Source organism: Paraburkholderia strydomiana, assembly GCF_031456815.1.
Classification (GTDB): Bacteria; Pseudomonadota; Gammaproteobacteria; order Burkholderiales; family Burkholderiaceae; genus Paraburkholderia; species Paraburkholderia caledonica.
Genome location: NZ_JAVDVL010000009.1, coordinates 1 through 57,671, shown reverse-complemented (window position 1 = coordinate 57,671; position 57,671 = coordinate 1). Strand labels below are relative to the sequence as shown.

General features: G+C 61.7%; 34 protein-coding genes and 3 pseudogenes (1 of these 37 running past the window's edge). 19 read left to right on the top strand and 18 right to left on the bottom strand.

The genetic code is table 11. From position 1 onward, the window contains the following. From J2W46_RS22885 to J2W46_RS22875, 3 genes are all read left to right on the top strand, one after another. Window positions 1–1,619 carry the 3' portion of a ShlB/FhaC/HecB family hemolysin secretion/activation protein gene (locus tag J2W46_RS22885; protein ID WP_310356459.1) on the top strand. Its footprint begins 97 nt before the window's first position, so 1,619 of the gene's 1,716 nt are visible here — the last part of the coding sequence; the start codon falls outside the window, past its left edge; its stop codon occupies window positions 1,617–1,619. 52 nt (window positions 1,620–1,671) lie between these two features. After that, the gene (locus tag J2W46_RS22880) at window positions 1,672–4,065 is read left to right on the top strand and encodes a two-partner secretion domain-containing protein (protein ID WP_310356457.1); all 2,394 of its coding nucleotides are present in this window, start codon (window positions 1,672–1,674) and stop codon (window positions 4,063–4,065) included. Window positions 4,066–4,461: 396 nt separating this feature from the next. Further along, window positions 4,462–8,049 carry an indolepyruvate ferredoxin oxidoreductase family protein gene (locus J2W46_RS22875; protein ID WP_310356455.1) on the top strand — a complete coding sequence of 1,196 codons (3,588 nt, stop codon included), beginning with the start codon at window positions 4,462–4,464 and terminating at the stop codon, window positions 8,047–8,049. A 97-nt stretch (window positions 8,050–8,146) separates the two neighbouring features. Here J2W46_RS22875 and J2W46_RS22870 read toward each other — a convergent pair whose 3' ends face one another. Both J2W46_RS22870 and J2W46_RS22865 read right to left on the bottom strand, forming a co-directional pair. After that, entirely contained in the window at window positions 8,147–8,851 is a 705-nt protein-coding gene (locus J2W46_RS22870) for a copper homeostasis protein CutC (protein ID WP_310356452.1), read from the bottom strand. A gap of 44 nt (window positions 8,852–8,895) precedes the next feature. Continuing rightward, window positions 8,896–10,164: a sensor domain-containing phosphodiesterase gene (locus tag J2W46_RS22865; protein WP_020067163.1), complete on the bottom strand. Its 1,269-nt coding sequence runs from the start codon at window positions 10,162–10,164 to the stop codon at window positions 8,896–8,898. Between the two features lie 456 nt (window positions 10,165–10,620). Here J2W46_RS22865 and J2W46_RS22860 point away from each other — a divergent pair, with 456 nt between their 5' ends. Beyond that, window positions 10,621–12,270, top strand: coding sequence for a Na+/H+ antiporter (locus tag J2W46_RS22860; protein ID WP_310356448.1), 1,650 nt, complete (start codon window positions 10,621–10,623; stop codon window positions 12,268–12,270). A gap of 67 nt (window positions 12,271–12,337) precedes the next feature. Here the strand turns inward: J2W46_RS22860 and J2W46_RS22855 are convergent, their stop codons facing one another. The 4 genes from J2W46_RS22855 to J2W46_RS22840 all read right to left on the bottom strand — a co-directional run bounded on the left by J2W46_RS22855 (window position 12,338) and on the right by J2W46_RS22840 (window position 18,059). Further along, window positions 12,338–13,645 carry a solute carrier family 23 protein gene (locus J2W46_RS22855; protein ID WP_088173253.1) on the bottom strand — a complete coding sequence of 436 codons (1,308 nt, stop codon included), beginning with the start codon at window positions 13,643–13,645 and terminating at the stop codon, window positions 12,338–12,340. A gap of 166 nt (window positions 13,646–13,811) precedes the next feature. Then, window positions 13,812–15,377 (bottom strand): methyl-accepting chemotaxis protein, encoded by a 1,566-nt coding sequence (locus J2W46_RS22850; RefSeq protein ID WP_310356440.1) that lies wholly within the window; start codon window positions 15,375–15,377, stop codon window positions 13,812–13,814. Between the two features lie 397 nt (window positions 15,378–15,774). Beyond that, complete coding sequence (locus J2W46_RS22845) at window positions 15,775–16,437, bottom strand: DUF2239 family protein (protein WP_310356438.1); 663 nt, start codon at window positions 16,435–16,437, stop codon at window positions 15,775–15,777. An 83-nt stretch (window positions 16,438–16,520) separates the two neighbouring features. Continuing rightward, window positions 16,521–18,059 carry a sensor domain-containing diguanylate cyclase gene (locus J2W46_RS22840; RefSeq protein WP_310356435.1) on the bottom strand — a complete coding sequence of 513 codons (1,539 nt, stop codon included), beginning with the start codon at window positions 18,057–18,059 and terminating at the stop codon, window positions 16,521–16,523. A 427-nt stretch (window positions 18,060–18,486) separates the two neighbouring features. Here J2W46_RS22840 and J2W46_RS22835 point away from each other — a divergent pair, with 427 nt between their 5' ends. The 10 genes and pseudogenes from J2W46_RS22835 to J2W46_RS22790 all read left to right on the top strand — a co-directional run bounded on the left by J2W46_RS22835 (window position 18,487) and on the right by J2W46_RS22790 (window position 29,271). Further along, complete coding sequence (locus tag J2W46_RS22835; protein WP_310356432.1) at window positions 18,487–20,334, top strand: methyl-accepting chemotaxis protein; 1,848 nt, start codon at window positions 18,487–18,489, stop codon at window positions 20,332–20,334. A gap of 334 nt (window positions 20,335–20,668) precedes the next feature. Beyond that, the gene (locus tag J2W46_RS22830; RefSeq protein ID WP_310356431.1) at window positions 20,669–22,051 is read left to right on the top strand and encodes a tyrosine-type recombinase/integrase; all 1,383 of its coding nucleotides are present in this window, start codon (window positions 20,669–20,671) and stop codon (window positions 22,049–22,051) included. Between the two features lie 89 nt (window positions 22,052–22,140). Next, a pseudogene (locus J2W46_RS22825) lies at window positions 22,141–23,318 on the top strand (tyrosine-type recombinase/integrase); the annotation flags it as partial. Between the two features lie 662 nt (window positions 23,319–23,980). Continuing rightward, on the top strand, window positions 23,981–24,466 hold the full coding sequence (locus tag J2W46_RS22820; protein ID WP_310356430.1) for a hypothetical protein: 486 nt from the start codon (window positions 23,981–23,983) through the stop codon (window positions 24,464–24,466). Window positions 24,467–24,560: 94 nt separating this feature from the next. Next, entirely contained in the window at window positions 24,561–25,526 is a 966-nt protein-coding gene (locus J2W46_RS22815) for a DUF932 domain-containing protein (protein WP_310356811.1), read from the top strand. Between the two features lie 72 nt (window positions 25,527–25,598). Next, complete coding sequence (locus tag J2W46_RS22810; protein WP_310356428.1) at window positions 25,599–26,594, top strand: YqaJ viral recombinase family nuclease; 996 nt, start codon at window positions 25,599–25,601, stop codon at window positions 26,592–26,594. 68 nt (window positions 26,595–26,662) lie between these two features. Then, window positions 26,663–27,583, top strand: a complete 921-nt coding sequence (locus J2W46_RS22805; protein ID WP_310356427.1) for a recombination directionality factor — start codon at window positions 26,663–26,665, stop codon at window positions 27,581–27,583. Continuing rightward, window positions 27,580–28,506, top strand: coding sequence for a hypothetical protein (locus tag J2W46_RS22800; protein ID WP_310356425.1), 927 nt, complete (start codon window positions 27,580–27,582; stop codon window positions 28,504–28,506). Before J2W46_RS22805 ends, J2W46_RS22800 begins: the two co-directional genes overlap by 4 nt. 100 nt (window positions 28,507–28,606) lie before the next feature. After that, window positions 28,607–28,993 (top strand): hypothetical protein, encoded by a 387-nt coding sequence (locus tag J2W46_RS22795; protein ID WP_310356423.1) that lies wholly within the window; start codon window positions 28,607–28,609, stop codon window positions 28,991–28,993. Next, the gene (locus tag J2W46_RS22790; RefSeq protein ID WP_310356419.1) at window positions 28,990–29,271 is read left to right on the top strand and encodes a hypothetical protein; all 282 of its coding nucleotides are present in this window, start codon (window positions 28,990–28,992) and stop codon (window positions 29,269–29,271) included. Before J2W46_RS22795 ends, J2W46_RS22790 begins: the two co-directional genes overlap by 4 nt. 498 nt (window positions 29,272–29,769) lie before the next feature. On the opposite strand, the gene J2W46_RS22785 is transcribed toward J2W46_RS22790, so the two are convergent. Beyond that, the gene (locus tag J2W46_RS22785; RefSeq protein WP_310356417.1) at window positions 29,770–30,099 is read right to left on the bottom strand and encodes a helix-turn-helix domain-containing protein; all 330 of its coding nucleotides are present in this window, start codon (window positions 30,097–30,099) and stop codon (window positions 29,770–29,772) included. Window positions 30,100–30,282: 183 nt separating this feature from the next. Between J2W46_RS22785 and J2W46_RS22780 the strand changes: the two genes are divergently transcribed. The 3 genes from J2W46_RS22780 (at window position 30,283) to J2W46_RS22770 (ending at window position 33,580) form a co-directional block, all read left to right on the top strand. Beyond that, window positions 30,283–32,028: a hypothetical protein gene (locus tag J2W46_RS22780; protein ID WP_310356412.1), complete on the top strand. Its 1,746-nt coding sequence runs from the start codon at window positions 30,283–30,285 to the stop codon at window positions 32,026–32,028. Between the two features lie 73 nt (window positions 32,029–32,101). Further along, on the top strand, window positions 32,102–32,914 hold the full coding sequence (locus tag J2W46_RS22775; RefSeq protein ID WP_310356409.1) for a hypothetical protein: 813 nt from the start codon (window positions 32,102–32,104) through the stop codon (window positions 32,912–32,914). Window positions 32,915–33,295: 381 nt separating this feature from the next. Then, the gene (locus J2W46_RS22770; RefSeq protein ID WP_310356406.1) at window positions 33,296–33,580 is read left to right on the top strand and encodes a GNAT family N-acetyltransferase; all 285 of its coding nucleotides are present in this window, start codon (window positions 33,296–33,298) and stop codon (window positions 33,578–33,580) included. A gap of 662 nt (window positions 33,581–34,242) precedes the next feature. Here the strand turns inward: J2W46_RS22770 and J2W46_RS22765 are convergent. Together J2W46_RS22765 and J2W46_RS22760 are read right to left on the bottom strand one after the other, a co-directional pair. Beyond that, window positions 34,243–34,875: a hypothetical protein gene (locus J2W46_RS22765; RefSeq protein WP_310356403.1), complete on the bottom strand. Its 633-nt coding sequence runs from the start codon at window positions 34,873–34,875 to the stop codon at window positions 34,243–34,245. A 37-nt stretch (window positions 34,876–34,912) separates the two neighbouring features. After that, complete coding sequence (locus J2W46_RS22760; protein ID WP_310356400.1) at window positions 34,913–35,761, bottom strand: hypothetical protein; 849 nt, start codon at window positions 35,759–35,761, stop codon at window positions 34,913–34,915. 393 nt (window positions 35,762–36,154) lie between these two features. Here J2W46_RS22760 and J2W46_RS22755 point away from each other — a divergent pair. Next, window positions 36,155–36,481 (top strand): annotated as a pseudogene (locus J2W46_RS22755) (IS110 family transposase); the annotation flags it as partial. Between the two features lie 81 nt (window positions 36,482–36,562). Here J2W46_RS22755 and tnpB read toward each other — a convergent pair. Next, window positions 36,563–36,746, bottom strand: a pseudogene (gene tnpB / locus J2W46_RS22750) (IS66 family insertion sequence element accessory protein TnpB); the annotation flags it as partial. Between the two features lie 23 nt (window positions 36,747–36,769). Here tnpB and J2W46_RS22745 point away from each other — a divergent pair. Beyond that, window positions 36,770–36,937 (top strand): hypothetical protein, encoded by a 168-nt coding sequence (locus J2W46_RS22745; protein WP_310356394.1) that lies wholly within the window; start codon window positions 36,770–36,772, stop codon window positions 36,935–36,937. A 588-nt stretch (window positions 36,938–37,525) separates the two neighbouring features. Here J2W46_RS22745 and J2W46_RS22740 read toward each other — a convergent pair. From J2W46_RS22740 to J2W46_RS22705, 8 genes are all read right to left on the bottom strand, one after another. Then, window positions 37,526–37,963: a replication initiation protein gene (locus J2W46_RS22740; protein WP_310356391.1), complete on the bottom strand. Its 438-nt coding sequence runs from the start codon at window positions 37,961–37,963 to the stop codon at window positions 37,526–37,528. Window positions 37,964–38,389: 426 nt separating this feature from the next. Further along, window positions 38,390–38,716 carry a DUF6984 family protein gene (locus J2W46_RS22735; RefSeq protein WP_310356389.1) on the bottom strand — a complete coding sequence of 109 codons (327 nt, stop codon included), beginning with the start codon at window positions 38,714–38,716 and terminating at the stop codon, window positions 38,390–38,392. A 2-nt stretch (window positions 38,717–38,718) separates the two neighbouring features. Continuing rightward, window positions 38,719–50,067 (bottom strand): two-partner secretion domain-containing protein, encoded by an 11,349-nt coding sequence (locus J2W46_RS22730; protein ID WP_310356386.1) that lies wholly within the window; start codon window positions 50,065–50,067, stop codon window positions 38,719–38,721. Between the two features lie 122 nt (window positions 50,068–50,189). Beyond that, window positions 50,190–51,104, bottom strand: coding sequence for a peptidylprolyl isomerase (locus tag J2W46_RS22725; RefSeq protein WP_310356382.1), 915 nt, complete (start codon window positions 51,102–51,104; stop codon window positions 50,190–50,192). Window positions 51,105–51,114: 10 nt separating this feature from the next. Further along, window positions 51,115–52,959, bottom strand: a complete 1,845-nt coding sequence (locus J2W46_RS22720) for a ShlB/FhaC/HecB family hemolysin secretion/activation protein (RefSeq protein ID WP_374726859.1) — start codon at window positions 52,957–52,959, stop codon at window positions 51,115–51,117. 32 nt (window positions 52,960–52,991) lie between these two features. After that, entirely contained in the window at window positions 52,992–55,157 is a 2,166-nt protein-coding gene (locus J2W46_RS22715) for a filamentous hemagglutinin N-terminal domain-containing protein (protein WP_374726858.1), read from the bottom strand. Window positions 55,158–55,606: 449 nt separating this feature from the next. Next, entirely contained in the window at window positions 55,607–56,260 is a 654-nt protein-coding gene (locus tag J2W46_RS22710) for a hypothetical protein (RefSeq protein ID WP_310356376.1), read from the bottom strand. Window positions 56,261–56,897: 637 nt separating this feature from the next. Continuing rightward, the coding region (locus J2W46_RS22705) for an IS110 family RNA-guided transposase (RefSeq protein ID WP_310356374.1) at window positions 56,898–57,671 on the bottom strand (774 nt) is incomplete at its 5' end.

Below are 57,671 nucleotides of genomic sequence, written 5' to 3'. Positions count from 1 at the left end.
TGCCGGGCAACGACACGCAGCGCGCACAACAGCAACGGCTTGAAGCCAATGCGACGAATGGCTCGCTCGGCAACGCGCTGAACGAGGACGCGCCGCGCGCGACGAGCGTCGATCTCGCGCATCTGCCGGTGCAGTCGCCTTGCTTCGAAATCGAAAAAATCCGGATTACGAACAATCCGCTCGATTCGCTCGACCGTCTCGTCGAGCCGGTCAAGGGTCAGTGTGTCGGCGCGGACGGTCTGAAGATCGTGCAGGACAGCGTCGCCAATAAACTGATCGGCTATGGCTATGTGACCACGCGTGTCGCCGTGCCCGAGCAATCGCTCGCCTCCGGCACGCTTCAGCTCGACGTCGTGCCGGGCCGCGTCGGCGCGATACGCACCGAGGGCGAAGCGATCGGCGACATCGCGCGTGCGTTGCCGTCCGGCGAGGGTACGCTCCTGAACCAGCGCGCGATCGACCAGGCGCTGGAAAACATCCGGCGTCTGCCGTCGCAGGCGGACGCGCGATTCGACATCGCGCCGGGCATTGGCGCCGGCGAATCCGACCTCGTACTGCACGCCGGCACCGGGCGACGCTGGCGCATCGCGGCTGGCTACGACAATGCGGGCCAGACTGCCACCGGCAAGAACGAGCTGTTCGGCGCGCTGACTGTCGACTCGCCCTTCTATCAATACGACCAGTTGCAGGTATCGGGTCTCACCAACGCCAACCGTGGCGCACCCGGCAAGGGAGAAAACCAGGCCGCCGCGTCGTACAGCGTGCCTTTCGGCTACGCGATGCTCACGATTGACGCTTATCGCGCGAGTTATCTGCAAACACAGGCGTTCGCCTCCGGCGCCGCGCAATTCACGGGCGAGCAGAAAGGCGCGGGCATCAAACTGTCAGGCGTCGTGCAGCGCGGCGCGAAGTCCCGCACGGAATTGCGCGCGCGCTTTTACCGCGCGTTCAATCATCACTATGTGAACAACACGTGGATCGACGTGCAGGACCGCGACGTATACGGCTACGAAGTCGGCGCGTCGCATCGTCATTACATCGGGCGCGCGCAGATAAACGCGTCGGTCGGCTGGCGCGACACGCTGCCGGGCATCTCGCGTCAGCCGGGTTACGTACTCGGCGACAGCGCGTTCAACGGCCGCGAGCAGATCGTCACCGCGTCGCTCAACGTGCTTGCGCCGTTTCGGGTCGGCAATCAACCGTTCTCGTACCAGTTTGGCTGGACCAGGCAGAACGCGCGCACCCGGGTTACCGCCCCTGACTACTTTACGATCGGTACTCGCTATGCCGTACGGGGCTTCGACCAGCAGGCAACGCTCGCGGCCGAAAACGGCTGGACCGTATCGAACGAACTCGACTGGTACGCGCCGACGTCCTACGGCGTGCAAGCCTTATACGCGGGGCTCGACGCCGGACGCGTACAAGGGCCGACGACGCGGTACCTGGCGGGTGACACCCTGGTAGGAATAGCGGTGGGCGCGAGAGGCAGCCTTGCGCCGAAGAATCGCCTGTCGGCGGGCGTCAACTACGACGTCTCCGTCGGCTGGCCACTCTACAAGCCGAAGGCTTTTCCGAGCGGATCGCCCACCGTACTCGTACAAATCAGCGCGCTGATCTGAACGAGGCTTCCTATTTGTTAGTTGTACTTTTGTTAATGTAGAGGAAACAACAATGCAGAAAATTGACCCTCGTCTGGTGGACGGCAACAACCGGAACTTGTGGTTTGCTGCACGCGCCAGCGCGTTCGCGGCGTTGTGCACATTCGGCATGCAACCGCTCGTCGCGAGCGCGCAAGCCAATCTCGCCATAACCGTCGACTCGAGCGCCGCGTCGCGCCCGACTTTCGGCACCTCCGGCAACGGCACGCAGGTCGTCAACATCGTCGCGCCCAATGCGGCCGGCGTGTCGAACAACCGCTTCGCGCAGTACAACGTCGGAACCGGCGGCGTGATCATCAATAACGCTACGCAAGCCGCGCAGACGCAGATCGGCGGCGCGGTACAGGCCAACGCCGCGCTCGGTCAGAAAGGCGCGAGCGTCGTCCTGATGCAGGTCACATCCGGCTCGCCGACGCAACTGCTCGGCACGACCGAAGTCGCCGGCAAGGGCGCCAACCTCGTGATCGCGAACCCGGCCGGCATCACCTGCTCGGGCTGCGGCTTTCTCAACGCGCAGCGGGTCACGCTTGCGACCGGCACGCCGACGCTGAAAGACGACGGCTCGCTGGGCACGCTCGACGTCAAGCAGGGCACCATTGCCGTCGACGGCAATGGCCTGAGCGGGTCGGCAAGCGCGGTCGATTTGATTGCACGCGCGATGACCATCAACGGCAAGGTGCAAGGCAAGACGATCGACGCAATTGCAGGCGCGAATCGCGTCGACTACGCGTCCAAATCGGCAGCCGCGCAAGCGGGCACGGGCGCCGCGCCGCAAGTGGCAATCGACGTGCAATCGCTCGGCAGCATGTATGGCGACGGCGCCGTGCGTCTGATCGGCACCGAAGCGGGTGTCGGCGTGCGCGACAACGGCGCGCTGAACTCGCTGACCGGCAGCGTGAGCGTGGGGGCCAATGGCGACGTGACGATCGGCGCGCCCGCCAGTATCAAGGCGGCAACCGACGTCAACGTGAACGGCGCGAATCTGACGAACAACGGCTCGATCGCAGCTGCGCGCACGCTCAATGCTTCGGCGATGCAGGCGCTGACCAACAGCGGCACGTTGACGGCCGACAGCATGTCGGTGAACGCGCGCGGCACGCTATCGAACACCGGCAAGATCTCGGGAGCAGGCGTGCGTCTGGGCGGCGATCAGTCGCTCGTCAACACCGGCACCGTCGAAGCCACGCAAGACGCAACGCTGGCCGGCGACCGCCTGACGCTTTCGGGCGGCAGTGTGAAAGGCGACACGGTGACGCTGCAAGGCGGCACGGTCATGAATCAGGGCGTCACGGTGAGCGCCGCGAAGTCTCTCAACGTGAGCGCGACCCGCTTTGACAACACCGGCACGCTGACTTCCACCGGCGCGGTCAGCGTCAACGCGTCAGACACGTTCACGAACCAGGCGAACGGCAAGCTGACCGGCCAGACGGTGCAGTTCGGCGGCGTGAACGCGACGAACGCCGGCTCGGTCACGGCAACGCAATCCATCAACGGCAACGCCATGCAGACGCTCGACAATCAGGGCACGCTCAGCGCCGAGCGCGTCAGCCTGACCACGCGTGGCACGTTGTCGAACAGCGGCAAGATTGCGGGCAGCGGCGTGAGCATGAACGCGGACCAGTCGCTGACCAATAAGGGCATCGTCGAGGCGTCGATGGAAGGAATGCTCGCGGGCAACCAGGTAACGCTCTCAGGCGGCAGCGTAAGCGGCGGCACGGTGACGCTGCAAGGCGGCACCATCGCCAACCAGGGCACGACTGTGAGCGCCGGCCAGTTGCTCAATATCAACGCGACTCGCGTGGATAACTCGGGCACGCTGAGTTCCGGCGGCGACGCGCGCGTTAATGCCATGGACACGTTCGCGAACGCGAACGGCGCGTTGAGCGCGCAGAACACGCTGCATGTCGGCGCAGGCACGCTGGACAATCGGGGCGCCAGTTTCAACGCCGGACAGATGCTCGACGTCAGCGCACAACAGGTGCTGAACGGCAACGGCCGCATGAAGTCGGCGGGCGCTGCGAGCTTTCAGTCGGGTTCGCTGGACAACACCGGCGGCGCGATCTCGGCGCAGCGCGAGGCGGTCATCAACGTCGACGGGAAACTGACCAACGACAACGGTTCGATCACGTCGAGCACCACGCTGAGCGGCACGGCAGGCTCCCTGTCGAACGTCGGCGGCACGATTTCGGCACCGGTCTCGGCAGACATTCGCGTTGCGGGCGGCGGCAATAACGGTGGCTACGTGCCGCCGGTCGATCCGACGCCGCAACCGCAACCGCAACCGTCGAGCTTCGTTCCGCCTCCGGGCTACGTGCGCATTTCGCTCGACTCGCCGGACCTGCGCAAGTACAACGGCTTCTACGGCCCGGACGGCTACTTCTACGCGTTCGTCAACAATCCGGTCTAAGCGGCGCATCTGACTGGGCGTCGCCATGCGCTAACAAAGGCACGAGCGATTAGCTCGCAGGCGGCGGTATGCAGCAATGCGTGCCGCCGCCCGATATCTTCCGGCACCCCCGTCAAAACATGCATCAGCGTGTCTGCCTGGATGCATGCAGCACACCGTCCGACGCACCAGGGCATACCCGAATCCCCCGTTCGCGTGGCATATCTATCTCAAAAGAGGCTTAAAACCGGGCGCTCCTCGCGCTCATTCGCCGACGTCAAAGCAAAGTAGAAAAAATCCACTCCGATTGGCGCTAAAAAATAGAGTCTCTTTCGCTGCGGCCCCCCAACGTCTGCCCGAGGACGCGCGCCGAAGATACAAACAGCATCCATCACGTATGGGATTGGAGACTCACCTATGACCGCTCGCCTGCCCATCGACGGCACGCCCGCTCTTTCCGACTACAAGCTGTCCGACAATCTCACTGCGACGCGCGGCCGGATTTTCCTGACCGGCACCCAGGCGCTGGTGCGCCTCGCGCTCATGCAACGCTCGCTCGACCGCGCGCGCGGCATGAACACCGCGGGCTTCATCAGCGGCTATCGGGGTTCGCCGCTCGGCATGGTCGATCAGCAATTGTGGAAAGCGAAGAAACTGCTCAGCGCGAGCGATATTCGCTTTCTGCCCGCCATCAATGAAGAACTCGGCGGCACCGCCGTGCTCGGCACGCAGCGCGTGGAAGCGGACCCGGAGCGCACCGTCGAAGGCGTGTTCGCCATGTGGTACGGCAAGGGCCCCGGTGTGGATCGCGCGGGCGACGCGCTGAAGCATGGCAACGCGTACGGCTCGTCGCCGCACGGCGGCGTACTGGTCGTAGCCGGCGACGATCACGGCTGCGTGTCTTCGTCGATGCCGCATCAGAGCGACTTTGCGATGATGGCGTGGCACATGCCGGTCGTGAATCCGTCGAACATTGCGGACATGCTCGAATTTGGGCTGTACGGCTGGGCGCTGTCGCGGTTTTCGGGCGCGTGGGTGGGCTACAAGGCGATCTCCGAAACAGTCGAATCCGGCTCGACGGTCGATCTGGATGCGCTGCGGACCGACTGGAGCGCGCCGGAGGATTTCGAAGCACCCTCGGGTGGCCTGCACAATCGCTGGCCCGATCTGCCGAGCCTCACCATCGAATCGCGCATGCACGCGAAGCTCGACGCCGTGCGTCACTTTGCCAAAACCAACAGCATCGACAAATGGATCGCGCCGAGCCCGCATGCGAACGTGGGCATCGTCACATGCGGCAAGGCGCATCTGGATCTGATGGAAACGTTGCGCCGCCTCGACCTGACCGTCGCCGATCTCGACGCGGCCGGTGTGCGCATCTACAAAGTCGGCCTGTCGTTCCCGCTGGAAATGACGCGCATCGACACGTTCGTCGAAGGGCTTTCCGAAGTGCTCGTGATCGAGGAGAAGGGCCCCGTCATCGAGCAGCAGATCAAGGACTATCTGTACAACCGCACGCAAGGCGCGCGGCCGGCCGTGATTGGCAAGCAGGCGCAAGACGGCAGCATGCTGCTCTCGTCGCTCGGCGAATTGCGGCCTTCGCGCATCTTGCCCGTGTTCGCCAACTGGCTCGCAAAGCACAAGCCCGCATTGGATCGCCGCGAGCGTGTAGTCGATCTGGTCGCGCCGCAGATTCTCTCCAACGCCGCGGACAGCGTGAAGCGCACGCCGTATTTCTGCTCGGGCTGTCCGCACAACACGTCGACGAAAGTACCCGAAGGCTCGATTGCGCATGCAGGCATTGGCTGTCACTTCATGGCTTCGTGGATGGAGCGCGACACGACCGGCCTCATTCAGATGGGCGGAGAAGGCGTGGACTGGGCGTCGCATTCGATGTTCACGAAGACGCGCCACGTCTTCCAGAATCTCGGCGACGGTACGTACTTTCACTCCGGTATTCTCGCGATCCGTCAGGCGGTCGCGGCGAAAGCCACCATCACGTACAAGATTCTCTACAACGACGCCGTCGCGATGACGGGCGGCCAGCCCGTGGACGGCAGCATCTCCGTGCCGCAGATCGCGCGTCAGGTGGAAGCGGAAGGCGTATCGCGCTTCGTGGTGGTCAGCGACGAGCCGGAGAAATACGACGGCCATCACGATCTTTTCCCGAAGGGCACGACGTTCCACCACCGTAGCGAAATGGACACCGTGCAGCGCGAGTTGCGCGACACCGACGGCGTGACCGTGCTGATCTACGACCAGACGTGCGCCGCAGAAAAACGGCGTCGCCGCAAAAAGGGCGAATTCCCCGACCCCGACAAGCGCCTTTTCATCAACGAAGAAGTCTGCGAAGGCTGCGGCGATTGCGGCGTGCAGTCCAATTGCCTGTCGGTTGAACCAGTGGAAACAGCATTGGGGCGCAAGCGTCGCATCGATCAATCGTCGTGCAATAAAGACTACTCGTGCGTGAACGGTTTTTGCCCGAGCTTCGTGACCGTCGAGGGCGGCAAACTGAAAAAAGCCGCGGGCGCCGCGTTCGATCCGCAAGCATTGGCTGAACGCATCAACGCGTTGCGGCTGCCGGCGACGCAGCTCGATGCCGCACCGTACGACATCCTGGTGACGGGCGTCGGCGGCACGGGCGTCGTGACGGTCGGCGCATTGATCAGCATGGCTGCGCATCTGGAAGGCAAGAGCGCGTCGGTGCTCGACTTCATGGGCTTTGCGCAAAAGGGCGGCTCGGTGTTGTCGTTCGTGCGCTTTGCCGCACGCGACGAGTGGCTCAACCAGGTTCGCATCGACACGCAGCAAGCGGACGTGCTGCTCGCCTGCGACATGGTGGTCGGCGCGAGCGCCGATGCATTGCAGACGGTGCGTCATGGCCGCACGCGCATCGTCGTCAACACGCATGCCATTCCGAACGCGACGTTCGTGCAGAACCCGGACGCCACGCTGCATGCCGACGCGTTGATCGACAAGATGCGCCATGCAGCCGGCGCCGAGCGCATGTCGACTTGCGACGCGCAGGCGCTCGCCACGCGTTTTCTCGGCGACACTATCGGCGCTAACATTCTGATGCTCGGTTATGCGTGGCAGCTTGGTCTCGTGCCCGTGTCGTTCGGCGCGTTGATGCGCGCAATCGAACTGAACAACGTAGCCGTGCAGATGAATCAGCTGGCGTTTTCCATCGGGCGGCTCGCTGCAGAAGACCCGGCCGCGCTCGAATCGCTGTGGCAGGCGCGGCACGCCGCGAAGCAGACGGTGCGCGTCGATACGCTCGACGAACTGATTGCGCATCGCGAAGGCCGTCTGCAAATTTACGGCGGCGCAAGCTATGTGAAGCGCTATCGTGCGCTGGTCGATGCTGCGCGTCGCGCGGAAAGCGCGGTCGACGCAAACAGCGAACGCGTGACGCGTGCGGTTGCTACGACGTTCTATCGTCTGCTGGCGGTGAAAGACGAATACGAAGTTGCCCGCCTGCATACCGATGCCGCGTTCCGCGAAGCGCTCGAGGCGCAATTCGAAGGCGTGGCCGGCAAGGACTTCGGCATCAAGTTCAACCTCGCGCCGCCCGCACTCACGCGCGCGCAACCCGGTGCAAATCCGACGAAGAAAACCTTCGGCCAATGGATGTGGCCGGTGCTCGGCGTACTTGCCAAGGTGCGCGGCCTTCGCGGCACGATGCTCGACCCGTTTGGCCGCACGCTCGAGCGCAAAATGGAGCACGAACTCGCGGACGACTACGAAACCACGTTGCAGCGAGCGCTTGCCAAGCTTAACGCCGATACTCTCGACGACGTCGCGAAGCTCGCCGATCTGCATGCCCGTGTGCGCGGTTATGGCCATGTGAAGCTCGCGAATCTCGCGGGCGTGAAGCGGGGCGAGCGCGATCTCGTCGCGCGTCTGCAGATCGAAGCGGCGACGGGAGCGTCGGTTAAAAAGTCGCTGGAGGAAGTGAAAGGCGCCGGGCAGTTGCGCGGCATTCCCGTGGTAGTGGCGAAGTAAGCGCTACGCTCCGCCAAGCTTGCCCACGCCTACAGAAAAGCCGCTCGTGCACATGCACGTAGCGGCTTTTTTTCTGCCTGGCGATTGATGCTGCACGCTAGCTTTTCCCTTGGGCATCCAGCAATGCCCTCACCTGCGCGACCTTTGCGCTTTCGACCGGGGCGAGTCCGTTACCGCCCGCGCGGACGCCCGACCCGAAGTGCACCGCTTCGACTCGCGTCCTGCTCACGAAGCCTGCAACCGCATCGACAGTCAGACCCGCGCCTGCCAGCACCGTGCAGCGCGACCCCGCCGCCTGGCGTGCCAGTTCGCGAATCGTCGCTTCTGCGTCGAGCACCGAGGGCTTGCCGCCCGAGGTCAGCACATTCGTCACCGCATCGAAACCGAGCAGCACGTCTAGCGCTTTTTGCTGATCGCGAGCTTCGTCGAACGCACGATGGAAAGTGATCGCGAGATCACCGGCGGCGTCGATCGCACGCGCAAGTTGTTCGCGGTCGATCTCGCCATCCGCGTTCAACATGCCGATCACCACACCGTTCGCGCCCGCCGCCTTCACCGCTTGCACGTCGCGCAGCATCACCACGAAGTCGTCGGCGTCGTAGACGAAAGAACGGCTGTGAGGGCGCACGATCACATTAACGGGAATGCTGACCGCATCGACCACCGCTTCCATCAAGCCGATGCTAGGCGTCAGTCCGCCCTCGCCCATCGCGGTCACGAGTTCGAGCCGGTCGGCGCCCGCTTGCGCGGCGAGCCGTGCGTCGGCAACAGTAGTGGCAATGACTTCGAGTAGAACGGACATGAGCGCAGCCGGGTGTCGTTGAAAACGACATCATCGCAGAAGCGCTATTCGTCGATCCAGTCGATGTCGCCGCACAGCACGCAGGTCTGCGCCCCGACGCGCGTCGCCACCGACAACGTCACGCACGGCAACGCTTCGTTGATCGACAGATACGGACGCGTCACATGCACGCGCTCGGGCGAGTTGATTGCATCGCGAAAGTACGGACGACGCAGCCAGTTCGCGCCTTGCGCATCGGCAAGCGGCAGGAAGCGCGTCTCGTGCGCCGCGCGATCGGCCCGCAGCACAACGTTGCGCCCCGCCTGGCGCCCTTTCGCGTCGAGCAGAAAGCAGCGCGCGGCGTGATCGAGCGCGAGAAAATTCCAGCACACTTCTTCGAGCGGCTCGCCGGCAGCAAGCCGCTCAGCCGCGCGTTCGAATGCGCGCAGATAGGGAGCGAGGCGGCTCGCGGTGCGGCGCTCGTGTGCTTCCGTCTGATCGCGATAACGTTCGGTTAGCTCGCCGATGCAGGTCGCCGCGTGCGTTGCGTCGGCCGCCCCCGGGTTCGGGCGTCCAAAGAAAAACCCTTGAACGAAGTCGGCGTTGCAGGCAAGCGCCATTTGCGCCTCGTGTTCCGTTTCCACACCTTCGACAAGCACGAGCTTGCCTGCTTCATGCAGCAACGCGACGAGGCCCGGCAGAATCGTTCCCATGTCGGCCCGATGCGCCGCGTGCGAGAGCATGATGCGATCGAGCTTCACAATGTCCGGATTCAATTGCCAGATGCGCTCGACGTTCGAATGTCCCGCGCCGAAATCGTCGAGTGCGATCAGGAAGCCGCGCTCGCGGAACTGGCGTACGGCATCCGCGAGACGCTCCAGATCTTCAGCGCGCTGCTCGAGCACTTCGAGCACGATGCGCCTGGGAGACAAGCCGAGGCGCTTGAGCGTAGCCAGTAATGCAGCGGACAGATACGGATCGGTGAGCGCGCCGGGGTGCACGTTGAGGAACAGCCACTCGCGTTCGGCGCCTAGCACCTTGAAGTTTTCCAGGTGCAGCGTCTGCGCGAGACGGTCCAACTGCAACACATCGCCCACGCGCGCCGCCTCGCCGAACACGTCGAGCGGCGAAACCGGCCGGTCGAGCATGTCGTGCGCGCGCAGCAAGCCTTCATAGCCGACCGCCCGCATATGCGACAGACTGAAGATGGGTTGAAACACGCTCGTGAGCGTCAGCTCGCCGTGCTGCACCGAGAAGCGTTCCAGGCCGGACGTCATTTCGACGTCGAAACCGTGGCGCGCGCTGGCCGTCCTTTCCTGTTGCGCAATCGTCATGCAATCCTCTCACGCGAGAGCCGGGCCGGTCGAACGCGGGTGCGAACAACCCACGGCGCCATTGCTCCAAAATGTGCGTCATCGATATGGCTTAAGCAAGCTCCATGCGCGCGCTCGCGCACATAGCCATGTAACTCGCGTGAAAGATTGCACCGGCGGCATCGCACGTGCGCCACGGCAGGGCGCGGACGCACCTTTAGCGTGCAGCGACGATTAGCTGATCTTGCGGAACGCGAAGCGGCCCTCGCGGAGTCGCTAAGCACGCTGCGCGGCGCGGTCACGCTGCGCAGGTCAAACTCACAAGCTAAACTCGCGGTCTACGCATGGCGCCCGCGCTGCGCCGCGCGGCGCACGCCGACGCGCCATATGCCGCTTGCGCGCCGGCCTTACGAGGTGCGACGCGCCGGCGCAAAAACCTTTGTCCGCCTCTCCGTTATCTTCCCAAGTCTCGTACCGATGGAAATTGTCTTCACCGTATTGATTCTTCTGCTTGCCGTGGCCGGGTCGGGTGTCGTGACCCGCCTCGCGCCATTGCCGTTGCCGCTGGTTCAGATCGCAATCGGCGCGATGCTCGCCTGGCCGAAGCTCGGATTGCACGTCACGTTCGATCCGGAAATCTTCATGATGCTGTTCATTCCGCCGCTGCTGTTCGCGGACGGTTGGCGCATTCCGAAGCGCGAATTTTTCATGGCGCGCCGCTCGATCCTGATGCTCGCGCTCGGCCTTGTGTTCATGACGGTGCTCGCCGTCGGCTACTTCGTGCATGCGCTGGTACCGTCGATGTCGCTGCCCGTCGCGTTTGCACTTGCCGCCGTGTTGTCGCCGACCGATGCGGTCGCACTCTCCGGCATCGCGGGCAAGGGCAAGATTCCAGGCAGGCTCATGCACATCCTGGAAGGTGAGGCGTTGATGAACGACGCCTCCGGCCTTGTCGCGCTGAAGTTCGCGATTGCCGCCGCGCTCACCGGTGTCTTTTCATTGCGCGACGCGTCGATCAGCTTCGTGATCATCGCGGCGGGCGGTCTCGCAACGGGCGCAGCGGTGAGCTGGCTCTTCAGCTTTATCGCAGTGCGCTTTCTGAATCTCGCCGAAGAAGGCGACCCTGCGCCCGGCGTCATCATGACGTTGCTGATTCCATTCGCCGCATACCTGATCGCAGAACGCCTTGAACTGTCGGGAATTCTCGCAGCGGTCGCGGCCGGCATGATGATGAACTACACGACGCTTGCGACGTCCGGGCCGGTGGCATCGCGAGTGCGCGCGAGCAGTACGTGGACCATGATCGAGTTCGTCTTCAACGGGATGGTGTTCATTCTGCTGGGGCTTCAGTTCCCGCACATTCTCGGACGCGCGCTGCTCGATGCGCATGAAACGAGCAACGCGCAAGTCGGGCTGCTGATCGGCTACATCGCGGCCGTTGCGGCGGCGCTCTACACGATGCGCTTTGTGTGGGTCTGGTTGCTGCGCTGGTTCGCGAGCCGCGGCGCGGCGCGCCAGGGCGTCGCGAACGCGGTGCCCGGATTGCGCACGGTGGGGGTCACGACAGTCGCAGGCGTGCGCGGCGCTGTGACATTGGCAGGCGTGTTGTCGCTGCCGGAGATGCTGCCGGACGGCCCACCGTTGCCTGGGCGCGACCTCGCGATATTCATCGCGTCAGGCGTGATTCTGTTGTCGTTGCTCGTTGCTGTCTTCGCGTTGCCGCTGCTATTGCGCGGATGGCGGCGCGGCAAAGACCCACATGCAGCGGAAGAAACGCTTGCACGCGTGATGGCCGCGCAAGCCGCCATTCGTGCCGTTGACGACGTGCATGACAAGGAGTGCGCGAACCTCGACGAATCCGCCTCGGCATATGCGGCCGATGTCACCGCGCGCGTGATGGACATTTATCGTCGCAGGCTCGCCGCACTCGGCGAGGAGCGGGAACCGCGCGAGATGGCACGGCGCGCCGATGCATTGGAATTTCGCATGAAGCTCTCGGCGATGCGCGCGGAGCGTCAGGTGCTTCTCAGCTTGCGCAGCAGTCAGGCGATCAACGACGAGACGTTCAACAAGCTCATGCGCGAAGTGGATCTGTCGGAGACGGCGCTGACCGCGCGCAGGAAGTGAAGTCGGCTACCGCTCGAGTTGCGGCGGCGTCCCTCGCCTGAAGGTACGCGCGCCGCCACGAAAACCGTCAGGCCACCGGGCCTTGCGCAGGCTTCCTTCTGAGCAGCGCGTAAAGAATGATCGCGCCGAAAGTCGCGGTGCCGATGCCGCCAAGACCGAAGCCGCCAAGCTTCAACGAGAAGTCGCCTGCGCCGAGTACCAGCGTGACAGCAGCCACGATCAGATTGCGGTTGTCCGAGAAGTCGACCTTGTTGACGACCCAGATGCGCGCGCCCGTCACCGCGATAAGGCCGAACACCACAATCGAAACGCCGCCGAGCACCGGACCCGGAATGGTCTGGATGACCGCGCCGAACTTCGGCGAAAAGCCCAGCACCAGCGCAATCAGCGCGGCAATGACGAACACCAGCGTCGAATAGATTTTGGTCACCGCCATGACGCCGATGTTTTCAGCGTACGTCGTCACGCCCGTGCCGCCGGCGAAACCCGAGACGACTGTCGCGAGCCCGTCGCCGAGAAATGCGCGGCCGATATAGCGGTCGAGGTTCTGCCCCGTCATTGCACTTACCGCCTTGATATGGCCAAGGTTTTCAGCGACGAGAATCACCGCGATCGGCGCGAGCAACGTCATGGCCCGCATATCGAACACAGGCGCCGTGAAGTGCGGCATACCGAACCACGCAGCGTTGGCCACGATCGAAAAGTCGATGGGCTTGCCCATGCCGAGGCCATTCGTCACGATTGCGTAGATCACATACGCCATCAGCAAGCCGACCAGAATCAGCAGACGCTGCAGCATGCCGCGCCCAAACACGGCAACGGCGCCGACGCACAGCACGGTGACCAGCGCCATCCACGAATCGAAGTTGCTGCCGCTCACGCCGCGCACCGCGATAGGTGCGAGATTCAGACCGATCACGCAGACGATCGCACCGGTCACGACCGGCGGCATCAGCGTTTCGATCCAGCGCGTGCCGACCGCCGACACGATTAGCCCGATGATCGCGTACACCACGCCGCACGCGATGATGCCGCCCAGCGCGAGCGGAATGTTCATATTCGGCCCGTGGCCGCCGTAACCCGTGACTGCGATCACGAGACCGATGAACGCGAAGCTCGAACCGAGATAGCTCGGTACGCGGCCTCCGACCAGCACGAAGAACAACAGCGTGCCGATGCCCGACATGAAAATGCAGAGGTTCGGATCGAAGCCCATCAGCAACGGCGCGAGCACCGTCGAGCCGAACATGGCGACGACGTGCTGAATGCCCATCGCGAACATCTGCGGCCACGCGAGGCGCTCGTCGGTGCCGACGATGCGCCCCTCGACGGCGTCTGGCTGTGCGCGCCAGCGGGGGAAATAGGAATCGGCCATCGCGGGGGTTCTCCTCTAGTCGGCGTTTTTCATGACGACGGCGCAAAAAACAAACGCCGTGCGGGAATTACGCGCGAGTGTACGGAGTGCCATTGGAGGTGGCAAGCGTGAACAAGATGGCGTGCAGTCAGTTGAAACGGCACGTCGCGCGATGACGTGAATCCGGTCAGCCCCGCGTCGCTTCGAGCGAAAACGCAGTCACCGCTTGCTGCAGCTGTCTCGCCTGATCCGCCATCGACGAGGCCGCCGCCGCAGCCTGCTCGACGAGCGCGGCGTTCTGCTGGGTCACGTCGTCCATTTGTGCGACGGCGCGGTTCACGCCCTCGATGTCCGTGCTTTGCTCCTGCGACGCCGACGAAATCTCGCCCATCAGGTCCGTCACGCGTCTGATCGCCTGAGTCACTTCAGCCATCGTCTGGCCGGCCCGCTCGGCGAGTTCCGCGCCGCTGCCCACGCGTGCCGTCGAGCTTTCGATCAGTTCCTTGATCTCTTTCGCCGACACCGCGCTGCGCTGGGCAAGCGAGCGCACTTCGCCCGCGACGACCGCGAAACCGCGCCCCTGTTCGCCGGCGCGTGCCGCTTCGACCGCTGCGTTGAGCGCCAGAATGTTGGTCTGAAACGCGATGCCTTCGATCACCGCGATGATATCGGTCATGCGTTTGGAGCCGGCCGCCAGTTCGCGCATCGTTTCCACGACATCGTCGACAAGACCGCTGCCGCGCGCGGCCACTTCGGATGCACCCTGCGCGACGCCGCCCGCTTGCTGCGCGTTTTCGGCGTTCTGCTTCACCGTCGAAGTTAGTTGCTGCATGCTCGACGCCGTTTGCTGCAAAGCTGCAGCCTGCTCTTCAGTGCGCTGCGAGAGGTCGGTGTTGCCTTGTGCAATCTCGCCTGACGCGGTCAGAATGGATTCGCTCGATTCGCTGATGCCCGACACGATCGTGGCGAGCCGCTCACGCATGTTGCGCAGCGCGTAGAGCATGCTGTGCGTGTCGCCGGCACGGGTCTCGACGCGCACGCTGAGATCGCCGTCGGCGATACGGTTGGCGAGTTGCATTGCGTAGTCCGGCTCGCCGCCCAACTGACGCGACAAACGCCGCGCGATCATCGCGGCAAGCAGGCCGCCCGCGGCGATCGCACCCAGCACCAGCGCGACCATCGCAACGCGCATGCGCTGATATTCGCTGGCTGCTTCCGCCTGCGCGTCGTTGCCTTGTTGACGGCGATAGTCGATCAACGCCGTGATGCGATCGCGCAATGCCTCGCTTGACGCAATCGCGCGGCGCACGAGTTCGTCGTTGTCGACGCCGGCAGGAATCGGCGCGAGTCCGATCTGCTGATGCACGATAGCTTCCCACTCCGCCGACTTGCCCAGCACGTCGTCGAACATCTGGCGGCCTTTTGCGGTGACGATAGTCGCGCGGTATTGATCGTAGCCCTGATGCATCAGCTTGAGCGAGCCGACGATGCTGTCCTTCAGCTTCTGGCGCCCCGCGTCGTCTTTCACATAGCCGAGATTTGCGGCGGCGAGGTCGGCGTCGATCTTGTGGCGGTTCGCCTCTTCCAGCCAGTAAAGGCCGTCCATGTATTTGTCGCAGATCGCATCGGTGATGTCATGCATCGACGACAGCGTTTTTAGCGAAGTGCCGCCGATCACCACGCAAAATCCAATCACAACGGCAAAGGCCAGCAGCAGTTTCCTGAACACGGTCATGCGGTCGAACCACTTCATTTGAACATCCTTCGGAAGTCACAACGGAATGCTCGCTGCTGCTCCGTCGCAACCATGTCGCGACTCGTCGCGAAGAGTCATGCATGCAGGACGTGGAGGCGCGGCAGCGCTCACCTTCCTTTTACGGCGCTGACGGCGTGGACCTGAAGCGATAAATGCCAGGAATAAGCGGGACAGGATAATGTAAGGAATGCCTGGTAGACGGCACTGTGATGAACGCACATGCGTGCGTTTGAGATTCGTCCGATAGAAGCGTGTTCATTCGCCTCTTAGACTTCTCCTGCTGCGTGGACCTCATGTAGCGCATGCGATGTTGTTGTAACTCTCCGACTTTTCCGCTCACGCTCGAACGAGTGTGAGCGGTTTTTTTTCGCCTGTGCGCCGCGTTTGATGCGATTCACATTGGCGGTTCGAACGCGTTGCCGGCGAGCCGCAATGCGTAGACGCGGACGTCTTCGGGCCATCCGGCGATTTTCTTTTCGAAGCGTGGTTGATCGCCTGCATAGAGCGCGCGAGTGGCGTCTTCGTAATCCGGCAGGTTGCCGGCTACCGCCGTCATGAACCGATACGCCGCTTCTTGCGCCGCACGTTTGCGCTCGCGCTGCTCGCCAGTTCCGCGCGCCGTCTCCACGAGCTTGCGCAACGCGACCGACGCGCCGCCCGGCTGCGCGTTCAGCCAGTCCCAATGACGCGGCAACAAGGTGACTTCGCGCGCGACGACGCCCAGCTTGGGGCGTCCGCGACCGCGTGGTGTGTCGGGCTCGGCGTCTTCGTTGCTTGCGTTGCTGTTTGCATGGTTGCTTGCATCGTTGTGCGGATGAGCAGCGGACGACTCGCGAACCAGGCGCGCGACGATTTCTTCGGCAGTACCGCGCAGATCGAATTCGACCGGGGCGGCCGTGGCGTCGTCGAAAACGAGAATGGGCGCTTGCTCGCCTCGCTCGATCACCCCCTTGACGGCAATCGCGACTGCGGGCAACTCGCCGGAGGCGATGAGGCGATGGCCTTCGAAGGCCGTGCAAGTGGTGCCGGTAGTGCTGGTAGTGCGATGCGTGGTCACGACAAACTCCGATTGGGAAGTTGTCGAATTATATCCGGGTTAAATTAGAAAGCAACATATTACCCGGATAATATTAACCGGCCTCAATGGCCGGCCACCACCGTGAAAGCGCGGCCCGGTGCCAATGCGTAGGTTCCTGTAGTTCGGTGCGACACGACGCGGTTGCGGCCGCCGTCTTTGGCCGCATACAAAGCCTGATCGGCCGCGTTGACGAGCGCGCGACTCGTCGTGAACGCCTCGCCTTGCGTAGTGGCTACGCCGATACTGATCGTCAATACGTGGTGCGAACTCGCCACATGCCCGAGCGCGAGTGCCTGGACCGCTGCGCGGATTTTCTCTGCAATGCAGAGGGCGCCCGCTTCGTCGGTGTCCGGCAGCAGAACGGCGAACTCTTCGCCGCCGTAGCGCGCCGCCGTGTCGCCGGGACGCCGCACCTCGTGCGTGATGCATTGAGCTACCGCGATCAGCGCGTCGTCGCCGGCCGAGTGCCCGTACAGGTCGTTGAAGCCCTTGAAACTATCGACGTCGATCAACAGCATGGCGAGCGATCCGTCGTTGCGCTGCGCGCGGCGCCATTCTTTCTCCGCGGCTTCCTCGAAGGTGCGGCGGTTGTCCATGCCCGTGAGACCATCCGTTCGCGCGAGCCTGTGCAACTCTTCTTCGGCGAGAAGACGGCGCCGCATCTGCTGCGCGAACAGCACGGCAAGCGCGATCAGCGTGAGATCGAGCGCGCCGATCAGCGAGCCGATGATCCATGCCCGCCGCCGCCAGCCGACGTAGATGTCGCGCGTGGACAGCGCGACATCGAGAATCAGCGGATACATGTCGATATGGCGAAACGCGTACCAGCGCTCGACGCCGTCGATTGCCGCGGTGCCGAAGAAGTCGCCGCTCGGCTGCGCGGCGAAGCGGGAATAGTTGGAGGTACCCGTCAAGTTGATGCCGATCGTCTTTGGATCGTACGGACGCCGCATCAGCATCGTGCCGTCGCTTAGCATGAGAGCCATCGAACCGCCGGCGCCGAGATTCATCCCGTTGAAGAGGCTGCGGAAATATTTCAGCCGCATGGTGCCGACCACCACGCCGCCGAAGCTGCCGTCCGGCCGCGAAATACGCCGGCTCAAGCCGATGCTCATGTCAGTGCCCGTTGCACGTGGCATGAACGGGTGACTCACGTACAGACCTACGTTGGGCGAATCGCGATGCACCTTGAAGTAGTCGCGGTCGGCGAGATAAACATGGCGCGGCGTGACGGACTGCGAATCGAACTTGATATAGCCGGTTTCGTCGATCACGAGAATCGAGCCCATGTCTTTCGCGGATGCCGAACCGTCGAACAACACCATCTGACGCAGCGAAGGCTCCAGTTGAAGCACGCGTGGCTGCTTGAGCCCTTCGATCACCGTGCGTATCGACAGGTCGTAGATCTCCAGATTGCGCGACACGTCACGCTCCACCAGCAACGAGACGTTGAACACAGAATCTTGCGCGCGCCGCAATGCGTCGTCGTGCATCTGCGCCAGCACCCACACTGCAATGGCGAGGATCGCGCTGGCCAGCACGCCACTGATCGCAATGATGATGTTCGGACGACGCGTGACCATTGAGTTCGGTTTGGGCATGCGCGGTCTCACGCGCTAAAGGAGGAAGAGACGCGTCCATCGGGGATCGCGTATGGCGAACCCGTAGCGTAACAGAGGTCATCCTTACCCAAAGGATCGAAAAGACGGGTTTTTAGTGCCTAGTGCGCGTTTATGAGGCGCTTGCGATTCGCTTGCGGAGGCGCTTGTGAATCGCTTACGCGGCGGACCCGACGCTATGCTCTATGCGGATTTCATGAGAAGTCCGTAATGGATTACCCCGCCCTCCTAAAGTCCGCTCTGCGCGGCCCGATAACCAGTAAATGGGATGCCGGTTTCGTGCTTGCACGCGACGGCAACACTGCGCAGGACCGTCGGGAAGTACGACGGTTACATAGACGCTCCCATGTCCGGACCTGAGAGTCCATCACGAAACGTCTACGTTTCGTCCTTGGAGAAGCAACAATATATGGCCGCCTTGAACCAGTTCAGTATTAAAGCGAAGCTGATTGCCGGCTTCGGCACGTTGTCCCTGATTGTCGTCGTGGTTGCGGGGCTTTCCCTCAAGTCGCTGAGCGATTCGACCGAAGGGTTTTCCAGCTTCGTGCGCGGCATCAACGCGCGCGCCGACATGGCTGTACAAGTGCGGACAGCCGTCGACCGTCGGGCGATCGCTGCCCGTAACCTCGTGCTTGTCGTGAAGCCCGAGGATTTCGACATTGAGAAAGCGTTGGTGGCGCGCGCGCACGAAGACGTATCGGCGAACCTGAAGAAGCTGAACGAGATGATGAAGGCCTCCGACGCGAGCGACAAAGCGCGCAGCCTCGTGGCCGAGATGGACCGCGTGGAGACTGCTTACGCGCCCGTCGCGACCGAGATTGTCGGTCTCGCGCTCGCCAATAAACGCGACGAGGCGATCGCCAGGATGGACGATCAATGCCGCCCTCTGCTAGCGGCGCTGATCCGTGCGACCGATGCGTATGCGGACTACGCGCATTCGCGGCAGGAGGAGATGATCGCCGGCTATGCGGCGCACTACGAGCACCAGCGCAACTTGCTCATCACGATTTCCCTGCTCGCGATTGCGCTTGCGGTGGGCGCATGCGTGGTACTCACGCGCGCGGTGAGCGGTCCGTTGAATCTCGCAATCGGCGTCGCGCGGACCGTGTCGCAAGGCGACTTGCGCACGCGCATTAACGTCGACGGCAAGGATGAAACCAGCAAGCTGCTCGGCGCATTGCGCGAGATGAACGAGCGCCTGACGACGATCGTCGGACGCGTGCGCGATGCCAGCACGAGCATTGCGCACGCGGCGCGCGAGATCGCCGCGGGCAATATGGACCTGAGCCAGCGCACGGAAGAGCAGGCGGCGTCGCTGCAGGAGACGGCGTCGAGCATGGAGCAACTTACGTCGACGGTGAAGCAGAACGCCGATAACGCGCAGCAAGGCAGCACGCTGGCCGCGAACGCGTCGAGTGTTGCGCAAAAAGGCAGCGCGGTGGTGGGCCAGGTGGTGAGCACGATGCAGGACATCAGCGACAGCTCGACCAGGATCGCGGACATCACGGGGATCATCGAAGGAATCGCATTTCAGACAAACATTCTTGCGCTGAACGCGGCCGTGGAAGCCGCGCGTGCGGGCGAAGAGGGTCGCGGCTTCGCGGTGGTCGCGAGCGAGGTGAGAAGCCTGGCTCAGCGCTCGTCGAGCGCGGCCAAGGAGATCAAGGATCTGATTGCCAATTCGGTGGACAAGATCCGCGACGGCTCGTCGCTCGCCGGCGAAGCGGGCAAGACGATGAGCGAGGTGACGGAGGCGGTCGCGCGCGTCACTGACATCATGTCGGAGATCGCGGCGGCATCGAGCGAACAGAGCCGCGGCATCGAGCAGGTGAACCTAGCGATCACGCAGATGGACAACGTCACGCAGCAGAATGCGGCGCTGGTGGAAGAGGCGGCGGCGGCTTCGCGGTCGATGGAGGAGCAGGGAGTGCAGTTGAATGAGGTAGTGGGGTTTTTTCGGGTTTTGGAGGGGGTGGGGGGTGGAGGTGCAGTGGCTGCGGGGGCTTCTTTGGCTGCGGGGGCTTCTTTGGCTGCGGGGGCTTCTTTGGCTGCGGGGGCTTCTTTGGCTGCGGGGGCTTCTTTGGCTGCCGGGGCTGCGGTGGATTCTGGTGGTCGAGAGAATGCGGTTGTTACGGGGCGTGCAGTTGTTGCGGCGGCGCCGCGGGTGGGCGCGTTGGCGGCGATCCGAACGCCGGTCAGGGTTGGAACGGTGCCCGTTGTCTCCGTCGGCGACGATGCGAGGTGGGATCAGTTTTGATTTGGTGGTTTGCGGGGAAGCGCTTGATGGCGAAATTAAAAAACCCCGGCAGGTTGAACTGCCGGGGTTTCTTGTTTTGAAGCTTGTGGTGTTGCTTGGAATCCGGTTGGTGGAGAGGAGGAGGATCGAACTCCCGACCTTCGCATTTCGAATACGAACAAGATGACGCTCCTCTAGATTGATCGAGATTGACGCAGCACGATAACACGCTGTATTTAAACGACAATTATCTTTTCACCTGCAGATTGACATTGATCGGCACGCACCCAATGCGGCACAATCTCGTTACACAGCCGTTACACCGGATGGCTAAACAGGTAACGAGGGGGAGCGGGTGGCAAAGGTCAATTTCACGGCGGCTCGAGTAGAAGCGCATCGCTGCGAGCCCAGTAGATTCACGGAAAACGGAAAGCCCATAAAGCAATCGTTTCTTTGGGACAGCAAGACTCCGGGGCTGGGCTTGCGGGCCACGGTTGGCGGAGCGAAGGCTTACGTTTTCCAAGGGGTCATGCATGGCTCGACCGTAAGGGTCACGATTGGCGATCCGAGAAGCTGGCCCATCGATCAGGCGCAGGAGCGAGCGCGGCACTTCCAGATGCTCATCGACAGCGGCATCGATCCGCGAGAGCACGAGGCCGAACAAAAGGCAGCGCACGAAGCGCGGCAGGCGGCAAAGAAACGTCAGGACGTGACGGTCGGCGAAGCATGGGAACAGTACCTTGAGCACCTTCGCACGAAAATTTCCCCCAAAACGAAAAAACCTCGGTCGGAGCGATACATCCTCGACCATATCAACCTCTCGTCGCCCGGCGGAGGGATTGCAAAACGCGGCGGCAAAGAAAAGGTGCGTGGGCCATTGGCTCCACTCATGCCGCGCAGGTTGACGGAGATAACTGCCAACTCCATGTCCGAGTGGCTCGAAGCCGAAATACCTCGGGGACCAACGAATGCCGGTCATGCGTTCGCTCTTTTCAAGGCATTCATTCGGTGGTGCGACACCCACGAGACGTATGCAAGCATCATCCTGCACGAGGCCTATGCTTCACCAAAGGTCAAGGGCATTCTCCCTCGTACCGCCGCGAAGGATGACTGCCTTCAGCGCGAGCAGCTGTCTGTTTGGTTCAGTGCGGTACGCGGCATCGTCAATCCCGTGATCAGCGCGTACCTTCAAGGCCTATTGATTACTGGCGCCCGTCGAGAAGAACTAGCCTCGTTGCGTTGGGAAGACGTCGACTTTCGCTGGCGCAGCTTAACCATGAACGACAAAGTTGAAGGCACTGGCGGCCGAACTATCCCGCTCACCCCATACTTAGCAAGCCTATTGCGGAATCTCCGGCGTCTGAATGAGATGCCCCCAAATAAGCGCCAAGCTGCTCGTCTCTCTGAAAGGGGCGAACAGTGGGAGCCGTCCGAGTGGGTGTTCGCCAGCAAAACTGCGTCGGACGGGAAAATTGCCGAGCCGCGTCACGCGCACAACCGCGCGCTAGCACCGACAGGTTTGCCACACATCTCGCTGCATGGCCTGCGCCGATCATTCGGGACATTGTCCGAGTGGGTCGAGGTGCCGGTGGGCGTCGTCGCGCAGATCCAAGGGCATAAGCCGTCCGCGATTGCTGAAAAACACTACCGGCGCCGCCCTCTCGACCTCTTACGCATGTGGCACGACAAAATTGAAGCTTGGATGCTTGAGCAAGCGAAGATCAAGTTTGAGCCGTGAATTAATGATCGGGGGATGCAATGCCCCGGTCACATCGAGCGCGGCACCATCGAGCAGTTTCGTGGTGTCCGGAGTAGACGGAGGACCGCATGCCTCTTACCGACTTGGAAGTTCGCCGGGCGGCACCGCGAGAAAAGACATACCGAATCTCGGATGGCCGCGGAATGTATCTCGAGATTTCGCCGTCTGGCGGAAAATACTGGCGGCTCAAATACCGGTTCAACGCCCGAGAGAAGAGACTCGCGCTTGGCGTCTATCCTGACGTGACACTCGCCCACGCCCGTAGGAAGCGAGACGAAGCGCGCGCCATGCTGGCGGACGGCGTTGATCCGAGCGAGTCCAAGAAAGAAAAGAAACGACTCTCCAAACTTAGCGCGGCGAATACGTTCAAGGTCGTTGCATTAGAGTGGTTAGACCGGCAAACCCCTGCATGGTCTGCCAGCCACCGAGACAAAATCATCGGGCGGCTTAAGAAAGACGCATTCCCGGTGTTGGGCGCGCGCCCAATTTCGGAAATCTCCGCACCTGAAGTGCTCGACGTGTTGCGCCGGGCCGAGGCGCGCGGTGCAAATGACACCGCGCACCGCCTCCACCAGACCTGCGGGCAAGTCTTCCGCTACGCGGTAGCAACTGGACGCGCATTACATGACGTTACCTCTGATTTGCGCGGTGCGTTGCGGCCTAATAGGCATACGCACTTTGCATCCCTGACGGACCCAAGCAAAGTTGGGGAGATGTTGCGTGCCTTGGACAGTTTCGCCGGCACGTTCGTCGTGGGTGCGGCACTGCGGCTGGCACCAATGCTGTTTGTTCGCCCCGGCGAGCTACGACAGGCGGAATGGGCGCAGGTCGACTTCGACCGCAGGGAATGGCGGTACACCGTCTCAAAGACGAAGACCGAACACCTTGTTCCGTTGGCCGATCAAGCGATCGAAATACTTAAAGAACTCCACGCTCTTACTGGACGTTGGCGATTCGTATTTCCCGGGCGCGACCGCAGAAAGCCGATGAGCGGAGCAGCGATAAATGCGGCGTGCAACGGCTCGGCTTTGACACGAAAACCGAGATCACCGGTCACGGGTTCCGCGCTATGGCACGAACGATTCTGCATGAGCGCCTGCGGTTTCCACCTGAAGTCATCGAGCTTCAACTGGCACACAGGGTTCCCGACAACCTGGGGACCGCCTACAACCGGACCAAATTCCTCGATGACCGCGTCGTGATGATGCAGTCTTGGGCAGACTACTTGGATCGATTAAAGGAAGGAGTGAACACAGATGCTGCACGCGACCACAGCCCCAACGCTCGCAGAGCTCACCATCTCGGTCGATGGACCGAGAACCGACGCATGCTTTTCCCGTTTATCAGGAAAGCAAACTTGAGGGATGGTTTGGCCCGTGGCAAATTGCCATCAAATTCGTATTTGTTGATGGCCAAAGTGCTCCACCTTTTCGCTCGCACACTGACGGCCGGCGCATCCCACTCGACGCATCCGCCGCTTCGCAAGCGCTGCCCAACGCGGTCATCAATGACTTTCGAAGCAGCTTGGTCACGCTGCGATCCATGCTGCTGTGTGTGTGTCGGACCTTCCGGAACGTGTAAGTCCCACGTTGTGCGGGATCAGTGTGATTGTCAGTCGAGCCCTTCGGCAACGGCCGCACAGCGCGCGGACTGAGATGGCGATTGCACGCGGCACCAGCCATCAATTCAAACAAAAAACAAACCTATATCACCGACCTGAGCACGGCAGCATGCCGCTCCGCCGTTGCAACCGCGCAGCGGCGAACCCTTTCAGGAGCCAGGTGATGCTTCCCACCCCACCTCTCGATTTTCTGGTCGCATATGTGATCTGCTTCGCGCTCGGCGCGCTGTGGACGATGTGCGTCGGTTGCTACGCCAGTCACGTTCGGCGAAAGGCAACGGCCTGTCATGTCTGATCGCCGCCCACCCTACCTGCCATTCAACGAGGATGACGAAGGCGAGTGGCTGGCTGAACAGTTGCATCCGCACGAGCGCGAGCCCGGACAGACACCGCCCGCTTTCGACCACGAACTGCCCCGCTACCGCCCGGATACGGGCGAGGTGATCTACGCCTGTCCGGCCTGCGAATCCCTCCGCACGGAGGCACGCCACGTTGCGCGACGCATTGGCGGCGCGATCGGCGCGACTGCCGGCGGCACGAGCGCCGCCTCCGCGGCACTGTCCGGTGCTGAGTCGGGCGCGGCGGCCGGCACGTTCGGCGGGCCCTTCGGTGTGCTGTTCGGCAGCATCGCTGGCGCAATCATCGCGGGCCTGGTTGGCGCAGCTGCGGGCTGCGCGACGGGCGCAGCACTTGGCGAAACCATCGACCGGGAAGTGCTCGATAACTGGCGCTGCCGCGCGTGCGGGCACACCTTTTCGAACGGTCCGGACTGATCCGGCCTCCGTTTTTCCCTTCCTCAAACTTCCCTTGTTGTTTCCCACGATGCCCGGCCACGTGCCGGGCTTTATGCACTCGTCTGGAGCTTTTATGCATCTCGTATCTTCCATGGCCTATGTTGGCGAAACGCCGTGGCACGGCATTGGCAATCCACTCTCACCGCAGCAGCCGATCGAGGTCTGGGCCAAGCAGGCCGGCATGGACTGGACGATCGAATCGGCCGACGTTCGCTTCATTGCCAGTCAGCCCGGTTCCGGCCTCGGCTCCATCCACGCCTTTCCTGAGCACCGCGTGCTGTACCGCTCGGACACAAAGGCACCGCTGAGCGTCGTGTCATCGCGCTATCAGGTAGTTCAGCCGCGCGAAATCCTGGAGTTCTATCGCGACCTCACCGAGGTAGGGGGCTACGAGCTGGAAACCGCCGGCGTGCTGCGCGATGGCAAAAAAACTTGGGCGCTCGCTCGTACCGGCCAGTCCATTTCGCTCAGGGGACGCGACGAGGTGAACGGTTATTTGTTGCTCGCCACCGCCTGTGACGGGACGCTCGCGACCACCGCCCAGTTCACGTCTGTTCGCGTCGTGTGCAACAACACACTCCAGATCGCGCTGGGCGATTCTGCTGGCTGCGTGAAGGTGCAGCACCGCACCCGATTCGACGCGCAGGCCGTCAAACGGCAGCTCGGCATCGCAATCTCGTCGTGGGACGGTTTCATGGTGCGCATGAAAGCGCTGGCGGATCGCAAGGTGAACGACGCGGCAGCCGAAGCGTTCTTCCGTCGCGTGCTGATCTATCCGGCCAGCGCCGGTGTTCCGATCCCGGCCACCAACGACAGCGCGATCAGAGTCGTACAGACACTGTACGCCGGCCGCGGCAAAGGTGCGACGCTCGCCTCGGCATCCGGTACGGCTTGGGGACTCGTGAACTCGATCACGGAATTTGTCGATCACCAGCGCCGAGCGCGCAGCGAGGATCACCGGCGCGACGCCGCGTGGTTCGGCGCCGGTGCCGCGATCAAGCAGCGCGCGTGGGACGAGGCAGTGAAACTGGTTGTCTGAACCCATGTCCATGATGTCATACGGCCCGGCCGGGATCTTCCCGCCGGGCCTTCTGCTTTCTGGAGGTTGCAAATGGCTTTGCCTGAATCGGCCGGGCGTGGTGGGCCCCGGCCTGCGCTGCGGCTCGTCGAAACGAAATCGCTCTCGCGCGAGGACTGGTTATCGGCAAGAAAAAACGGGATCGGCGGCTCCGATGCGGCCGCCGCGGTAGGGCTCTCGCCGTACACGAGCCCACTCGAACTGTGGCTAATCAAGACGGGCCGCGATGAGAACCTGCCGAAGCCAGACGCGAACGACACAACCGAGCCGGTGTACTGGGGCGCTCTCCTTGAGCCTATCGTGGCTGCGTCCTACACGAAGCAGACCGGTAATCGTGTCCGGCGCGTCAATGCCGTGCTCCAGCATCCGCAGATTCCGTTCATGCTCGCCAATATCGATCGTGAAGTCGTGGGAAACCGCGACGTGCAACTGCTCGAATGCAAGACGGCGGGCGAGTTCGGCGCGCGGCTCTGGCGTGACGGTGTGCCCGAGTACGTGCAATTGCAGGTCCAGCACCAGCTTGCGGTCACGGGCAGACAGGCGGCCGATGTAGCCGTGCTGCTCTGCGGCCAGAAGCTCGAAGTGCATCGGGTGATGCGCGACGACGCACTGATCGCACGGCTGGTCGAACTCGAGGCGGCCTTCTGGCGTTACGTCGAAACCGGTACGCCGCCGCCCGCCGATGGCTCGGAGTCGGCGGATCGCGCACTGCGCTGCCTGTATCCAGGCGCAGGCGGCGCGGTCGATTTCACGTGCGACAGGTCGCTCTGCTCCACGTTCTCCGATCTGGTCGCCGTGCGCGCCGAGATCGAGAGCCGCCAGGCCATCGAATCGAAGCTGAAGCAAACCATCCAGCAGGCGATGGGCGAGGCCGACCGGGCCGAATTCGAGACGGGTTCAGTGTCGTTCAGACGCAGCCGGGACAGTTCGGGCATCGATCTGCAACGGCTACTGGCTGATCACCCCGCGCTTGCCGCGCAGTACGCCATCACGAAACCGGGTTCGCGCCGGTTCCTCGTGAACACCTGAATCCCTGCCGATCTACGTCTCCCTCTCCCGCTTCATTCCGCATTGCTTACCGTATACAGGAGAAGTCCATGTTGAAAGGCCTGAGCATCACCCCACCCGTCATCGGGCGGATTTCCATCGGCCGCATTGCCGAGAAAAATGGCAAACGCCTGCCCGAAAAAGACGACCAATTCACACTCACAACCCAGATCCAGAACCGCGACGGATGGATGCTGCATCCGCTCAACGAGTCGTTGCGCAAGGCGACTACCGGCAAGCTGCGCGCGATCCCCGTCCGCTTCCTGTTCAACGACCCCGACCTGAGCCTGCGTGCCGAATATTCGTGTTTCGACCGCGAGACCGGCCGCCCCGTCTGCGTCGGCAACGGGGAGACCTGCCGTCGCGCCGGTGACGCCGGTATCGAGGAACTGCCGTGCCCGTCGCCGGATGGCTGCACGTTTGGTCAGGGCGGTGCCTGCAAGCCCTACGGCCGGCTGAACGTGCTGATCGGCGACGAAGACGAACTCGGCTCGTTCATACTTCGCACGACAAGTTTTAACAGCATTAGGACGCTCGCAGCACGGCTGCGTTACTTCTCAGCTGTATCGGGCAACCTGCTCGCCTGCCTGCCGCTGGAACTGAAACTGCGTGGCAAGTCCACGACGCAGAGCTATCGCTCGGCGATCTACTACGTGGATCTCGGTGTGCGCGCTGGCAGTTCACTCGAAACAGCCATCACCGAAGCGCGCGAGCTTGATGCGCGACGCCGCGCGGCCGGGTTCGATCAGGCTGCGCTCGACGCCGCCGCGCGGGCCGGCTTCCGCAACGGCGCGTTCGAGGACAGTATTGAAGACGGTGCCGCCGTCGCGGACGAGTTCTATCCAGCTCAGTCCGGCGACGAGCATGGTCACGGTAACACCCGCGCCGGCGCTGACGGAACGCTCACGGCATCCAGCCTGAAAGACCGGCTGGATCAGCGCGCCGCGTTACTCGGCGGGAAGGCCGCATGACTCACCGTCCGGCACTCGCTCTGGCGGTCACAGCAACCGGCACCGCCGTCTGCATGTCGGTGATCGCCGGCTGGCAGCGTGGCGGGTGGTTGTCAGAGAGGCTGGTGTGGGTCGCGGTGGGCGTCGTGCTGGTCGGCGGCGCTCATCTGCTGCCCGCGCTATGCATGTCAGCGCCGCTCGTGGCGCGTGGTATCGGTACGCTGCTGTGGCTCGGCTGCATGGCTGCGGCGTCGTGGGGACACGCGGCATTCTTCCTGCTGTCGCAGTCGCATGCGGGCGAGGTTCGCGTGTCGGCCGTGTCCATCGCCAGCGTGCCGGCTCACCGGGCGCTGACGGCCGTCATGGCAGAGCGCGCATCCGTTGCGGCCGGTTTGGCTGTCGCCGATGCGCTGCACTGCATCCGTGACTGCCTGACGCTACGGGTGCGACGAACCTCGCTGGCTGCCCGGCTTGATGCACTCGACGTCGAAGCGGCCGACGTGCGGCGGTATCAGGCCATCGAAGACAGTAACGCCTCGCATCGTGACGCCGCCCGTGACGATCCGGTCACGGCACGACTGGCCGCGCTACGAGGTGTCACGGATGCACGGCTCGAACTGCTCACGAGTCTCGTGTTCGCGGCTGTTCTCGAAAGCACAGCCTGCCTGTTGTGGTGGATCGCGCTGCTGCCGCAGGGCACATGGCCCGTCACGGATCGTCGCGACCCGGTACCCGCAGTCGCGACCGATGTGCCCGATGTGACTACGGCTGACGCGCCGCCTGCCCCTGTCATGACCAAACCCGAATCCGAAGTCACGAAGCTGCGACGCGACATCGAGGCCGGTCTCCTGCGTCCAACTGTCGCGAGCATCCGCCAGCACCTCGGCTGCTCGCAGGCGAAAGCCGCCGCGCTTCGCAAGCTGGTCATCGAGCCGACGGCATAAACCGGGCGCGTCCTGCGCCCGGTCTCCCTTCCTTCACATTCTGCGATCACGCATCCGGTTCCTCCGGAGGCCCGTGCTCGTCCTGATTCTGGACCCATCCATGAACAACGCCACCCGTCTCAAACCGCTGTTTCATCCGGGCCGGCTGCTGGTCACGCCCGAAGCCCTGGAAAAGCTGCGCGCCAATCACGTGCCAGTCATCAGCGTCATGCTACGGCACATCGCCGGCGACTGGGGCATCGTGTCCGACGACGACAAGGTGCAGAACGATCTGTCGGTCACGACCGGCCTGCGCCTCCTGTCGATCTACCGGCTGCCGGACGGCGCACGCGTCATCGTCGCCACCGAATGGGATCGCTCGCACACCACCATTGAACTGATCGGGCAGCTGGTATGCCGCAATGATCCGGAGCGCCCACACGCGTCTGTTCTTTACTGTTACCCGCAACGGCCGATGATCAACTACCGGGCCGGGAGACAGGCATGAGCCGCCGCCCGCGTTTCCGGATGGGCCAACCCGTCATTACCCTGGCCGCACAGTCGGCGCTGGAACAGGCCGGGATTTCGCCGACCGTCCTGCTTGCACGGCATCTGCACGGGGATTGGGGGGAACTCGATATAGCCGACATCGCCAGCAACGAGCTGGCTCTGCTGATCCACAGACGCCTGCTGTCCAGCTATGTGATACCGGGCGGCGGCAGGGTCTGGATCATCACCGAGGCCGATCGCTCGGTCACGACAATCCTGTTGCCGGAGGACTATTGATGTGCCCCCGATCCAGAAGCTTCACCCGGCGCTGCATCGGGGGCGGCAACTGGCACTTGCAGGAGGCCGTCAGCTACTTTTAAGCTGGCAAGGTATGTGGGACAAAGGCAGCGCCCTGCATTGCGCAGCAATGGCGCTCGACGTGCGCGGCTACGCGCGGCCCGCTGCCCATTTCCGGAATCGGCCCAGCCGCATTGCCTGCATGGCCGACGCCTCAGGGACTGACCAGCTTCATCTGAGAAGTCAATGCCGCTGTGCAGGCTGTGCAGATCTAAGGCTCCGCCGGCGGACTCCCGAGCTTCTGTGCCCGGGACTGGCCGCAGGATGGCCGATCATTGTCTGGGTCGCCAACCGTCCAACCGGTAGACGGCATGCGGCAGGGGCTGTCGGGCCTGAGAGCTCGACACCGTCTGGAATGCTCTGCAGCTGCTGTTCGGTCCGTCTGCCATCCGCCAATACTGGCCGCGTGCAAAATCCGTCTTCCGCAGAATGCTGACGCTACTTGAGCCTGCTGCGCCTGATCTCAGGCGGGGTCGCTGCATTGGCCCGGCGCGTGCCGGTCGGCGCGAGCGACACTCCGTCCAGTGGCGCGAACAGCTCGGCGAGCGTGACGCCCAGCACGTGGCAAATGTTGGCCAACGTTTCGACAGACGGGTTGGCGATGCCCCGCTCGATCGAGGAGATATATGTCCGGTCGACATGGGCCTCGAAGGCAAGCGTCTCCTGCGACTTATCGGCCTCGTGCCGGCATTGCTTGATGCGTTTGCCGAGGGCAACCGAGATCGGCGCAGGGGTATTGGGGGAATGAGAGGAACGACGGGTAGCCATGTGGGCAGGATGCCCAGCTGTCGATTGATTCTCGACGTTGTAAACACGACAATTATCGTCGTGTTTACTCTACATTTTTTCGAGACTCAGCCGATATAGTAGTTCGGGAACATATGACCCGCGCTAACTTATGTCCGTCTTTGTCGAGTAAACACTTCAATTTAGCCAAAAGGAATCACGAGCATGAAAAACAAACATTCTCTTGGGGGAATTCGAATCCCGCTCTACGCCGCCCTCGGCTCACTAGCCGTGCTCTCTGCGTGCGGTGGGGGTGGCGGCAGCGGAAACGGTACAGGTGGCTCATCGTCGGGACCGACCGCTACTCCGACGTCCCAGCTGTCGGGCAAGGCGATTGACGGCTATCTCGTGGGCGCGACCGTCTGCTTCGACAACGGTCAGGGCGCGTGTGACGCATCGCTACCCACCGCCACGACCGATGCAAACGGCAACTACGCTCTGCCGGACACCGGAGGCCTGCTCGGCAAGACGCTGCTCGTAACCATCACGCCGCATACGAAAGATCTCTCGCGCCCGGACTATGTCTTCCCGGCTACCGTCACGCTCAGCCAGATCGTGACATCTACGGGTTCGCAGAACATCAGCCCCTTCTCGACGCTGGTCACGGCCCAGATGGAAACGGGCCTCTCGCAGCAACAGGCAACGGCGGCAGTGAGCGCAATGCTCGGTGGCATCGACCCCAACGCCGATTACATCGCATCAGGTAACGGCCAGGCCTTGTCGACGGCAACGGCAATTGTGAACAAGTTGACCTCGCTGGCGACAAATGGGGTCACCGATCCGGCAACGGTTCGCAATGCAGCGAATGCCATGGTCGCGAACAACACCACAGACGTCACGGCTGACCAGATTGCAGCGCAAGCGTCGAAGCCGGTCTACGCCGGCGTCGACGCCTCGCAGGTGCTTTCGCAAACAACCTACGCGCTCGACGGCTACCTGCCGTACTTCGCCAACTACAACAGCACGCCAGTGAGCTCGATCGTGCAGGACGTGCGCTCGATCAGCAACGGTTCTGTCGTGACACAGCAGCAGGAGCTTTCCTCGGGCACATGGCAGCCAGTCACGAACGGCAAGTACGAAACGATGTACGGTGCATACGAAATGAAGAGCGACGCGTCCTGGTCGAACTTCGTTCCGGTGTCGACATATCGCGCTCCGCTGCCGGTAACCGTTAATGGCGCCGTGCTCTCAGGCACGGACGCAACCACCGGCATCAGCTATACGTACGAGTTCCGTCAAGCCGACCTATCGGGTCAGACGTTGGCAACGGCTGTGCCGACGAACTACGCGATCAACAATCTGTGGCAACTGCCGCCGCTCACCACGGCCACCTTTGCAAGCGGTACGAAGGCGTATCTGGGTCTCCTGTCCTACACCGCCGACCAGGTCATCCTGCCGGTGTGGACGCCTGCCTGCGACAATCCAGCAATCGTCAATGGTCAGGTCTGCGACGGTTCGCAACCGGCAGTGATTGAAGACGGCGTCATCTCCCTCATCACGGGCGATGCGGCGACGACCTACACATCGGTGCAACAGGCAATCGGCCTTTCGCTTGAAGGTCGCGCCGGTGGGTTTGGCATGACCATCACGGCCGATGGCAAGATCACTTACAACACGTATGACCAGAACGGCACCGCCACCGTGAACCAGGGTGGTACGTGGTCTGTCTACAGCCGCAACAGCAACGTTCTCGTGCTCGATCTCTCGAGCACTGCGCTGTCGGCTATCGGTACGGACCCACTGCTCTCGCCGCTGAACGATGGCGCGAAGCTCGTGATCGCTCTGCGCAATGGTCATCTGCGTATGGGTTGGCTCTATCCGTCAACCTACGCGCAACGCACCTACCAGTTCACGGGTGCGCTCAACGCACAACTGCTCGCAGGCGTGCAGTCAGCAACCGCACCGCAGTAGGTCATGCACAGGAATGGAGGGGCCCGTCCCCCTCCTTCCTGCGCTTGCTTTCATCCTCCTGATGAAGCCAAACATGACTGCCTGGCTCGCCCTTGCCGTACGACACCATGGCGACGGCGATGCGGGCCGCGGCATCCAGCTCGGGTATCACGCAAAACCCGTAAAACACACATCTCCACGCCTGCTCCCCGAAAGTCCGTCACCAGGAGCGGTCTATTTTTTCTATCTCATTATCATGAAACAGAATATTCGTCTCTTCGCGATTTCAGTTGTGCTTGGCGCCGCCATGACGCTCTCCGCATGCTCCAACAGCCCCTCCGACAGCGACGCGAGAAAGGTCGTCGAAAGCACGCTTGCCGGATGCAAATACCTCGAACTCAGGGACTTTCAGAAAGTGAACGGCATTCCGGGCGAGACCGGAAACGGTTACCGGGTCGACGTCAAATACACTATCCGCCTGTCGCCGGACAGCGACATCAGGGCCAACGCGAAGCAGTGGAAGGGCCAGTACGATAGGTATCAATCGCTGAAGGCTGATGCCGATGAGAAAGCGAAACAGTATTACGACCAGCAGCAAGCCTATATCGACGCCAACCCGAGTGATCCTGCCGCACGGCAGACCTTCGAGCAGCAACATCAGGACGCGTACCAGACCATGTCGAAGGCAAAAATCGAAGAAGGCAACTTCGCCGCGCTGCTGAACAACACCGCGCCCGGTCCGCTTTTCCGGCGAACCGTCGCTCAGGCCTGCCCAAGTATTGACTTTGGGCTCCTCGGCAGCTTCTTCAACGGAAAGGACACGGACTATAGCGATGATGTCGACGTGCAGTTCACCCAGACAATTTCCATGATGAAGACTGACAACGGCTGGCAGCAGGACCACTAATCGCACTCATCCGGCAATGTAACCTCTGGCGCTGACGCAAGGTCAGCGCCAGAGGTTACTCAACACACCAGGCTTCATTTTTTTATCGAAACGTGTGCAGCAGACGCCGCGCCGGAGCCGCCAGTCGTTATTCCCGGATGCGGACCTCCGAATGCCTAGGCCATCGAGAAACTTCGCCATGCGGCTGCGTGCAACAATCTGGATTTTCGAGTGGGATCGACTTGAGCCATGACTGAACATCGCCGCAGCAGGTTGAAAATCAGAAGGCTGGCGCCGCTGGAGTGGATGCAGGCGTACCCTGTCATCGCTCAACTTCGGTCCCTTGAAAAACCAGAATTCCTGGAACGGACTCGCCTGCAATAGTATTCGGGCTACGAGCTTGTGGCAGCGTTCAATGATGGGAAGATTATCGGAGTGATGGGCATGAGACCCGTCCACACCTTGGCACGTGGGGCTCACCTTCATATCGATGACCTTGTGGTCGATGCGGCGGGCCGAGGCAACGGTGTTGGCCGATCCTTGATGGAATACGCCGAAGCCGACGCCCGTGCTCGTGGTATGACCGCGATATTTCTTGACGCCCGGCAGGACGCCGTTCCGTTCTATGAGCGAGAGAACTATGTGCTACACCCCGCACCATCAATGAAGAAGGGTCTGGTGCCTTAACGCGACCCGGCACCGGTCAGGGCGATTCGCCCACGTCTTCGGCCTGTGAATTGCTAAAGATGTGCAGCCACTGCGGAAGGTCCGCTCGTGGCCTCACCGCCGCCCAAGCCTAGGCGCAGCCTGCGCCTGGTTGGCCCTCTGCTATCTTCTGAGTGGAATCTACACTGTCTGCATTACAGGCTAATCTGTTTGGCCGATAACGCCGTCTCAATACCGTGCCGGCTTTGCGATAGGTTTGCGCGGCCGACCCGGTTCGCCGCGAAAACACGCTGTTGATCGATGTGCCCACGTACATAACGGCCGCGATGCCATCAATGGCAATCGAAGATGGGATCGACCGGGCTTGTTGCGTCGCATGTAACGTCTCCAGTCTCTTCGGATCGCTGTAATGAACGGCACAGCCACCAGGCAGTAATCCGAGGCAATCGAGCGGACGCGCTGAGCCCCAGAACGAATCGGTGCGCCCCGGCGTTGATCGTGATTGTCGCGCGAGCTGAAAGCCGCTTGATTTCGCGACTGTCGACGAGTTTCAAATCGCGGAGCGAACCTGCGAAAGTATCAAGGCTCCGCTTCCTTGCTCGCCTGCCACCGCCATAGGTGCGTGACGTTGCAGGATGGTTGCGAACGACGACGCACTGTCAGCCTGTAAGACCGAAAACTAACTAACGGCGGCTAACGCGACGGAATCTGTACTCCTCGAAGAAATGCCCCGTTCCCATGGGGAGATTTAACAGTAGTGCGTGATACTCGACGCTCATATTGCGTCGAAAAATGAGGTCGCCGTCGGCGTCGATCCATAGCGCGTCATCCGTCGTCACATCATTGGGTCCATAGTCGGAACGCGTGCTTTCCTTTTCGTAGGTTCGATACTGCACCCCAGCGCTGCATGTTGACTGCGTCTTGCCGGCATTCCGAGATGTGTACGCGCCGATTTCCATATCGCCGTAAAAGGTCGCGATGAGGTACTGAGACTTTCCCGATGGCGTGACTCGAACAACGTCAGGCGGAACAATGATCCCATGATCATCGCGTCGATATCTCGATCTCATCGCGCTCCACGCTTCGCGGTCCGCGATTGGAAAGACGAAATCTGCCGGCAGGCGCGCGCCAATCTGTTGCGTCGAGTCCCCATGAACCAGCCGACCGGTGCCCGCAAAGTCACCGCTCAGATTTGGGCACGCAACCTGATCCTCAGTCACCTCGGTCTGGACCTCGCCGCGTGCAGCTGCACGGTGCGCGCATCCCGCTGCCCCCACGAGCAGGAGCAAGCCACCCAGAATGAACGCGCGCCTCAATTGCTTACCTCTTTGGGACATCCACGTGCTAAGGGCATCACCCCATTCCGACTGGGTGTTTTTCGGTTTGTCGTCTCCGTGCGGTGCGTGATGTCAATTCAAGAGTTAGGGCAGAATGCAACTTCAGAGCCAGCCTGGTTAACCATCGTGATTCAAGTTTGACCTGAAGACGCTTTAACCGAGGATCAAGTAAATATCGCTTTGCGACAGCTGCTGCAAAAACGATGAAAGCGATTCTCCCTGAGAGAGCCGCCACATGCTCTGCCGCTAGGCTTGCTAGCGCGGCAGCACTTTTGGAATAAAGCGTGCCGCAGACAAAGACGAGCACGAAAACGATGAACGAATGTCTCAGGAACAAAAATGCGCAGCGAGCAAGAAGGTATCTCAGATAAACCGAAAAGGCACGCAGATCGATCAATAAGAGGGCGCGAGGCAGCCCGGAAAAACGGATTGGTGGCGTCTCGACTGTCGCACGGGCGACTTCCAGCACCGATTTAAGGTGCGCATTCAATGCAGCAGCAGCCTCCGAATGAATCGCGTCATCCTTTAGTGTCAACGCCTCCATTTCGGCCAAGATTCTTTCCAATTCGTCTTGGCTCTGACGTTGCTCCCGGTCCCTCTCCTTGCTTTCCGCTCTCCAACGAAAGAATGAGTGCCATGTCTCGTTCCAGTCTCGAACCACCGCCGATCTTGCGCGAATAAAGTCTTCCGCAAGTATGCGCATCGCCGTTTCGTGATCGCTTGTGCCAAGCTTCCGTTCGACTTCAAGAAACCGAGACGCCAGCGACCAATACTCCTGCAATACTCCTTTATCCGCGAGCCGTTTGCTTTCTTCAGTGAAGTACTCGAGGTTGCCCTTGATATAGGAAACAATTGGGTTGTCCATCTAGTCAAGTTCTCTGGTAGCTGGAAAGCGCTATTGTCAACGCGCATGCATGCCTCTCGGCTTGCGTGAGGTCCGCAATCGGGATATCCGAAAAGTATACAGTTTCTGAACCCCATGCCCTATGGGCGATGGTCAGCAAGAAACTATAGATGTCCAGCCCATCATTAGAAAAGATAGTTGCTTGAGCTCGTTCGCTCCACCCGGTGTGCTCGATGATTGTTGACGATCTGAGCGGCCGAGTCGAATGTTGCCAAATGGCCGAGATGGAATGGACACCGCCCTCCCTTCGGGGACGCAGGGCTCAGCAGATGTGCGGAGACCCTCCAGAACCGATCGGCATCAGGGTGCCAGAGTGGCGTTTCGACACGTCCACTTGAGGAACGGAGGGCCCAAATGAATGCTACGACATACGGACTGGATGTTGCAAAGCAGATTTTCCAAATGTACTGGGTCGATGCACAGACCGGCGAGGTTGCCAATCGGCGCTTTCGACGCGACGAGTTGATCACGTTTCTCGCGCAGCGGCCGACTGGCCGGGTGGCACTTGAAGCATGCGGCAGCGCGCACTGGTGGGCCCGCAAAATCCTGGCACTGGGACACGAGGTGGTGCTGTTGCACGCGAAGTTTATCCGGCCATTTGTCCAGACGAACAAGACCGACGCGGCGGATGCGCGCGCATCGCTTCGATGTCGATGCCCTCCAGCAGCCAGTGAAGTTGCTCTGTTCGCAGCATGAGCACCGCTTCCTTGCGCGCCATACGAAGCGGTCCTGCTCAAGGCGTTTCATGAGAAGCCAGAAGCCGTTACGGTCCCACAGCAGCATCTTGATGCGGTCGCGCCGCTGATTGCTGAACACATAAACCGCACGCGCGAATAGGTCGCTTCATTGACTGCTCGACGCTGGCTGCGAGACCGTTGATGCTCTTGCGGAAGTCAACGGCGTCACGATGCACATAGACCTTCAGTTCATCGTCCAGGCGGAACATCGCACCGTCCTGGCGTCTCGATCATGGCCGATAGCAACGGCGCGTCATTGCCGCTGCATTCAAACCGGAGTGTGACGCCGTTGGGCATCTGCACCATCAACCGCGCCGAAGTCATCGCCGGCGACGACGCCCTTCCTGCAGGGGTGTGGCGGTGTGCCTTCGCAGATGCGGGCGCGACCACCGCTCCGTGACTATCGACTTCGACCACCGGAACGAAAGCTGTGCCAGTCGGCGCTGGCTGTGGGGACGTGCCAGCCAGTCGCTGCTGATGCAGCTTGATCCACTTGCGCAGCAAGTTGGCGTTGAGACCCCATGCTTGAGTGCGAGCCCGGCGACCGAAGCACCTAGCTCAAGACACGCTTCCACCAACTTCTGTTTGGTTTGCCGGTCATATCTGCGCTTGCCGTCCCGACCGACGTTGACGACCTTCAGCCCAGTCGTTTCTGAGTGTTCTTCTGTCATGAAAGGTGTCCACTGATTCGAAAACAGTGGACATAGCCTGCACGCTCAGATCAAAGAGTTCCAGACGTCCATTTCTGCGCGCTTACGGTGCAATCGCCAGAATTTCGCAAATGCACCTGCACGAGCATGCAGGCAGGGAAGTAGCACCAAAGGCTCTTTTAAGCCCTCCCGATCCGAGCACGCGATCGCCGACGAACTGCCGTAGTTGAGCGACGGCGCCACGATGCTCGCCGACGCCATAAGCGACAAACCCGGCGCTCGGCCGGGCTCGGGTTACTTCGGTCAATTCTACTGACTAGGCAAATGTTGGCGCAAGTCTATCGGCGACACAACCCCTTTAGAGTACTCAGATCATGCGTCGCCGCCTGCGCTTCATATAGAGTTTCGCAGAAACCTTGAACTGCATCCGAATCGAGCGAATAAAGCAATGCAGCGGCAGCCCTTGCTTTATGGAACCACGCTAAAGCACCTCCTTCATCGTCCAGACCGTCGTGCTGCTCAACGATGGCGAAGTATTTGTCATCCAGATCGTCCACATCGCGAGCGAGGCGATCTCGATCTTGCTGCGTAGTGGTATACGCATCGTCCAGCAAGCGCCTTACTCGATCCTCGCCTAACAAAGCTATCGTGCCGGTTTCGCGGCAAGCCCATTCTGCGACCAAGCGAGCTAAGGCCTTTCGCTTGTCCGTGGGCAATCCTATTCCTAGCTCGACCAGATCCGGCGCTACTGTAGTTAATCGCGTATTTGTGCTCATTTCGTAACCTTCAACGGGGTTGCAGGTACCGCATTGGCTCCGCCTATCGCTGAAGCACAGGAAGGACAGATAGGTCTTCCAGCACCAATGGTTTGGACTGTATAACCGTTCTGAGCAGCCCAGTTTACGATGTCTGCCTCGGCATGTCCCGTTCCCGGTACCACAAGCTCGCGAGGATTTAATTTGCCCCCCGGCCGCAAATAGCCATTCGGCTCACTCGTAGCAACGACTGTTATCTGATTGCCGTTGGCGTCCTGCAAGACCCCTACTCCCATCGTGACTCTGCCTTTGTGAGCCAACTGGCATTTCCGATTGCAGTTGTGCTGCTCGACCGGCGGCATAAGCCTGCGCCTGCGACGGTGACATTGCACCGTTTGTGGCAACAAATTCTTGACACGAACAGCCATCCGTCGTCCCCGATCCATATCACCCGCTCGGAAATTGCTTCAATGGCGAGAAATCAACTTTCCATATATCAAGCTCGTAGAGATCGCCATGCTCGTCCAAGTTGATGGCGACCATAATTGGTACGCCATCGCTATCGATGAATTCTTTTTCGACCAACTGCACGCCGAGACGGCGAGGCCTCGCATCGAAGGCGCAAAAGCGCAGGCTCCCCATTCCACCATCGTTCATTTCTTCAACGAAGGCGCCAACGAGAGAACCGAGAAGCAGCGCTGCTTGAGGCTTTCCCGCGATCAGCGCAGTTAGCAGAGCCCTCTCATCATCTTTCAACGATCTCACAGTGCCCATGTTCACCTCGGTGGCGTAATTCGCCCTACGTTAATCGTTCCGTTGGGAAGCTTGTAGGCACTGTAGTTGAAGGTCGTCCCATTCACAACGACGGTGCCTGTGTACTGCCCCTGAGGCAACGATGCGCCAATATTGTTTAGGTTGCCTGTCACGGCATTTTGAACTGCGGTTGCATCATAGCCACCGCTGATTACGTGACGGAAGGTATGGCTGCTCTGGTTGTCGTTGGCCCCGAACTGAATGGTTGGATTGCCCTCCGCCGCCGTGTTTGTGGCTCCTCCCAATCCTCCGATCGCCGACGAGCCTGTCACATAGGTCTCGCCATTTTCCGTCGTCACCGTGCGTCCCTGGCCCAGGGTCGCCGCTTCTTTCTGTTGCTGCGCCTTGATCGCGTCCTGCGCCTTTTCTTCTTCTGTTCGATGATCGCCCGTCGAGTTGTTCAGCGCTTCGTTCGCCGCTGCTGCCGCCCCGCCCTGCGCGTTCTGGCCAGCAAGTCCCGCCGTTAAGCCACCCAGCAGCGTTGATGCGCCGACGATCAACGCACGTTGGTCGTTTGTCAGGTTGGCTGCGCCGCCTGCCTGGCCAACCAAGAACGGCGACACCATCGCGCTCGTCGCCCCGCCAATCGCACCACCCGAACAGCCAGTGCCTAACGCTGCCGAGGTTGCACATCCCAGTGCAGCATGCGCAGCGTAATACAGCGGACTTGTGTTGCTGAAAAGACCGGACGACTGATTGAACTCGTCACCAATAAAATTGGCGCCCACAGCAGCAACATTCGACACCAGATTATTTTTTAGCGCCTGCCCAAAGCTACCACCATATATCGCGGTAGATACGCCAGCGCTCACCAAGGAACGCTCGGCCACGTTCATCGCGGTTTGCCCCACGTCCGCGAGAGTGATAGACGAGTCGGCATAAACGGTGCCATTGCCAATGTCACTGAAGCCACTCGCTCCGTTCAGCCCTAGCCCGGCGTCGATACCAGCGGTGAGCTCTGCGACTGCCACGGCCTTGCCAACCGAACCCCAATTCACCGAGCCGGTAGTGATCATCTGCCCGGCGATGCTGCCAATAAGTGCGCCAGCTAACGGCCCGAGGTAGAACGAGGCTACGATTTCGATCGCGATGCTAAGCACCTGCCCGAACGCTCCGAGACCTCCTTCCTGCACGAACTGGGTATGCAGGTTGTCGCTGACTGCAACTTGCGAAAACGCGCTTCCGAGTTGCTGCTGGATTTGCCCGAGAATTATCTGGGTGCCCGCCTGATCGAGCGTGCCGTCCGCATTCAGTTTCTGCAGTGCGCCGCCGATCTGACTGAGCGTTTCAACGTTCAGATTCATGTTGGCCGCACTCATGAACCCGCCCGGTTGCACGGTGGTTCCCGTTTCTTCGACGTAACCGCCCTTCACCTTGCTCCAGATCTGACCGATATCGACCTGGTTCGCCTGATTGGTCAATGCATCTGTATTGACCGTCAGCGTATCGGACGCAGTAATGCTGCCTGTATTCTGAATGCTGCCGCCACTACCTTTACCGAAATTGAGCGTAACGTCCCGTCCGGAAATATTGCCACCGGCCGACATCGCGCTCGTATCGCTCGGCAGATAGACCTGCGGCATCAGCGCCGTAATCGTGGGACATGTAGCCGTGCCGGTTACCGTGCACGATGGGTCCGGAACTGTCTGCTCCACATACCAGAGCATCGGCTTGTCGAGCGCGTTGATCTGCATCTGCGTCAGCGCAGTGCCAAGCTGCAGGTTGTTCGTCGTCGCGTAGTCGAGCGCGTTCTGATACAGGTATGCCTTTTCCTGCTCCGTGACGGACGTATTCCTCTTGCTGTCATACGACAGCCCGTCGATAAAGCTAGCCTTGCCGGTCTGCTGCAACGCCGCCTGCTGCAGCATCAGGTCTTCTTCCTGCGGGTTGTAGTAGAACAGCGTCGAGTTCGGTTGCAGATTTGCCGGCAGTGCCGTGAGCAGATCCTGAGGCCCCAGATTGCCCAGCGCCGAGCTACCCAGCGAGTTGTCTACAAACGACGCCTTGCCAGCAACCGGTGTTGGAAGCGCGCCGCCCACCGCACGCGGCACCGAGAGGTTCAACCCTGGCAGACTCACAGGACTGAGCGAAATCACCTGCGACGGCGCGTTGACGCGCGGCGTATAGGTGTTCGCCGTCGTGATGCCATTGATGAGCTTCTGCCCCGTCAGGGTTACTGACGTGCCGATCACGTTGCCGACGTTCTCGATCTGACCACCCGAGGTGATGGTCAAATTGGGCGCCTGAATCGTCGCCGCGATATTGCCGACGGGCTGCGGCGGATCGATCGTGCCGCCGGTGCTCGTATAAGCGCTGCCGTACAGCGCCGTACATTCAGCTGGCGATCCGCACGCCCACACATCGTGACGCTTGTCGCTGCTGAACATGCCCGTCTCCTGCACCCAGTGCGAGTGCCAGTAGGCGTTCAATGTTTGCGCTTCGTTGACCACCGGACCTGCGACTGAAATCGTAGCCGTATTTCCCGCTGCAATCAGGCTCCCGATGTTCGTCAGGCTGCCAGCGTTGATCTGCAGATTGTTGCCAGCGCTGATGACTGACGAGCTGCCCGATTGCTGATCGACATAGCCTTCGCAATAGCTTTCCTTGTAGCCACCCGCGGTCATACAGCCCGAATACTGTTCCTTCGAGCCGTAGTTTTCATGCACTGGAACAGGCGGCGGCAGATTGTTGGTAATCGCGCCCGACACGTTGAGCGTGATGTTATTGCCCGCGACGATATTGCCCGACGTGTTGTTCAGACTGCTGGCGGGGGTCGTCGAACTCGCAGTCGAGCCAACGCCGCCGATCACGATGTTGTGACCTGCCAGCAGATTGCCGAATGTGTTGTTGATCTGACCTGCGGCGATTACAAGGTCGTTGCCGGCGTATATCGTCGCGTCGTTCTGGCTATAGCCGAACGTCGTCGTAGTGGGATTTGAGCCGCGTGTGAAGCCAGCCGTGCCGCATGCCGAATTGGGCACGCCTGTGGCACACCCGGTCTGCGTCGAATAGTTCTGCTGGTTGCCTCCCTGATTCGTCAGGCTGGCGGCGCCGATCTGAACATTGTTGCCTGCGTACAGCAGTCCCTCGTTGACCAGGTTGCCACCATAGATGTCCAGATTATATCCCGCTGCGATCATGCCGGTCGGGAACGTGGATGTGGTGTAGCCAGTCGCCGTGGGAGCAGCACCGGGCGCAATGTTGAACTCGTTCGGTGGCAGGACGTCGACAATGGCGCAGTAGTTCTGGGAGTCGCAGCTTGTGCCGGACGCGTTACCCGTCCCTGCTACCGCGATCGTTCCAAGCGATTTAAGCTGCGCGAAGAACGCGGAATATTGGCCCTGGTCTATCGTCTGGACGGATTGGTTCAACGACGCAGGCGCAACGGCACCATTGCTCAGCGACTGAACATTAAGCGTCACGTTCCCTTGTGCCGCGATCTGGCCGCCACGGTTGGACAACGAAGTGGCAGTGAGCGAGATCGAGTTACCGGCCGAAATGACGCCCGACGTTCCAGCCTGTTGCGTGGTCGTCGTTTGATTTATCGTGGGCAACGCCAGAGTAACCGACGCTATCGCGGTCGGGTCCGGCCCCGTTCCCACATACCAGAGATCTTCATACACGGGCACACTGCTATCGCCGCTCGAACTCATGCCGACCTGGACATGACGTTCATAAAAGCTCACGGTGCCTGAGCCGGCTACGGGCTGCGATGCGTTTGGCGCTGCCGCATTAGCGCCAATGGCTTGTGTCCCTGTGGGAGAAAGAAGATCGCCGAGCGTGGCGCTCGTTGTCCCGGATGCGGGTTGCAGAAAGCCGTTCTCTCCGCCGTAGCTCTGCTCGTACCAGTACGTCTGCGTCCCCGCTACAGCAGACCAAAGCAACGAAGGATTGGTGACTGTCGTCGTCGAGGTGGAGGTTGTCCCACTCGGCGCCGTCTGATCATTGACCACCGCCCCCGCATTGATATTGACGTTATTCCCAGCAAAAATGGACCCACCGGTATTCAGCAGCGTCCCTGCAATATTGAAGTTGGCATCCCCTCTGGACTGGGTCGTCGCACCCTGATTGTCGTAGTTCCCTCCGGTCACAGACAGAAGACCGCTAGCCTCCACGGTCCCGCGGTTCGTCGTGTTGCCATTCAATGCAAGCGTGCCGTCCGCATGCATCACCGCCCCAGCAACATTGTTCAACGTCCCATTGAACGTAACGTTGCCACCGGTCACCTGACCGAAATTCGTGAACGTGCCGTTAGTAGACAGCGTCAGCGGCGCGGTCCCCGTCATGGTCCCGTAGTTGTTGATGCCGTAGACGCCTGTCAGCGTCACGCCCTGCCCACCATAGTTCCAGGTACCGGTGTTACTGATCGACGCGGCGGTAATAGAAAGCTGGCCGCCCTGGCTGATGGTCCCCTGCGACGGATCAAACGCCATGTTCATCGCGCTGATGCCCATGTTGCGCTGTGCGAGCAACTGGCCGCCCGGGTTATAAAAGGAGCCATTGCCGCCGTTGATCGTCAGTGAGACGTCGCCGGTCGTCGGTCCACCGGGCGCATTGGGATTGCCCGCAAAAATAATCCCGTTCTGGTTGTTCAGCGATCCGGTGTTGATGTTCAGGCTGTTCACCGCCATCAACGATCCGCCGCTGTTGTTCAGCCCGCCCGCCACCGTGACATTGGTTGTCGAGCCGTTCACCAGACCCGCGTTGGTGAAGTTCGTGGCGTTGATCGTCGTGGTAGTCGTCGAAGCCAGTGACGCATTCGCTGCGTTCGTCACATTCGGCGCCGACACATAGAGTGCGCCACCCGAGAGCACCTGACTCGTGTTATAGAAACCGTTGCCCGCGGTCAGCGTCGCCGCACCGACCGCGTCCACTGCGGCGCCCACGAGCGACAACTGGTTCGACGCTGTGGCCGTCAAGGCGCCGCCGACAATCGCCGTCCCCAACGTTACGTTGGTGCCGCTGAACTGCATGTTCTGCGTCGAGACCATCGACGCGCCGCTCGCATCGAGTGTCCCTTGCGCAGTCACGCTCACATTCTTCGAGCCGCCCTGTGAGCCGCTTAGCGTGACGTTGCCGCCGCTCAGTGTGAACTGCCCCGCCACCGTGCTAGTGCCGCTCAGCGTAAGCGTCTGGCCTGCGCTCATCGTCGTGTCACCGTTCGACGACACGCCCGCCACACTCACATTGCCCTGCGTGCCGGTGACGTTCACAGTGCCCATCGACGACACAGCGCCCGCCACCGTCGCACTCTTCGCGGCCTGGATCGTTACATTGCCGCCCGACTGCAGATTGCCGCCGACGCTTACGCTGCCGCCCGTCGACTTCCCACTTACATTGCCCACGGCCGTCGTCGCACCGAGCGACATATCGCCGACCGAAGTCGCCGAGAACTGACCCGCGCCCTGGATCGCGCCGAGCGCCACACCACCACCCGCGCTCACAGTAATGTCCTTGCCGAACGTCAGCGAGCCACCGCCGTTCACCGAGCCGCCCGCGTTGATCGTCGCGAGACCGAGCCCCAGGAAGGCCCCGGTCAGCGTCGCAGTGCCTCCTGCAGTCAACGTGGTATTTCCGTTGACGAGTTCGCCGTTCAAGGCAAGCGCGCCACCGGAAGTTGCGTTGAGGTTTCCCTGAGTCGTAATTGCACCGCCGACAGACAGGCCACCGCCCGTCGCCGTCAACGTCACATCGCCGTTCGCACCGACCGTGCCGCTCGCAGTGAGATTGCGGCCGGCGCTTACGGCGAGAGCACCGGTACTGCTCGCGTTGCCGCCGACCGTTGCGTCGCGCGCGGCATTGACCGTCACCGCGCCGCCGGACGCGACTGCGCCACTCACCTTCACGTCGCCCGCGCCGTTATGCCCTTGCGCCTGCAACGCGATCGCGCCGCCCGCCTGCGCGGAACCGAGAGAGAGGTCATTCCCCGCCGTTGCATTGAGTACACCGTTGGTGGCGACGGCGCCGGTCACGCCGATGCTAGCTCCCGCGTTCAACGTGGCCTGCTGGCCAAACGCCACCGACGCCGCACTGATCGAGCCGCCGGCCGTCAACGTGCCCGCGTTCTGCGCGCCGATGCCACCCGCCAGGGTCATGTCGCCGCCCGACGTGAGCTGCGCATTGCCACCCACGGTCGTCGCGCCCGCGATGTGCAGCGCCTGGCCCGAGCTTCCGGTCAGGTTGCCCTGCGTGGTGACGTTCGCCGCGCTGGCATTGCCGCTCGTCGCGGCAAGTGTCAGATCACCTGCCGAATTCACATCGGCCAGCGCGATGTTGCGGGTTGCGTCGATTGTCGTGGTACTGCCTGTGTTGATCGCACCCGCTACCCTGACGTCGCGTGCCGCCTGCACAGCGAGTGCGCCGAGTGCAGTCACCGTACCGCCGAGCGTCACGTCGCCACCGCCTGCATTGCCGTTGGCCATCAGGCTTACATTGCCGGTGACGGCCTGCACGCTCCCAAGTCCGGCATTGTTGCCGCCCGTCACGTTGACGCTTGCGCCTTGCAATGCGCCGGTCAATGCGAGGTCATGCGAAGCATTCAGCGCTGCAGCCTGAGCGAATGCGGCGGTGCCCGCACCCGCGATATCGTTCGATGCCGTAAGCGTGCCGCCAAGCTGACCGGCGAGCGCGCCGCTCAGCGTAATGTCGCGGCCCGCCTGCACGGTAACGTCCTTCGCCGCATTGATCTGACCACCCAACTGGGTGTCGAGTGCCGAACTCAGATTCAACGCGCCCGATGTGGTCGTGGTGCCCGTCAGCGCGATGCTGCCGGTAGCCGCGGTCGCACTCAGGTCGCCGGCTGTAGTCTGCAGCGTGCCACTCGCCGATACGTCACGAAGCGCTGCCAGCGTCAGCGAGTCTCCAGTAGTCAGCGATCCGCTCACAAGGACGTCGCGCGCGCCGCTCAACGTGACGGCGCCAGGCGCCGTGGCCGTGCCCGTGATCGCCGCATCGCCACCGCCGGCGTTGCCGTTGGCGCTCAGCGTCAGCGTACTCGCCGAGTTGGCGTTGTGCAGCGCGGCGTTATTGCCGCCCGTCGCGTTGATGACATTGGCCTGCACGCCACCTGTCAACGCAATATCGCGCTGCGCCGTGTAAGTCGCAGCTTGCGTGAAGGCCTGTGTGCCCGCGCCGCCTATATCGCGGCCCGCCGTCACAGAGCCGTTCGCCTCGCCGATCAGCAGGCCATTTAGCAGCGCGTCACGGCCTGCGCTCAGCGTCGCATCGCCAACCGCGCTCGTGCTCGCTCCAAGCGAAAGATCGAGCCCCGTGGCGATATTCAGCTTGCCCCCGCTGTTGATACCGCCCGTTGCATTCAGACTGCCTTGTGCCGCGAGCGCCGTATCGCCGACCGACTCGACGGCGCCTGCAATGTCAATGTCGTGCTGGGCACTAACATTGACCGTCGTCCCGCTTGCGACCTTCCCGGTCGATACAACCGAAACGTCGTGGCGCGCCGTTGCCGTCACGGCACCCGCCGCGGCGACCGAACCATTCACAGTGACATTGCCGGCACCGTTAACCGTGTTCGTCCCATTCGCGGTGAGCGCAACCGTGCTCGCCGACTCGACGTTGTTCACGCCGATGTTGCCCGCGGCTGTCACCTGCACGGACTGGCCCTGGATCAGACCGCCTTGTGCGACGTCCCGGCCCGCATCAAGCGTGGCCGCCTGCGCGAACGTCATGGTGCCTGCACCACCGATGTCACGCCCCGCTGTCACGCCGCCCTGGCCTTGCCCGGCGAGCATGCCGGTCACGTTGATGTCGCGCGTTGCGCTGAGCGTGGTGTCGAGCGCGGCGGTCGTCGTGCCGCCAAGGTTGATGTCGGAGCCGGCCTGCGCAGTCAATGCACCATTACTGGCGATGGTGCCTGTCGAACTGAGGCTGCCGCTCCGGGCGCTGAGCGTCGTGTCGTTAGCAGACTGGATCGAACCGCTGATGACGATGTTCTGCCCCGCGTTGAGCGCCACTGCCGCGCCGCCCGTCACAGCGCCGGTGATAGTCAGGTCATTGCTGGATGCGAGTGCAAGGCCCGATGCGGCCTGCACGTCATGCAGCGACGCAGAGCCGCCCGCCGTCGTCTGCACAGAACCGCCGCGCAGCGAACCGGTGAGATCCGTATCGCCGCCGGAGCTTACGTTCGCCGCGAGACCGAACGCGGCTGTCGCGGCACCGGCGATCGTACCGCCGGCAGTCAGCGCGCCGTTGCCTTGCGCAACCACCGAGCCGTTCATCGTTAGACTCTGGCCGGCGTTGACAGTCAGATCGCCGAGCGCGGAAGTACCCTGCCTGCCAAGGTCGACAGATTGCGCCGCATTGATCAGCAGGTTGTCGCCGGACTGAATGTTGCCGGTGCTCGTCAGCGAGCCCGCCGCATTCGCCAGCGTGACGTTGCCGTTCGACGCGACGCTGCCGGCGATCGACGTGTTGCCGCCGCTCGTCACGCTTAATGCATTCGCACTCTGCAATGCGCCGTTAATCGACGTGTCGCCACCGGAACTCAACGACGCCGTGGAAAGCGAAGCAACGAGTCCGTTCACCGCAAGCGTGCCGCTCGTTGCCGTCACCTGCAGCGCGTTATTGGCCTGCACGTTGTTCAGCGCGACTGATCGCCCTGCTGTCAGCGAAACGGCCGCCCCTTGCAGCGCGCCGGTCACCGCAAGATCGTTCGCCGCAGTCACACTCGCGTCTTTCACGAAGCCGCTGCTGCCGCCCGCGATGACGTCATGGCCAGCATTGAGCGTCGCCGCGCCCTGTCCCGCGAGCGTGCCGCCAATCACAACGTCATGCCCTGCGGTGAGCGTCGTATCGCCGGTCACGCTCGTCGCGCCGGTCAACGCGACATCCTGCGCGCCGCTAACCGATAGCTTTGCGGCACCGTTTACGGTACCGCTCGAACTGACGCTGCCACTCACCGCCGCAACAGCCAGATCGCCGACGGCCTGCACCGTACCGCTGGTTGCCACCGTCACGTTGCGCTGCGCCGTCAGGGCGACCTGCGAGCCGCCTGCGAGCGTTCCGTTCACGATGACATCGCGCGCGGCCTGCACGGTCGTCGCACCAACCGCCGCCGCATTGCCATTGAAGCTGACGTCGCCGCCGCCGGCTGGATTACTGGTCGACCCGTTCGCGGCGATGCTGAATGCACCGCCTGCCTGCACATCGGCGACGCTCGCGTTATTGCCCGCCGTCACCTGGAGACCATTGGCCAGCAGCTTGCCGGCGAATGCCACGTCCTGCCCCGTGGCCAGCGTGCCGTTTTGCCCGAATGCGACAGAACCGCCGCCCGTCAGATTGTTCTGCGCGTTGATCACACCGTCCTGCTGCACGATGACGACACCGGGCACATCGACATTGCACCCTGCGTTCACCTGCGCATTAGTCCCGACGAGGAGCGACCCCGGCACCGACATATCGCGCGCGACATTCGCGGCGAGCGTTGTGCCGCTGGCGAGCGATCCGCTCACGGTCAGGTCCTCGCCTGCCGCGACGGTGACTGCGTTCCGGGCAGTGGCCTGTCCGGTAACGATAGTGTTCTGGCCAGATGTGAGCGCAAGGTTGTTGCCGCTCTTCAGCATGGCGCCTGCGTTCAGGTTGCCTTGCGTGGCGCTCAGGGCAAGATCGCCTGACGTCTGCAAAGCCGCGTTCACATTGACGTTGCGTTGCGCAGTCGCCTGCAACGTTCCGCCGTTGGTCTGTCCATTGACGTTGATATCGCGCGCGGCCTGAAGGTTCGTCGCGCCGCTCACCACCGACGTGCCATTCAGGTTGATGTCGCCCGCACCGTCGTTGCCCTGCGCGCTAACCGAAAGTGCGCCCCCCGTCTGCACATCGCCAAGCGTGACATTGGCACCACCTTTGATCGCGGCATCGCCGCTCGATTGGGTGTTCGCCACGTTCACGTTGCCGCCCGCACTCACCGCGAGCTTGCCGCCGCTCTGGATCGTGCCGCTCGAGGTCACATCGCCATTCGCATTGATGGTGTAGCCGGTGACGCCGACGTGAGCGCCGGTCATCGACACATTGCCACTTGCCTGCAAGATTGCCTGCTGTTGCGCGGCGGAACCGTTTACAGTGAGATCGCCGTTCGACGAGAGCAAGAGGTCGCCGGTGTTCGCGGCCATCTGTGCATCGGTGCGCACGCCCATGCCCGCCGCTGTGCCGATCACCTGGATCTGGCCCGCGGTCATCGCGCCGAACGCGGTGGCGTCGATTGCGAGACCGTTGTTGGCGCGGCCGTTTGCGTTGTTGATGGCGTTCGCCGTGTTGTCCGCGCCGTTTGACGACGTGGCATACGTGGTGCCGCTAGCCGTCACGGCCGAGGGCAGCACGAACTGGCGCCCCGCGATCGCATTGATGCGCTGGCCCGCATACAGCGGCGCATTGATACCGATCGTTTCGCCGATCAGGTCGATCGTACCAACCGTGCCTTCGATGCCCGCGCCGGGGCCGTTCACACCCGCGTTGCCCTCGATCTGGATGTGACCACCGGTCACGCTATAGCCGATTGCCTGGGCGTTGTTGAAGTCGGTGACACTGCCTTTGAGGTCGCTCAGAAATTGCGGCGTACCCGTCGATAACGTGACGCCAATCGTGTTCGTGAAGCCAGTCCCGTGAGTCGTGATGCCGTTCGGATTCGCGATGATGACCGTGGCCGGCGCGCCGAACACTTCGAGCGGACCGTTGAGCAGGCTCGCGAAGGCGGCACCCGTAGACGTCACCTGGTTGACGATCAGATTCGCTGTACGGCCGGAGAGATTCGGATTGGCCTGCACATCGCCGCCTGTGAGCGACGTGCCGGACATCAGGCTGTTGTTGAGGATCAGCCCGACAGGATCGATGTTAAAGCTCTGATACTGGTTCAGCGAAATGCCTGCCGCGTTAGGCGCAGTGATGTTGACTACGGGCACACCACCGTTCGCGCCGGTGCTCTGCGTGATCTTCGGCTGGAAGGAAATTGGCGCGGTCGGGTCAACGATAGGCGCGGCCTGCGCCTCCTGCATCGTGAAGCGAACGCGCAAGCCGGCAAGATCCTGAATCTGCTGCCACGCTTCGTCGTCCAGGCGCGTGCTTCCCGCGGCAAGCACGCCCGCGGCGTCGCGGCTCTGCTCGAACGTGATGGACAGCGGTCCGGCGAAAAGCGTCAGCGCGACCAGTGCCGAAACGGCGCGCTGCCAGACGCGATACGGGCGCACAGATGTCGGCATCGACCAACGTTCGCGCGCGGACTGCATGCCGCGTTCGTGCCGCTCGTCGTGGGCGAGACGGTTCTGTTCGAGTTGTCGTAAAGCGTGGCGCGTTGACGCGTTCATGATGCTCTCGTCTTCTTCTGGTTTTTCACTCGCGGTACTTCTCCGCCGGCCCGGGCACTCCGACCCGAAACGGCGTTGCAGCGGATTCACCCCGACCGCTGCGCGCTCCAAAGAGCGAGGTTCTACTGCTGCTGAATCTTTGCGTTCTTCATCAGATCTACGACGACCTGCGCGGTCGCTTTCTGCAGCGCGACCTGCTCAAGCTGCTTGCGCAGTGCGTCCTTGATCTGGTCGTACTGCGGAACCTGCGTCGCGCGTTTTTCGTCGACACGCAAAATCCAGAATGCGTCGCCAACCTGCACCGGCGTGCTCGACACCCCGCCCTGCGGCAGCTTCACCAGTGCTTCGGCGAGCGACTGCGGCCAGCTCTGTGTGTTTCCCGGCTGGATCGGCGTCTTGAATGAAATCCAGTTCAGCGCGCCACCCTGAGCGGCGCCTGGCGCCTGGCTGTACTGCTTCGCGAGTTGCGCGAAATCAGTACCCTTCTTCAGTTGCGTGAGTACCGTTTGCGCCGTATCCGCGTCCTTCACGGCAATGGCGCTGGGCTTGTACTCGAACTCGCCGAGCGTGGCGACGATCGCGTCGTACTTCGCTTTCACTTCCGCGTCGGTCACAGGTGCGGGCTTCACCTGATCGCGCAGATAGGCCGCTGTCATCGCTACGGCCTTCGCCTGTTCGACCGCCGCCATCACCTGTGGGCGCGACTCGTAGTGCTGTTTTTCCGCAGCCTGGCGGAACAGTTCGCGTGCAATCAACTGGTTTTTTATCGACGCACGCAATTGAGGCGTGTCCGGTGCATTCGAGGCGCGCACCGCATCGTCGAGCTGCGTCTGGGTGATGATCACGTTGTTTACACGCGCGACTGCATTCGGGGGCAGCGGGCCCGTCACGGCCTCGACCGTCTTCTCCGGCGATGGCTTCGACGACGGTTTGTTGGACGCGTGCGCGAACGGCATGCTCACAACGAGACCCGCCGCGGCAAGCATCGCGAGCAGGGCGGCGTTGCGAATCGTGACTGCGATCGGGCGATGTTTCATGAGAACCTCGTTAAAGTGACCAGTTGAGTGTGGCGAGCAGCACGGTGGCTTTCTTTCCGAGTGCAGCCGGTTGGAGCAAGGCCTGCCCGAGCAGCACCTCGCTGGTGACGGTTTGCGCTTTGTAGCGCCATTGCGCGCGTGCGCCGATGCCTGTGCCAATCAACGTCGGCCAGCCGCCTTGCGCGACCAGATGAGATTTGCCGCCGTCGAGGAACACATATGGTTCGAGCCGCGCGTCGTGCCAGGCAGGTACGTTCTGCCAGGCCGCCTCGTTACGCAGATAAAAACCGCTGTCACCCGCAATGCCGCCTTCGGTGAAGCCGCGCACCGAGTCCATGCCGCCGAGGAAGATCTGTTCGTTGCCGAATAGCGCGACGCGGCTGTACTGTCCGCGCAGGGTGCCGCGATAGGTCCATTGCGTGCCCGCCAGTGTGCCGAGCGCGATCTGCAGCGTGGCCGTCGCGTCGAGCCGCGTGAACTGGCTGTGCGCCTCGACCTCATCAATGCCGGGGCTGTCGTGGCTCGCCGAAAGCCAGGGCAAACCTTGCGACACGCCGACGTCCCAGGTGGCAGCAGCGCCCTGCTCGTTCGCCACGAAACGGCGCAAGCCATTCAGTCCGATGCGCAATACCGTGAGGTCCTGCGGCGACAGTTCGATACCGTTCAGACTGCGCTCGGTGCGCATTTTCGTGAGCGTGACGTCAACGCTTGTGCGGCCCGCGCGTGAACGGCTCAGCACATCGTTCCAGCCGAGGATCTGGCTGAACGTGCGGCCCTGAAGCAGAGCAACATCGCCAATGGCCTGCTGATATTCCGAGAGTGACGTCGTATAGCTGAAAGTCTGATAGCCGTAGGGCGCCGCAGCAGAAAACACCACTGCGTTGCTGTCCTGCGTGCCCACGAAGTTGAACGACAGCGACTCCTGCAGACCGATCAGGTTGTTCGCCTGCACGCCGGCGCGATAGCGCAGCGTGCCGGTCTGCGAGCTGCCATAGTTGTCGATGCCAAGATCATAGTAAACGCGGTCGCCATAGTGGTTCGTGATGGCCACGACCGAATCGCCCGGCGTCTCGCCCGGCAGGATCTGGATTTCAGCCTGGTTGCGGCGCAGCCGGTTGATCTGGTCCACGCCCTGTTCGAGATCGGGCAGGCGCAGCACGTCCCCAACGCTGTCGCCGAACGACCACGCGGTACCTGCGTCGGTCAGCAGGCCCCCGCCGTGTGTCCTGTACCAGGGCTCGTCGCGCTCGCGCGGACGCAGCGGATGGCCATTTAGCGTAAAAGCCGAAACCTTGCCGTCAACGATGTTGATCCTGAGCGTCCCCGACGCGAGGTTCTGCGCGCCGAGGTAGGCCCGCGTCGTGATATAGCCCCGCGCGATGAATGCTTCGGTCACGCGGCGCAGCAGCAGGTTGATGCGGTTGCGGCCCAGCTCCTTGCCGATGAAGGGCGCGGCGATCGTATCGAGCTCGCGTCGGCCGAGCACCGTATCACCAACAAATTCGACGTGGTCGATTCTGAACAACGGCGCCACGTCCGGCAGTGTTTCAACATCCGCGCCTTCGGGCAGATTGACCACGGTGGGCTGCTGCACTTCGATCTGCGCAGGCGCCTGCTGGATTTCCTCGCGACGCTGGCGGTCGCGCTGCTCCTGAAGCAGCCGTTGCGCCGGGTCCTGTTCCGCGCGCATCGGCACGCCTAACGGAACGCCGCCGAGTGCCGGGAGATTCGGCAAGCCTGGCGGCACCGTTTGCGTCCAGGCTCTGGCCGACGCCGTACCGGCGAGTACGGCCAGCGCGCAGCGCGCGAGGCAGTGCACGTGGCGCTTTGCCCCCTGCCCTGCCGGTCGCTCCATGGGCCGCCTGCTGGTGCGCTTCATGGTGCGATCTAGAGCCCGAACCATGATACGAGCCCGATGTGATTGTGATTGCCGACCGTCACCGGTGCGCGGTATGGCGCGCGGATGGTGTTCACACCGCCTGCGGCCTTGATGCCGCCAGGCGCGTTAAAGGCGCCGCCCTCTATATCGGCCTCTCCAGTCAGTTCAACCTGCCCAGTGCCGCCGGTGAAGACGCCCCCTGTGTCTGCCGCAAAAATCGCCGACCATGAATTGCCGAACCAGGCCTTCAGATCGTGGTTGCGGTTGATCGCGCTATAGCCGAGCACAGCCTGAGCGAGCGTCTTGGGCGCGTCCAGTTTCAGCACGTTGAGCGCGAGGACAGTACCGCCCGTGTTCGTGATCTGCGTGCCTGCCTTCAGCGTGATGTCCTGTGATGCTTCGATGACGCCACCGAACGTCTGAACGCTGCTTGACGACGACGAACTGCAGAAGAAAAAGCACGTCTGCCGGTATGAGGCCTGGCCAGTAAAGACGCCTTGCGTCAACAACTGATTGCGCGCGGTGATCGCGATGGAACCGCCATTTGCGAGAATCGAGCCGCCGATATTTGCCACGTTGGCGCCTGAAATCGTCAGCTTGCCGTCGTCCGCAGTGATGTAGGAGAGCTTCGAGGGATCGGCGATTGCACCGTAATCCACATCGAAGCCGTTCTCGCGGTGCTCGACAAAAATGAGGCGCCAGCTGCGATCTGAATAGCCAACCGGCGCGCCGCCGTTCGTTCCCGCGGAATGATCGACGATGTTGTTGACGTCGCCGCCAGCGGTGATCGTCAGTGCCTTATTGGACAGGATGCGGGCGTTCTGGTTGGTCACGGAGCCGCCGGCGGTGACCGACACGTCACCGGCCACGCCGAATAGAACCGCGAGCTTGCTTTCCGCAGTCGAGTGGTTCCAGACGTTCCCCGTCGCTTTCAGTGTCACGGCGCCAAGCGATGCGCTGTCGAGCGTGTTGGTCTGCTGGCCCTGGATAAGTGAGCCGAAGTTCGTGATGTCTCCGGTGCTTGTCAGCACTACACCGCTGTTGGTCGAGGCCACCACGGACTGCGCCGTGGCGTCCTGCGTCAATGCGATCCCCGCACCGCTGATATTGATACCTGTCGCGGCAAGCAGACTGCTGCCCGTCAGCGACACGGCGCCGCTCGCAGCGAGTGTGGCCGAACCGTTGTTCGTTTTGAGCTTCGTGTCGGTCAGCGCAATGCCGTCCTGAACCTGCAGATCGAGATTGTTCTGCGCGGTAAGCGTGGTGTTGGAAAACTGCACCGAACCGTTGGAGGACAGCGTGAAGTCGCCCAGCGTCGCATTCATCGGTCCGGCGCTGCGTACGCCTGGGCCTTTGTCAGTAACGATCAGTTGGACGCGGCCGCTCGTCAGACTGCCGGCTGCCGTAATGTCGATTGCAAAAGAGTTTGCGGTGGCGGGCATTGCCGAGGAATTCAGCGTGAGCCAGTCGTTGCCGTTGTCGGTGGGCGACACGGCGGTGTTTAACGTGACGTTGCTCGTGCCCGCTACCGCGCGTATCGCAGCGGTTTGCGACGTGAAGGTGTTCGCGAGCGGCCCGTTGATCTGCAGGTTCTTCGCGATCAGGTCAAGACCGATCAGTGCGCCCGTCAATCCCTGTGGGCCAACCACGATCGTCCCCGTGCTCGTGTCCAGCACAATGTCACGCTCGGGCAGTCCGGCTACCGGCACGGTGTCCTTGAAACTGACGTGACCGGTGGTCAGCGCCACCCGGCCGGTGTTCACGAACGAGCCGCCGTTCACCGTAATGCCATTGGGATTGGCCAGTATCACATTGGCCCGCGACCCGAGTACATCGATACGGCCACTGATAATGCTTGGATTAGTACTTGTGACCTGATTGACGATGGTCCGGGCATTAATGCCTACGTTATTCAGCGAAGCGCCGGCGGCATCGACACTGAAATTCGTATAAGTGTTGTTTGATACGCCGGCAAATGCTGGGGCAATATTAACGGTTTGGTGGCCATTTGTGGCAGTGGAAACCGTAGTTGCAGTTGCACCGTCGACGACAATGCCTGCCGCACTGGCCGTTACCGGAACAGCAGCAAACATTAAGATAAGAAAATGCGCAGCGCGAGCAATCGCGCGCCGACTCCCGAATTGCGGGTGTCGTAGACAATACCGGCCTTTCATGCAACCCCGTCCGACGGACTCTCTCGTTTGGTTTTTATAGGGCGGGTTCTATGGGACCCATGCGCCCGTATTACGAATGTCGGCCTGACCAGAGAAAACTTTAGTAAGTTATGGGATATTTTTTTATTACTTTTTCATTACAGCATCGATATAGAAGCGAAGAAATGAACTGCCCCTTTATCGATTATCCATTCCGCATAATTCTGATCTTTCGTTCGGATTGCGCGCTTAGCATGTCGACGACTGCCCGCAACCTCTGAAGCGAGACGAAGCGAATCATCACTGGACGCAAGGCATGTCCTAACTGAAGTCTCAGTCGATGCGGCGATGCTTCAACGGGCGCTCGCTCTGAGGAACGCGCCCGACAGTCCTCATGAGGCCGCCGTCTGCCGACACCGCCAGCGCGGGATGATTCTGAGCTGCCGATCAGGGCGTCTCCAGGCGGGAATTTAAAATCTCTCGCGCTGAATTTGTAATCTACTGATGGCGCGGCCCACACCCATCCTGGATACCAACACCCAGAGATCCATCGAATCTCGTCTTCCATAAAGCAGGAACTTAAGCGAACTATAAAGTGCAGATATGTGCACGAACGACGAGTTAACCGCCGGGTGGCGACTCTGGTTCAGGCCGTGCGCTTCGGCAGCTTCACGCAACATTGCCGCGAAGCCTGCCGCATCCATCACGCCTGGTAGTCGCTCGATGATAGTTCTGACAGCCGCTAGAACCGGAGCGCGGCGAACAAGCTCGTTCATCTCTGCCTCCATACCGGCATCCCGCTCGAAAAGAGAGTCATAGAAGAACCCAAGCGCTGGCCGGAAATCGCTCCATTTACCCAGAACCTTTCGTGGACGCGCGGGGTTCGCACGCTGGGTCGCCAGTACGTCAGCCAGATATCCGGAATCATCCTGCCAGAGCTCGCATAGCTCCCTATCAAAATCTGTCGCCCACGCCAGGCCTTCTGCTACGAGTCGATCAATCGGTTGCTCGACGAAGTAACTCCTTGAAATGCTCTCCAGTTTTTCCAGATCGAGCAATGCACCGCTTGCGCCAAGGTCTTTGAGGCTTAGAGGAAAATCGTCGAGGGAGGCGGCTTTGTTCACCTTCCTCCAACCCTCAAATCGCGAAGTTGCGACCGTAAGCAGATACGCCTTAACCGCGTCGGCGGGGAAGCCTGCGGCCAGATAGAATCGCGCGTCAGCCGGCGGCTAATCAGCAAGCGGATTGCAGGTGACAAATGACGGTTCACTTCTTGCCTGAAATCAATTTCAACGCTTGCCCTGCTGCAGAGAGATATAACGCCTTACTTCGGACCGATATCTTCAAGCGACCGTCCGTTGCGAGGGTGGAACTTTGAGAATCCTGGATACGTTCATTGACATCTTGGTCGCCGTGTCTGTCGACAAACCGGATCAATTGACAAATCGTCGATCGGCGCAAGACGCTGGATTGTCGGCAGTCGAGGCCGATCGTCAAATGACCGTATATGGACTCCTCCTCGTTTGCAAACACGTCGCCTTTTAAGCTCAGGATCGATCGCTCACGTATATCCGGTCTGTTGCAGCTATGCCTCTATGAGGCAAGGACCCTGATGGGCTATTCGCGCGCTGACTCCCAATCGCTTGTACGGGCTCGAAGCCTCGGTCATTCGCGGGTTTGATCAGCGCCGGTTCGACCTGTTGGCCATCGTGCGGCTTGTTTTGCAATCGTAGTGCAAGGTACTGCTGGGTACTTACGACTTCAATATGCTGCAAGTTCCGGTTGATAGTCCGTTCCCCGGGTAATCATGGCCCAGGCGATGCGGGCGGTCTTGTTTGCGAGCGCTACGGCGGCGATGTTTGAATGTCGCTTGCCAGCGATGCACATGACCCACAGGCTGAGTGCATCGGTGCGTCGTCTGGCCATCTGGATCATCGCCCGTGCACCGTGAATTAGCAGACAACGCACGTAGGCATCACCTCGTTTGCTTATCCCGAGCAGCCGCTCCTTGCCCCCTGAACTGCTTTGTTTTGGCGTCAGCCCGAGCGATGCAGCCATCTGTCGGCCATTAGCAAAGTGTCTGGCATTGCCCACGGTAGCAATTAACGCCGTCGCCACCATCGGACCAACACCACGCAGCTGTTGCAAGCGCCTGGCAACCGGATCGGACGCAGCAATTTCGGCAATTTCACTGTCTAGCTCGTGAATGCGGTCGTCCAGCGAACGCAGATCCTCCCACAGGCCCACAAGCAGACGCCGGAAACGATCGCTCAGACCGCAGTTAATGTCTTCCAGCCAAACCGGAACCGCACGGCGTAACTGGGCAATCTCCCTTGGCGCCACGATGCCGTACTCCGACGTCAGACCGCGGATCTGGTTCGCCTTGGCGTTCCGCTGCTCCATCAATCCTGAACGGACCCGGTGAACTGCCTGCACATTTTGCTGCTCGATCGTTTTAACCGCGACGAATCGCATGGCCGGCCGGCTCATCGCTTCACAAATTGCCTCGGCATCGTTTGCATCGTTTTTGTTACT

Excerpts from the sequence above, each read along its gene's own strand:
- J2W46_RS22880 (WP_310356457.1), top strand. The coding sequence starts at position 1,672 with ATGCAGAAAATTGACCCTCGTCTGGTGGACGGCAACAACCGGAACTTG.
- J2W46_RS22875 (WP_310356455.1), top strand. The coding sequence starts at position 4,462 with ATGACCGCTCGCCTGCCCATCGACGGCACGCCCGCTCTTTCCGACTAC.
- J2W46_RS22870 (WP_310356452.1), bottom strand. The coding sequence starts at position 8,851 with ATGTCCGTTCTACTCGAAGTCATTGCCACTACTGTTGCCGACGCACGG.
- J2W46_RS22865 (WP_020067163.1), bottom strand. The coding sequence starts at position 10,164 with ATGACGATTGCGCAACAGGAAAGGACGGCCAGCGCGCGCCACGGTTTC.
- J2W46_RS22860 (WP_310356448.1), top strand. The coding sequence starts at position 10,621 with ATGGAAATTGTCTTCACCGTATTGATTCTTCTGCTTGCCGTGGCCGGG.
- J2W46_RS22855 (WP_088173253.1), bottom strand. The coding sequence starts at position 13,645 with ATGGCCGATTCCTATTTCCCCCGCTGGCGCGCACAGCCAGACGCCGTC.
- J2W46_RS22850 (WP_310356440.1), bottom strand. The coding sequence starts at position 15,377 with ATGAAGTGGTTCGACCGCATGACCGTGTTCAGGAAACTGCTGCTGGCC.
- J2W46_RS22840 (WP_310356435.1), bottom strand. The coding sequence starts at position 18,059 with ATGCCCAAACCGAACTCAATGGTCACGCGTCGTCCGAACATCATCATT.
- J2W46_RS22835 (WP_310356432.1), top strand. The coding sequence starts at position 18,487 with ATGGCCGCCTTGAACCAGTTCAGTATTAAAGCGAAGCTGATTGCCGGC.
- J2W46_RS22820 (WP_310356430.1), top strand. The coding sequence starts at position 23,981 with ATGTCTGATCGCCGCCCACCCTACCTGCCATTCAACGAGGATGACGAA.
- J2W46_RS22815 (WP_310356811.1), top strand. The coding sequence starts at position 24,561 with ATGCATCTCGTATCTTCCATGGCCTATGTTGGCGAAACGCCGTGGCAC.
- J2W46_RS22810 (WP_310356428.1), top strand. The coding sequence starts at position 25,599 with ATGGCTTTGCCTGAATCGGCCGGGCGTGGTGGGCCCCGGCCTGCGCTG.
- J2W46_RS22805 (WP_310356427.1), top strand. The coding sequence starts at position 26,663 with ATGTTGAAAGGCCTGAGCATCACCCCACCCGTCATCGGGCGGATTTCC.
- J2W46_RS22800 (WP_310356425.1), top strand. The coding sequence starts at position 27,580 with ATGACTCACCGTCCGGCACTCGCTCTGGCGGTCACAGCAACCGGCACC.
- J2W46_RS22795 (WP_310356423.1), top strand. The coding sequence starts at position 28,607 with ATGAACAACGCCACCCGTCTCAAACCGCTGTTTCATCCGGGCCGGCTG.
- J2W46_RS22790 (WP_310356419.1), top strand. The coding sequence starts at position 28,990 with ATGAGCCGCCGCCCGCGTTTCCGGATGGGCCAACCCGTCATTACCCTG.
- J2W46_RS22785 (WP_310356417.1), bottom strand. The coding sequence starts at position 30,099 with ATGGCTACCCGTCGTTCCTCTCATTCCCCCAATACCCCTGCGCCGATC.
- J2W46_RS22780 (WP_310356412.1), top strand. The coding sequence starts at position 30,283 with ATGAAAAACAAACATTCTCTTGGGGGAATTCGAATCCCGCTCTACGCC.
- J2W46_RS22775 (WP_310356409.1), top strand. The coding sequence starts at position 32,102 with ATGACTGCCTGGCTCGCCCTTGCCGTACGACACCATGGCGACGGCGAT.
- J2W46_RS22760 (WP_310356400.1), bottom strand. The coding sequence starts at position 35,761 with ATGGACAACCCAATTGTTTCCTATATCAAGGGCAACCTCGAGTACTTC.
- J2W46_RS22745 (WP_310356394.1), top strand. The coding sequence starts at position 36,770 with ATGGCCGATAGCAACGGCGCGTCATTGCCGCTGCATTCAAACCGGAGT.
- J2W46_RS22740 (WP_310356391.1), bottom strand. The coding sequence starts at position 37,963 with ATGAGCACAAATACGCGATTAACTACAGTAGCGCCGGATCTGGTCGAG.
- J2W46_RS22735 (WP_310356389.1), bottom strand. The coding sequence starts at position 38,716 with ATGGGCACTGTGAGATCGTTGAAAGATGATGAGAGGGCTCTGCTAACT.
- J2W46_RS22730 (WP_310356386.1), bottom strand. The coding sequence starts at position 50,067 with ATGAACGCGTCAACGCGCCACGCTTTACGACAACTCGAACAGAACCGT.
- J2W46_RS22725 (WP_310356382.1), bottom strand. The coding sequence starts at position 51,104 with ATGAAACATCGCCCGATCGCAGTCACGATTCGCAACGCCGCCCTGCTC.
- J2W46_RS22720 (WP_374726859.1), bottom strand. The coding sequence starts at position 52,959 with ATGGAGCGACCGGCAGGGCAGGGGGCAAAGCGCCACGTGCACTGCCTC.
- J2W46_RS22715 (WP_374726858.1), bottom strand. The coding sequence starts at position 55,157 with ATGAAAGGCCGGTATTGTCTACGACACCCGCAATTCGGGAGTCGGCGC.